Below are 57,379 nucleotides of genomic sequence, written 5' to 3'. Positions count from 1 at the left end.
AGTCCCGCCCGCATCGTCGAACTGACCGGGGCCGAATGGATCGACGTGTCGGAAACGTAGTTCAACGTTTCGGAAACGTGACCTGCCTTGGAATGGCCACAAAGCTTAACTGAAACCGCAGGCGCGTCCCGGAGTGATTTGCCGGGTCTGGTTCTTTTTCATCGCAGGAGTCCGTCGAGCATGAAGACAATCGCGTACCCGCTCATCTTCGCCGCCACATGTTCCCCGGCGCTGGCGATGGATCAGTCCCTGGTGCGCCAGTTCGAAAAGCTCGACCCGCAGACCCGGCTCGAACAGCGGTGCGATACCGAGGCGATGGAGCGCATCAACGCCGACAAGTCGACCTTCAAGCCGGACAAGGTGATCGCCTACACCTTCGCCGAGCCGGTCGTGAAGGAAGACAAGATGAAGGCGCCGGGCGCCGTGTTCCGCAGCAAGGGGGAATGGTACAAGCTGAAGTTCAAGTGCCGCACCGACGCGGAGCACCTGGATGTCCTGTCTTTCGAATACAAGATCGGCGAGCTTGTGCCGCACGAGAGCTGGGACGAGTTCTACCTCTACCCCTGACGGGCGCGCCGCCCGAACCTTTGACCGTCGTTAGAGCACAGCCATTAGAAACAGCAGCGAGCCGAGCGAAAGCGCGGCCATGATGCTCATCAGCATCTTCATCATATGGGCTGCCATTTCGTACATCCTTGTCTCTGCTCCCTTAGGAATGAACGAATGCGTCTGCCTTCGGGCATGTGGCTCGATGAAGACCGGGTTCGAGCGCCATTGTTACAACCATCGAGATTGCGCAAGCATGGTTAACAAATCGCTAACGGGGGTCCTGCTCACCCTCTGCACAGCTGCCGCCTGACCGGCCTTTATTCAAGACAAGGCTCACGCAAGATCGAAGCGGAATAACGGAGCGTAGGATCGGCCTTCTCTGCGCGCTGCCCCTTGCGCCCTGAGGCGCCCGATCCCTGCCGTTGCATCGCCAGCCACCGCTGTTCTCGTGCCGGCGTGCAAGCAAACGAGACGCGACCGGCGGTCTGCGGAAGGCCCGCTGTCGCATGTGACTGACAATGGAGAGGCGAGTGAGCCAGGTTAAGCTGAGCATCTGCATTCCCACCTATAACCGCGCGCCCTTCCTCGAAAAGGCGCTCGGCTACTTCGTCGAACTCTACCAGTTCTCCTTCAAGTACGAGATCATCATTTCCGACAACGCCTCGACCGACGGCACCCGGGAGATCGTCGATCGCTTTGTCGCCAAGGGGTTGCCGATCCGCTATTTCCGCCAGTCGGAGAATTTCGGCGCGATTCCCAACGTCATCAGCGCCGTCAGCCGCGCGGCGGGCGAATACACGCTCTACCTCGCCGATGACGACGTGCTCATCAACGATGGCTTGCGCGAGGCAATCCGCTATCTGGATCTCAATCCGGAAGTGACGGTGTGCTTTGCGCCGTGGTACACACACGACGAGATCGACGAACGTGACGCTGCGCCGTTCTTCTCGGTCGATAAGGATACCAAGTTCAAGAAACGGGACTTCGAGCCGGTTTTCGATTTTCTCGTCGACCGACATGTGTTTCCCGAGATTGGCATTTACCGGACCTCGGCGCTGCGCTCCGCCTGGGCGCCCCGGCACTTCGCCTATTGGGCCTTCTCCTATCTCGCACATTTTCTGGAACTGGGCGCCGTCACCTTCCTGAAGAAGCCTTTCTATCGCCAGGTGATACGCTCCAAGATCGTCCGCGATCGGCCACAGGCCGGCCACGCCGAGACGCTGACGGCATGGGACACGTATCGGGGCGGTCTTGAGTACTTCCTCTACAGCGGCGCCAAACGCGGTGCTGTCAAGCTGACTGCCGATCGCCGGGCCTATTTCGATGCGCAGATCAGGGACTTCACCATGATCCGCATGAGCGTTGCCTTGCGCATGTGGATGATGAAGAAGGACTACGTTCGCGCCTATGAGCTCTATACGCGGCTAATGCTGGCCGGCTTCGAGCACCATCCCGACGTGCAGCAGGCAAGAGGGGCACTGCCCCTCATGGTCGCTCTTCAGACTGTCACGTGGCATACAAACGCGATTGCAGAAGTCGACCGGCTTGTTCTTCACGGCGTGGACGACCACGGCGCGATCGAGGAACTGTTGCGCGAGCTGGGCCTGCGCTCCGAAATCGCAGTCGTGCCGGCAACGACACAATTGACAGCGGACGAGGTTGCCCGCACCGCCGTGTTCATTACCGCCGATAGCGACCGCAAGCATTATCTGCGCAACGGTCATCCGCCGAACATGGTGGTCAGCGAAGGCGATATTCTCAGTCATGTTCTGATCTGAAACGGAAGGGCGCCATGGCGCCCTTCCTTGTTTTTCGCGATGTCACGCCTGAGAGGCGGACCTGTGGCCGATAGCCGACGGCGTCCCGGCCGATCGACGTCCTCTCACGTGCTTTTCCTACTTGCGCATGACGCCCTTGTAGTAGGAACCATTTCTCGGCGGCGGGCGGTTTACGGTCTTTCCGGGCGGGTTGTACTTCTCGCTCCCGTGGCCTTCATTGACCGCCGTTGGTGAAACGCCCTTGTAGTAGCTGCCTCCTGCGAACGCAGGAGCGGACACACCCGCAGCGATCGTGGCCGCGACGAGCGTTGCTAGAGAGAGCCTGGAAAATTTACGCATTTCTGATCCTCGGTTGACCCTGCCACGACCCTGTTTTTGTTGTGGTTTCGTGGCATCGATTACGCGACGAAGACGTTCGCCGCTCAGGTCCTCCCGGGCGTGAGAATATGCGGAAGCTGCGACGAACATGTAACGCAGGTGACAGCCGTCGATTCCCACCTTCGCTAAAAGGGAGGATCGATGCCTGATCAGCGACGTGCTGGAACCCTCTCGGCTGCGATGCTTTCGTCATCGCTTCGCGACGACGCGATCGCTCAGCGGAAAAGCTGCAGGATGTTCTGCGCATTGGAGTTGGCTATCTGCAAAGCCTGGATGCCAAGCTGTTCCCGCGTCTGCAATGCCTTCAGCCGCGTCGACGTCTCGTTCATATCGGCATCCAGCAAACGTCCGCCCCCCTTTTCGATGGTGGCCATCAGCGTCTGACCAAAGGTCGTCTGCATGTCGATGCGCGTCAGCAGCGAGCCCAACGCGGCCGCTCCGTCAATCGTCTTCTGCAACACGACTTCAATGTACTGAATGTAGGAATCGAGCGACTGCGGGTTCGCGGCGACATCGATATCCAGGAAGTTGCGCCGCCGGCAGCGATCCGCTTTCGCGAGATGCTGGTGCAGGAGTGGACGACATATTGAGGGCAAACGAGTGACGCAACGCTCAGTAAACGCCGAACGTGGCTTTCAAGCTTTTCGAGACCAAACATTCAAGGAGATGAATGGTGCCCGGAGGCGGATTTGAACCACCGACACGCGGATTTTCAATCCGCTGCTCTACCAACTGAGCTATCCGGGCATCCTGCCGTTTCGGGCAGCGGTTCCTTGCGGAACCCTCGGGGCGCTTGTGTTTGCCCCGGAAGCGAGCGGGGTTATAGCATCTTGTTCGGCGGTGTCCAGCGCCAAATGAAAGTTTTTTGACCGAAATCCTGTGGACAGTCAAAAAAACCGAAAAAGCAAAGAGTTTCAGAGAGATCGCATTCGCTTCCCCCGTACTCTCCGAGACAGAAGTGGTCCTCGGAGACCGAAAATGGCGGCCGCATTCACCTGCTGGCGCGCAGGACCATCCAGGCGTCGTTCACGATAAAGAGGAGCGTTGAGGGAAAGGCCGGACCCACGCGCCCGACCGCAGCGGTACGCCTTAGCGATCGTCGTCGTCGGCCTTCGTTTCGTCGTCGGCAACCGGAATGGCATAGGAGCCGGAGAGCCAGCGATTGAGGTCGACATTGCGGCAGCGGTCGGAGCAGAAGGGATAGTGCTCCCGATGCGACGGCCGTCCGCATTCCGGGCAGGGTCGAGGCGCCCGCAGGGGCGCGACGTTCGAACCGCTCTTCTTCGTTTCGTCGTTATTTGTCTCGTCTGGCACCGGCTTCAGCCTTCCAGCCAACGATTGTGCACATCATAGCCTTCGCCGACAAGCAGGCTGACGGTTTCGTAGAGCGGCAGGCCGACGACGTTGCTGTAGGAGCCGACGAGTTTCACCACGAAGCTGCCGGCAATGCCCTGGATGCCGTAGCCGCCCGCCTTGCCGCGCCATTGGCCCGAGGCGAGATAGCTTTCGATGTCGAAACCGGACAGGCGCTTGAAGCGCACCTTGGTGTCGACGACCTTCTGCCTGAGCGTCTTGTCCGGGGTGATCAGGCACACGCCGGTATAGACGCGATGGCTGCGGCCGGAGAGAAGGTGCAGTGCGCTGGTGGCTTCGCTGACCAGTTCCGGCTTCGGCAGGATGCGCCGGCCGACGCAGACGACCGTATCGGCCGCCAGAATATAGCTTCCGTCCCAGCCGGGCTCGCCCTTGATCGCCGCAAGTGCTGCGCGCGCCTTTTCAGCCGACAGACGCCTTGCGAGCGAACGCGGGTGTTCGGCACGCTTCGGCGTCTCGTCGAGATCCATCGGCATCAGGCGCGCGGGCTCGATGCCCGCCTGCGCCAGAAGTTCGACGCGACGCGGCGAGCCGGACGCCAGTATCAGTTTCTTGGCCACTGTCATCGGAACGAGCCGTCACTCCAGAGCAATTCCAGCAAAATGCGGGTGAAGCGGTTTTGCGTCTGGAATTGCAATCCAACCAAAGGTTAGAGCGTTTTCGCGATTCGAAGAAGAAGCGGAAATGCTCCAGGAATTGCGTAGAGCCGGAGCGGCTTACTTGAAGCGGTAGGTGATACGGCCCTTGGTAAGGTCGTACGGGGTCATCTCGACGAGAACCTTGTCGCCGGCAAGCACGCGGATGCGGTTCTTGCGCATGCGGCCCGCCGTGTGGGCGATGATCTCATGCTCGTTTTCGAGCTTCACGCGGAAGGTCGCATTCGGAAGCAATTCGGTGACCACGCCCGGAAATTCAAGGACTTCTTCTTTCGCCATGTAGGACTGTTCTTTCTATCTTTGTTTAGGGATACGTCAGGTATCCCGAAAAATTCGCCGGAAACTACACAATCAACGAGGATTTGTGAACCGTCTAACACCGGCTTTTGCGCTTTTGTGACGGCTACGGCGCCGCGCGTCCTATCAGAGGCGCAGAGGTCGCTATAGCACTTTGAACTGCTACGTGTCTTTAGCCTTAAATCGGATGGGATCTAAGAAGACATGGAAAAGAACTGTCGTCGGAAACCGCACTCGGATTTCCGTGAAGCTCTCAAGTTTTCTCTCGTCTGTGCGAGCCGACCAACCGATGATTGATCAGCGTCGACAGGTGATCGCGCACGGCGCGATACGCATCGACGATCTGCTCGCGGGTGCCGGCTGCCACCGTCGGGTCCGGCGTTGGCCAATAGACCACGTCGACGGCCATCGAGCGAGTCAATTCGAGCGCCTTGTGATGCGCCTCCGGCGCCAGCGTCACGATGAGGTCGAAGTAATCGTCCTCGAGTTCATCCAGCGTGTGGGGCTGGTGGCGGCCGAGGCTCAAGCCCACCTCGGCCATGACCACGTCGACAAAGGGATCGCGTTCGCCATGCCGGACGCCGGCCGAGGCAACATAGGTTCCCGCTGGCAGCGCCGCCTTGGCGAGCGCTTCGGCCATCGGCGAGCGGATGGCATTCATGCCGCACATGAAGAGGACCGAGCGGGGCGCTTTCAACTGCGGTGCCTCGGTTGCCGTCATGCCGGTTCGCGCCTCTACCCGCGCCAATAGAGCACGCAGACGAGCGTGAACAGGCGGCGGGCGGTGTCGAAATCCAGCCGGATCTTGCCGGACAGGCGGTCCATCAGCGTCTGCGAGCCCTCGTTGTGAATGCCGCGGCGCCCCATGTCGATCGCCTCGATCTGGCTCGGCGTCGCCGAGCGGATCGCCTCGTAGTAGCTCTCGCAGATCATGAAGTAGTCCTTCACGATCCGGCGAAACGGCGTCAGCGACAGGATGTGGGTGGCGACATCGCCGCCCTTGTCGGTCGAGATCGCAAAGACCAGCTTCGCGTCCATAAGCGAAAGATTGAGCTTGTAGGGGCCGCCGGGATGGCCGACCGGTTCGAACAGGTTTTCTTCGAGCAGGTCGAAGATAGCAACCGCGCGCTCATGCTCCACGTCGGGGGTCGAGCGGCCGATGGTCTCGTCCAGAACGACATCGCAGAGGCGCAGATTGCGGTCCGCCTTCATCCAGCATCCCCGAGATTGAGGCGAATGGCGACGGAACGCGCATGGGCCTCCAGCCCCTCGGACTTTGCCAGCACGATCGCTGCCGGTCCGAGGATCCGCAACTGCTCCGGATCAAGCCTAAGGATCGACGTGCGCTTCATATAGTCGAGCACGCCGAGGCCGGAGGAGAAGCGCGCAGAACGGGCCGTCGGCAGAACGTGGTTGGAGCCGCCGACATAATCGCCGATGACTTCGGGCGTGTGGCGCCCGACGAAGATCGCGCCGGCATTGCGGATCTTCTCGACCATCGGCTCGGGATTGGCGAGCGCCAGCTCAAGATGTTCCGCTGCAATACGGTTGGCGAGCGGCACGGCCTTTTCGAGATCCGGCACGAGAATGACGGCGCCGAAATCGCGCCAGCTTGCCGAGGCCGTTTCGGCCCGCGGCAGCGTCTTCAATTGCCGCTCGACCGCGTCCTCGACCGCCTGGCCGAAGGCCGGATCGTCGGTGATCAGGATTGACTGGGCGCCGACGTCGTGCTCGGCCTGGGCCAGGAGATCGGCGGCGATCCAGTCCGGATCGTTGTGCTTGTCGGCGATGACAAGCACTTCCGAGGGACCGGCGATCATGTCGATGCCGACGGTACCGAAGACCTGGCGCTTGGCGGCGGCAACATAGGCATTGCCCGGGCCGACAATCTTGGCGACGGGGGCGATCGTCTCGGTGCCATAGGCAAGCGCCGCAACGGCCTGCGCGCCGCCGACGCGGTAGATCTCCTCGACGCCCGCAAGCCTTGCTGCTGCAAGCACCGCCGGATTGATCTCACCGCCGCTTGCCGGCACCACCATAACGATGCGGGGAACGCCCGCCACCTTCGCCGGCAGCGCATTCATCAGCACCGAGCTCGGATAGCTCGCCGTGCCACCGGGCACATAGAGGCCGACGGCATCGACTGCCGTCCAGCGCGAACCGAGGCCGACGCCCATCGTGTCTTCGTAGATATCGTCCTTCGGCCGCTGGCGCGCGTGGTGCGCCTCGATGCGGGTGGCAGCGACCTTGAGCGCGCCCAGCACTTCCGGCTCGACCGCCTGGATCGCCGCATCGATCTCGGCCGCGCTGACGGCCATCGGCGTCACGGAGAAATCGACGCCATCGAAGCGCTTGGAATATTCGGCGAGTGCCTGATCGCCCCGGGCGCGCACGTCGTCGATGATCGCCTTGACCACCGCATTGACGTCTTCGGACACCTCACGCTTGGTCGTCAGGAATGACGCGAACTTTTGTTCGAAGTCACCGTCGAGAAAATTGAGCCTGATTGCCAAAGGGGACGTCCTTGTATGCCAGTGTCGTTCGGGTCGAGCGGCTCAAGCGCCTTCGGGATGCTTGGGCTTGAAAGCGGTTTCCCACGCCCCGCCGGTATCCGCAAGCTGCGTTTCGATGCATTCGACGTCAAGCGCGATCGAGGCATCGCCGGCTAGAACCAGTTCGAGCGTGCCTTCCGGCCCCTCGCCGCGCACCGTGAACTTGAGCGTCAGCAGGTCAAGTACCGCTTCATCGTCGCGGCGGTCAAAGCCGACCGAGCGGACCGCATTCACCCGCTTGAACAGCAGCAGCGCGCGACGACGCTCGAAGGAGCGGCGCTTGCCGTCGGCCGTCTCCCAGACGAAGCGATTGACGACAAGCGAAAATAGCTTGCGGCGGGCGTCATATTCCAGCCCCGATACCTTGAACACGGCATCCTGGACATGGGCGGAGACGACAGCGAGATCTTCCTCGTCGAGCGCCAGCAGCTTCAGACCATTCATACCGTCCATTCCTTTCGTTTCGCCGCACATTTTCCGTGCCACAATTGAAATGGACATAGGATGTTGCGCCTGAAACCGCAACGGTATCAGGCGCAACCGATCAAATCAGTCGCTGACACGCTCGACATGCGCGCCGCAACGGGTGAGCTTCTCTTCCAGCCGCTCGAAGCCGCGGTCGAGGTGATAGACGCGCGAGACCATGGTTTCGCCTTCGGCTGCAAGGCCGGCGATGACGAGCGAGACCGACGCACGAAGGTCGGTTGCCATGACAGGCGCGCCCTTCAGCCGGCTAACGCCCTCGATCTTGGCCGTCTGGCCGGAGAGCGAGATCTTGGCCCCGAGGCGGGCGAGCTCCTGCACATGCATGAAACGGTTCTCGAAGATCGTCTCGGTGATGTGCGAGGTGCCGTTCGCCCTGGTCATCAGCCCCATGAACTGCGCCTGCAGGTCGGTCGGGAAGCCCGGGAAAGGATCGGTGACGATATCGACCGGCTTGATGCCGGCACCGTTGCGCACGACGCGGATGCCGCTGTTGGTCTCGGTGATCTCGGCGCCGGCGCGGCGGATCGCTTCCAGCGCCGTGTCGAGCAGCGCCATGTTCGTGTCTTCAAGGATGACGTCGCCGCCGGTCATGGCAACCGCCATGGCATAGGTGCCGGTCTCGATCCGGTCCGGCAACACGCGGTGACGGGCGCCGGAGAGCGAACGTACGCCTTCGATCGTGATCGTCGGGGTGCCCTGGCCGGTGATCTTGGCGCCCATGGCATTGAGGCAGTTGGCGAGGTCGACGACTTCGGGCTCGCGCGCGGCGTTGCCCAGCACCGTGGTGCCGTTTGCAAGCGTCGCGGCCATCATCAGGACGTGGGTGGCGCCGACGGACACCTTCGGGAAAGTGTAGCGTGCGCCGACCAGGCCGCCTTCCGGCGCCGTCGCGTTGACGTAGCCGCCGTCGATCTCGATATTGGCGCTGAGTGCCTGAAGGCCTTCGATGAACAGATCGACCGGGCGCGTGCCGATGGCGCAACCACCGGGCAGCGATACGCGGGCCTTGCCTTCACGGGCGAGCAGCGGGCCGATCACCCAGAAGCTTGCGCGCATCTTCGACACCAGCTCGTAAGGCGCGGTCGTATCGACGATGTTGCGGCAGGTGAAATGGATGGTGCGGGCGTAGCTCTCGCCCTGGCGCTCGCGGCGACCATTGACGGAGATGTCGACGCCGTGGTTGCCGAGGATGCGGATCAGCTGCTCGACGTCGGCCAGATGCGGCACGTTTTCGAGCGTCAACGTGTCGTCGGTCAGAAGCGACGCGATCATCAGCGGCAGGGCCGCGTTCTTGGCGCCGGAAATCGGGATGACGCCGTTAAGCTTGTTGCCGCCTACAATCCTGATGCGATCCATGAGGCCTCTCGAACGGGCTTGGCCCGCCTTTCCAAATATTTTCTATGTTGTCTGAAGGCGCCTCTTTAGTGGAGACGCCGCGAAATTAGAAGTGCCTTGAACGCCGCGCGCCCATTCGGACGCGAAAGGTCGCCATATCGGTTAAGTCGCTGCCCTGGATCGACCCGACCAAGGGCATTTATGCAATTGGACGCCAGACGGCTGAGCCGCCGGCAAACGGGAAGGAGCCGGCGAACGCCGCCCCTGCCCCGTACTAATCTTGGGATTCGTCCGTTTTTGCGGCAGGAAGGCCGCTGACCTCATCGGCTGCACCGGAACGGCGCGCCCGCGCCTGCTGCTTGCGGCGCTGAAGATTGTCGCGCAAGTTCCTGGCAAGACGCGCCTTTTTCAGGTCCGACTCGGTCGTATCCTTCTTCTTCTCCCGGCGCACCTTGCCCTCGGTCCGCTGCTCTTCCGGCACGGGCTCGGTTTTCTTGCCGTCGCTGTCGTTTGTTTGCATAGTCCTGCATTAGCGCAAAACCAGGGTCTTCGGAAGCACCGGCGAACTTTCTCACAGGTCTTCACGAAAAACTTCGAAATGCGACTTGCACTCCCCGCTCAGCTATGGCAATAGCCCCCTCGCTTGATGCGGCTTGTCAACGAACCGGCCGCCAGATGCTGCTATAGCTCAGGGGTAGAGCACTCCCTTGGTAAGGGAGAGGCCGAGAGTTCAAATCTCTCTAGCAGCACCAGTTTTCCTCATGCGAAATCAATCAGATATCTCCGTTGGGACGCCGCGACTATCCTGGCTTGTCCTGCGTAAACGGCGACACCTGCACTGCCGTTCTGTTCGGGCAACCATCCAAGGCGTCCGCAAAAGTCCGACCTCCCGCTCCCGAATTTTCCTTCGGGAGCAATTATCGTGTTCGGCCAATTGCGATATCCTTCGATTCGGGCGCGCCCACGCCTCCCCCCTCCGCTCGGGAAAGTAGATTTCATACGGGGCACTCTCGCCATCGAACCGACTGTTCGAGCACCAAGCATCGGGAACGTATTCCCCGATGCCGCGTTACCGTTTCAAAGGCAGTAACGCGGAGGCTTGCATATGAAAGGTATCGTTCTCTGGCTCATGGGCGTGCCGCTCATCGTCATCATCCTTCTCTACATGTTCGTGTTCTAGAGAAGAAATGCAACGGCAGGTTGGCGCCTTAACGCAACCTTAAGATTCCACTGCCAGATTTGACGTTGCGATGATGGACAGTCGCAACATCTTTGATCCCCTTTTGAAACCGGCGCTTGCCGGTTTCTTTTTTTGAAGTGGTGGAAAGCCGCTCCACACTTTTCTTGGAATAGCTTGGCGGCTAAACCTTGACCGCCTGCTCGACGAAGTCCTGTGAGCCGAAGAACTTGAGGTAGCGCTCGACCTCCGCCGGATCGCCGGTCGCCTTGCGCGGATTGTCGGAGAGTTTCACCGCCGGGCGGCCATCGGCTTCGCTGACCTTGCAGACGATCGAGATCGGGTTGAGGCCGCTGATTTCCGTCGGGGCGCAATCGGCAAAATCGTTGGTAAGGTTGGTGCCCCAGCCGAAGCTCATGCGCACGCGTCCCTCGAAATGGCGATAGGTCTCGATGATCGTGTCGACGTCGAGGCCGTCGGAGAAGATCAGCAGCTTCTCCCGCGGGTCCTTGCCCATCTTCTTCCACCAGGCGAGGATCTTCTCGCCACCTTCGATCGGCGGCGCACTGTCCGGCCGGAAACCCGTCCAGTCCGCGACCCACTTGGGCGCATCGCGAAGGAACGCCGCCGTTCCAAACGCATCCGGCAGCACGATCAACAGGTTGCCGCCATAGAGCTGGTTCCAGTCCTGCAGCACCTTGTAGGGGGCGGCAGCCAGTTCCTTGTCATTGCGGGCAAGCGCCGCGGCCACCATCGGAAGCTCATGCGCGTTGGTGCCTAGCGCTTCCAGATCCGTATCCATGGCAAGCAGCACGTTGCTGGAACCCGAGAAGGAACTTCCAATGCCTTCCTTCAGCGCCTCCACGCACCAGCGCTGCCAGAGGAAGCTGTGTCGGCGCCGCGTACCGAAATCCGAAATCCTGAGGTTCGGATACTGCCGCAGGCGCTCGACCTTGGACCACATCTTCGCCTTCGCACGAGCATAGAGCACGTCGAGGGTAAAGGGGCCGAGGCCCTTCATCGCCGAGCGTGAACGCAACTCATTGATGATCGCGAGCGCCGGGATCTCCCACATGGTGGTTTCCGCCCAGTGGCCACGGAAGGTCAATTCGAACTGACCGCCGCTGCGTTTCAACTCATAGTCCGGCAGGCGGAACTTGGCGAGCCAGGCAAGAAATTCCGGCGAGAAGATCTGCTTGCGACCGTAGAACGTGTTACCGGCGAGCCAGATCATCTCCTTCTTGGAGAAGCGCAGCTCGCGCGCATGATCAAGCTGATCGCGCAGTTCCTGCTCGTCGATCTCGTCGGCAAGCCGCACCGTCTTCGTGCGGTTGATCAGCGAGAAGGTCGCATCGACATCCGGATAAAGCTGCCAGATCATCTGCAGCATCAAAAGCTTGTAGAAATCCGTGTCCAGCAGGCTGCGCACGATCGGGTCGAGCTTCCAGGCATGGTTATAGACACGCCTGGCGATATCGGTCTTCGTCATTGGTGAAATCTCTCCTTCCTCAGCGCGAAGGTCTCGAACTAGTTCAGCTCGACACCGGCATCGCGCATGCGCGTGACCATGGCCTGAAGCGAACCGTTGAGGTCGATGCCCCGACAGGCCTCGAGAATGACGGATGTCGAAAATCCCTGTGTAACCGCATCAAGCGCAGAAAAGGCGACGCAGAAATCGGTCGCCAACCCACACAGCGTCACCGTCTTGATGCCGCGGTCCCTGAGATAGCCGGTGAGACCCGTCGGTGTCCGGCGATCGTTTTCGAAGAAGGCGGAATAGCTGTCGATCTCGGGCCGGAAGCCCTTGCGGATCAGGAGTTCGGCCCGCGTCCACGCGAGCGCCGGATGGAAATCGGCACCGGCTGTTCCCTGGACGCAGTGATCCGGCCAGAGCGTCTGGCCGCCATAGGGCATGGCGATCATCTCGAAGGGGGTCTTGCCGGGATGGCTGGAGGCAAAGCTCGAATGGCCGGCGGGATGCCAGTCCTGCGTCAGCACCACGTGCTCGAAGCGGCCAATCAAGCCGTTGATCATCGGCACGATCTCATCACCGCCTGCAACCGCAAGCGCTCCGCCCGGGCAGAAATCGTTCTGCACGTCCACGACGATCAACGCTTTATCCGCCATAGTTCATTCCTGCCTGCCAACGTCCATCGATCACCAAAATCGATTTAAGTCCAAGATCAATCACAGAATTTGAGCGGCGACAAGCCGCTTCCACGTGCTTTGAAAATCAGGAGGATAGATAAGCAAAGGGCGCCGACCCTGCGGTCGACGCCCCCGAGAAAAGCTGTTTAACGTGATTAGTTGCCGTTGAGATTGTCGGCGATCGAGAAACCGGAATTGGCGATGCCGACCGGCTGGGCGATGAAGTTGAGGAACTTCGAGAAGTCGACCGAGGGGTGGCGCGAAGCATAGATGACGTCGCGGTTCTTGATCGGGAAGGTCTGGCCGACGATCAGGCTATCCGGCTTGCTCATGTCGAAGCGGTAGACGATCGGGTAGCGACCCGTGCTGTCGGTCTTCATGCCCTTGCGCAGCATCTCGTTGAAACGCTGCTGGCCAAGCAGGCTCATGACGACATCAGGCTCTTCGTAACGGAAGATGAAATAGCCCTTCATGTCGAGCGTGTAGTCCGAGCCGCCGCCGGCAAGGCCCATGGCTTCGAGCAGGTTCAGGTCATTGGCGCCGAATTCGACACGCTGGTTGGCCTTGACTGCGCCGAGGATCGTGAAGCGGCGCGGGTCGCGCGATACGAAGATCTGGTCACCCGGCTTGACGTGGATGTTTTCCGACGGATTTTCGATAATCGACTTCAGGAGGACCGTTCCGGTCTTCTTGCCGCGCACCAGCGTGACATAGGTCTCGTAGGGCTGCGCAACGGGGCCACCCGCCTTGGCGATGACCTCATTGATCGTCTCGTCGACGAGGCTGAGCGGCACGACCGACGACTTGCCGACTGCACCGGAAACCGTGACGTTGCGCGAGGCGGTGCTCATGCTGGTGACGATGACATCAGGCTCGACCGCCTTCTGCTTCAGCGCCTCCAGGATCTCCTGGCGCGCCTGCTCCAGCGTCAGGCCGGCAAAGTTGACCGGACCGACATAGGGGATCGCAGCCTTGCCATCAGGCTGAACGACGAGATCGATGCTCGTCTGCTTGGACTCTGCCGTCGAGAACAGCCCGTCGCTGCCGGCTTCGAAGATTGAGACCTTGAGCTGGTCGCCGACGCCGATCACGACTCGGCCGACGCCGCCGCCAATGCCGAAACGGCGGTTGAGCGTCGAGGAGACATAGTCGGAAACGAGGCGCGCGGAGCGGCCATCCACATCGACAATATCAAAAACGGTGGCATTTTGCCGGCCGATCTCGGCGCCGGATTGACCGGCATCCTTGACGATCGCCCCAGCCAGCGGCCCCTCGCCCGGAACGGCCTGGCATCCCACGAGGGCGGTACAAAGCAGAAGGGCACTGACTCGTTTCAACTACGACACTCCAAATTCGACACAGCCATGATTTTACTCACAGTTCCGTGCCGCATTATCTCCCGACCGGGAATTCGCCGGTCTCTGAAAAGCACAATCGCCGTCCCACAACAAGTCATCCGAAGACCAAGACGGGCAAAATATTTGGAGCCGCGTCTTTCTGGTCATACCTTCTCTACCTTGAGTGTGGTTTATCGCCCTATCCGCCTTGGATTGGCGTTGACAGCGTGTATATCTTCAGTCTTTGGGGTTGAAAGCTAGGGACTTTAAGTTAAAAGCTGACTAATGAGGCGGAACGAATATAGCTGGGGATAGCCTGGCAGCATGACGATTGGCGATTGCATTTCGGCCTCCGACGCGCAATCGCAGATGCAACTTTAGCGGCAGTTTAGAGCGTTCGATCATACATGGCTGTTGAGATAATTGGGCGAGCATGCCTCGCCCCTGGAGCAGAATCGCCTTCGGCGTTGTTCAAACTTCTTCGTCAGGGCAAGTGCACCGTCACCAGCATTCCGTCGGATCGCTGGGACGTCGCGCGTTTTTGGCACCCCGTCATGGGCACGCAGGGCAAGACCTATTCCTTTGCCGCCGGCGTGCTGGACCAACTCTATGATTTCGATCCCGCCGTCTTCGGCATGTCGCAGCGCGAAGCCATGTACATGGATCCGCAGCAGCGCGTGCTGCTTCAGCTCGCCTGGCGCGCACTGGAAGACGCCAATATCTCTGCAACGTCGCTGAATGGCGAGAATGTCGGCGTCTATATCGGTGCATCGAGCCTCGATCATGCCAACCTGACGGTCGAGGACCCGGCTGCCGCCGGCCCTTACTTCATGACCGGCAACACGCTGTCGATCGTTTCCAACCGTATCTCGCATATCTTTGGCCTCAGCGGTCCGAGCATGACGGTCGATACCGCCTGTTCCTCCTCGCTGGTCGCGCTCGACCAGGCGATGCGGGCTCTGACGTCGGGCGAGATCGACACCGCGATCGTCGGTGGCGTCAACATCCTTGCCCATCCCCTTCCCTTCGTCGGCTTCGCCCAGGCACGCATGCTTTCGCCCGAGGGGCTTTGCCGCGCCTACGACAATGACGGCGCCGGTTATGTGCGCGCCGAAGGTGGCGTGGTCTTCGTCTTGCGCCGCTCGGACAGGGCGCGCCGGGAGAAGGACCGCAGCTACGCGCGCATCGTCGCGACCGGCGTGAACTCGGCCGGGCGCACCAACGGCATTTCGCTCCCCTCCCGCGAGGCGCAGGCCAATCTTCTGCGGGCGATCTACGAAGGCAACGGCATCGACGCCAACCAGGTGGCCTTCGTCGAGGGCCACGGCACCGGCACCAAGGTCGGCGATCCCGCCGAGGTCTGGTCGATCGGAACGGTCATCGGCGCCAAGCGCCGGGCACCGGTGCCGATCGGTTCGATCAAGTCGAACATCGGCCACACGGAACCCGCTTCCGGCCTCTTCGGCATGCTGAAGGCCGTCATGGCGCTTGAAAACAACTATCTGCCGGCTTCGCTGCACTTCGACACGCCGAACGAACACATCGACTTCGACGGTCTCAACGTGCGCGTCACGGCGAACCCGATCGAGCTGCTGCGGGGAAAACGCGCTCGCCTTGCCGGCATCAATTCCTTCGGCTTCGGCGGCGCCAATGCCCACGTCGTCATCAGCGATCCGGAACCCGCGGCCGACGAAAGGGCGTCAAACCCATCGTCTTCCGGCCATGTCTTCCTGGCGAGCGCCCATACGGCGTCGAGCCTGGAGGCGCTTCTCAGCGACTATAAGGCGGCGTTCGCACATGCTTCCAAGGGGGAAGCACGGGCGATGATCGCCGCATCGGGTGCAAACCGCACCCACATGCGCCATCGCTTTGCCGCCCGCAGCGATCAGCCGGAAGATATCGTCCGCGCGATCGCCAGCCACCTGGAAAAGCCGGGCTCCGGCATCGGTGAAGTCGGCGAAGCCGTCGTCCGCGACGCCAAGGTCGCCTTCGTCTTCTCCGGCAACGGCTCACAATGGGCCGGCATGGGCGTCGAAGCGTTCCGCGAGAACCTGCATTTCCGTCAGTGCTTCACCTCGGTCAGCGCGCTGTTCAAGTTCCACTCCGACATCGCATTGACCGATCTTCTCACCGATCCTGATCTCGACAAGAAGCTTGCCGATACGAAGATCGCCCAGCCATTGCTCTTCGCGGTGCAGGCCGCCCTCTCCGACTCGCTGGTTGCCATGGGCGTCAAGCCGGTCGCGGTCTTCGGCCACTCCGTCGGTGAAATCGCCGCCGCCTACGCCGCCGGTGCGCTCTCACTGGTCGACGCCGTTTCGATCGTGGCGAAGCGCTCGCTGCATCAGGACCTGCTTGCCGGCCACGGCACGATGGCGGCCGTCATGCTCGGAGAAGACGCCGCCCGCGCCTTTGCCGAGGCGCGCGGTCTCGACAACCTCTGCGTCGCAGCGGTCAATGCCCACAATTCCGTGACGATCTCGGGACCGGCCGACCAGATCTCGGCCTTCCGCGACGCTGCGCGCAAGGCGAAGATCCCGGTCCAGATTCTCGACATCAACTATCCCTTCCACCACCCGATCATCGATCGGGCGAAGGACGCCTTCCTCTCCGACATTCCGGATATCGCACCGCGGCGCACCGAGCTCGCCTATCTGTCGACGGTCACGGGTGCCGCGCTCGATGGCACGCAACTCGATCCGGACTACTGGTGGAAGAACGTGCGCGAGCCGGTCCGCTTCCAGGCGGCCGCCGAGGCCGCGATCGAGATGGGTTGCCGCCTGTTCATTGAAATTTCGCCGCGTCCGATCCTGTCGTCCTATGTCAAGGAGACGATCAAGCAGGCTGCAGCCCCGGGCATGGTCGTACCGACCCTGCTCCGGGATGTCGGCGAAACCGGCCAGGACCCGATTTCGGCAGCGATGGCGCGTGCCGTCGCGCACGGCGCGGTGGTCGACACGACCCGCGTCTTCGGCAAGCGCAACGCTTCGATCGCCCTTCCCAGCCTGCCGTTCGAGCCCGTCGAGCTGCGCCCCGCAGCAACGACCGACGCCACCGACCTCTTCGGCCGGACCGCCAAGCCCTACCGCCTGATCGGCTGGCGCAGCGACCCGAACAGCGGCAGCTGGAAGAACCATGTCGACGCCCATCTCTTCCCCGACCTCGCCGAACACGTCGTGGACGGCAAGGCGATCCTGCCGGGCAGTGGCTTCATCGAAATCGCTGTCGCCGCTGCACAGCAGTTCTACGGCAGCGACGAAGTTGAGATCACCAATCTGGAGATCGTTCGCCCGCTGGAACTCAGCGATACGAAGATCATGGAGCTGTCGACGGTGCTTTCGCCGGAGACCGGCGACATCGAGATCCGCTCGCGCGAACGGCTGTCGGAAGACGATTGGGCCGTGCATGCGGTTGCCCGCTGCCGCAAGCCATTGCCGGCCGAGGAGCGCGCCTATCCGTCGCTTGCCGGCTTGGCGAAGACCGCAACGGTTGCGCCTGGCCGTGCCTATGAGACGGCGAAACAGTTCGGTCTCGACTACGGCCCGCGCTTCCAGCTGCTGGCCAAGGCCGTCGCCTATGGCGATCGGCTTGTCGATGTCGAGCTGAAGACGCCTGATGCAGCTGGCCACCCGCTCGTCACCTACGCCTTGAACCCGATCTCTGTCGACGCAACCTTCCACGGGCTTGTCGCCCTCTTCGATCGTTTCACCGGCGACAAGAGCGGTGCCCCCTATATCCCCGTGCGCTTCGGTTCGGTGCGGGTCGTCAACGGCAGCCAGCCAATCGCGCGCGCAATGATCGAGATCGAGCGCGTCAGCCCCAATTCGATCAAGGCGAAGTTCCATTTCTTCGACAAGTCGGGCGCACCGATCGCGCACTTCGAGGATTGCCGCTTCCGCCGTACCTATCTGCGCAAGCACAAGACGCTCGACGCGCTGTCCTTCCACTACGAGGCCGTGCAATCGGAAGCGACGCTGCCGGGTCTGCAGGGTAAAGCGCCGGCGCCGATCAAGATCACCATGCCTGCCGCCAGCGAAGCCGGCGTCGACAACACGACGTTGCTCTTCAACGCAGCCATCTATCGCGCCTGCCAGGAGATTGCGCTCAAACTCGCCAAGGGTCGATCGACCATTCAGGGCAACAACCTGCCCGGCGATTTTGCCTTCCAATGTTTCCTGACGAGCTGCCTCTACGTCCTGGAAGACGCCGGTCTCTGCGAGCACAAGGACGGCGTCTGGACGATTGCTCAGGACTTCAACCTGCCGAGCGTCCCGGAGATCCTGCGCGAACTCTATGGCGAGCGGTCCGACCGCGCCGTCGAAGCCGTCTTGATCAACAATGCCTATGCGGAGGCCCTTGCGCGCCTTGACGCGCTCCAGGCCGGCGACGAAACGGCTCATGGCACCACCTTCATCAGCGATGCCACGCTTGATCATCAAGCCGTCCACTCCGGGGCAAGCCGGGAGCGGATGGCGTTCGTCCTCGAGGCGCTCGAAAAGATCCTGACTTCGGCATCTTCCGGCGCGCGCCTGCGCATCGTCGAACTCGGCAGCGTTTCGTCCGCCTTTACCCGCCGACTGGCGACGCTTGCCGAAAAGCACGGCGCAAGCCTCACCGTATTCGAAGCGCGCGACAACGCCCAGCGTGGGCTTGAATTGGCCTTCGAGAACGACGCCCATGTGCGCATTCTCAAAAAGGGTGAGCTTGCAACGCTCACGTCCTTCGACCTCGCAGTCAGCGCCTCTGACGGGCTTTACAGCCTGATCGAGGACGACGTGGCGGTCCGCACCGCGCTTCGCTCGACGCTTCGCGATACCGGCGGGTTGATAGCCGCCGTCAGCGCGCCATCGCTCTTCAACGATTTTGCCCTCGGACTTTCCGAGGGGTGGTTCGCCCGCAGCCAGACCGCGGAATTCCCGATCGGCAATCTTGCGGCGGTCCCGCACTGGCAGAAATGTTTCGGTGATCTCGATCTGCGCGACGTCAATATTGCAGATCGCGAATGCGCGAGCGGCAATGTCATCCTGCTCGAAGCGCGCGGCGCCGCCGCGGCGTCCGTAAGTGCCGAAGCACCGGCTACCGGCCCCTATCTGCTGCTGCAGATCGCGGGCGGCAAGGGCAACAAGCCTTCGGCATCGGCTATTCCGGTCAATCTCAGCGGCGATATCGCAGCCGACAAAGCAGCGCTTCTCAGCGGTTTCGAGGCCCTTGGCGAACAGCCGCTGCGGGCAATCTTCCTCGCGTCGCCGACAGCTGCATCCCGAACAGACGATTCCGCTTCGCTGCAGACCCAAATCCTTGCTCTCGGCGCCTTTGCCGAAGCCTTGCGTCAGCATATCGGCGGAGCCGAGCCTGCTGGCGAAAATCGTCCGCGTCTCGTGCTCGTCGCGCCAGGCGGAGCCCCGATCGCGAGCCGGACAACGGGCAAAACGGTTGCAAGCGACGGCGTCAATGCCGGTCTCTGGGCCTTCGCCCGCGTGCTTCAGAACGAATATGAGTTCCTCGAAGTGCACTCGCTCGATATCGACGGTTCGCCGACCACGATCGAGCAGATCGCGGCAGCATCTCCGCTGCTCGGCAGCGCCAACGCCAACCGCGAGTGGCTGCTAGAGGGACAAGACGCGGCGCTTTCCGAAATCCGTGCCGTGCCCGGCCCGGTCGACAACGCCCATGCGGCGATCGACACCTTCAAGGCCGCAACGATCCGTCAGCGCGTCAGCTCGCAGGTGGGCAGCATCGTCTGGGAAGAGAGCGACATTCCCGCCGCAGGTCCGGGTGAAGTCGTCGTCGCGGTTGCCGCGACAGGCCTCAACTTCCGCGACGTGATGTGGGCGATGGGCCTGCTGCCCGAAGAAGCGCTCGAAGATGGTTTCGCAGGCGCGACGATCGGCATGGAACTCTCCGGCCACGTGGTTGCCGTTGGCGAAGGCGTCGACGATCTCGTGGTCGGTGATGCCGTCATGGCAATCGCCTCATCCGCCTTCTCGACCCACGCCGTCGTCTCACGCGCCGGCGTCGCCAGGTTGCCGCAGACTGTCAGCCCGGTTGCCGCAGCAACGGTGCCTGTCGCCTTCCTGACCGCCTATTACGCCATGGTGGAACTCGGCCGCATCCAGCCGGACGAAACGATCCTCATCCACGGCGCTGCCGGCGGCGTCGGCCTTGCCGCGCTGCAGGTCGCGAAACTGAAGGGTGCCAAGGTCATCGCCACGGCAGGCACGCGCGAGAAGCGCCGCTTCCTGTCGATGCTGGGTGCCGATCACGTCTTCGATTCCCGTTCGCTCGGTTTCGTCAACGACGTTCGCGCCGTAACGGACGGAGAGGGTGTCGATCTCGTTCTGAATTCGCTCTTTGCCGAAGCCATGGAACAGAGCCTGGCACTCGTGAAGCCCTTCGGTCGCTTCCTCGAGCTCGGCAAACGCGACTACTATGCCGACAGCAAGATTGGTCTCCGGCCCTTCCGCCGCAATGTCAGCTATTTCGGCATCGACGCCGACCAGCTGCTGGTCAATCAGCCGAAGCTCACCAAGCGGATCTTCACCGAGATCGGCGCGTTGTTCGAAGACGGCAAGCTGACGCCGCTTCCCTACCGTGCCTTCGACTTCGACGAAATCGGCAATGCGTTCCGGCTGATGCAGAATGCGGGCCATATCGGCAAGATCGTCGTGTTGCCGCCGGTCACCGGCAAGCATCGCGTTGCCAAGCGTCCGCATGGCGGCATGCAGGTCGATCCGAACGGCATGCATCTCGTCGTCGGCGGCATCGGCGGTTTCGGTCTGGCTGCTGCCAACTGGCTCGTCGAAAAGGGCGCGACGACGATCGCGCTCTGCTCGCGCCGCGGCCAGGCGGATGCCGAAACGACGGCGATGATCGAGGCCTGGGCGAAGGCCGGCGTGTCGGCAACGGTACACGCCTGTGACGTCACCGACCCGACGGCGACCGAGCGTCTCCTCAAGGAGTTGCGTGCGATTGCACCGCTCCGCTCGATCGTCCACGCCGCCATGGTGCTCGACGACGCGCTGATCAGCAATCTCAATCGCGAGCGCAACCGACCGGTCATTGACACCAAGGCCAAGGGCGCAGCCGTTCTCGATCAGCTGACCAACGACGACAAGCTCGACAACTTCATCCTGTTCTCGTCGGCGACAACGCTTGTCGGCAACCCGGGACAGGCGAACTACGTCGCCGCCAACGGCTACCTCGAAGGCCTCGCCCGCGCCCGTCGCGCCCGTGGTCTTGCGGGTCTTGCCGTCGGCTTCGGCGCGATCGCCGACAAGGGTTACCTGGTCCAGAACACCGATGTGAACGATCTGCTCGCCAAGCGTATCGGCAAGACGGCACTGAAGGCACAGACGGCGCTCGACATGGTCGAGAGCCACCTGGCCTTCGATCCGGGCACCGTCGATGCGGCCACGGTGATGATCTCGGAGATCGACTGGTCGGCTGCGCGTAACCTGCCGGTTGCCAAAAACGCCCTCTTCGAAGTCATCCTGCGCAGCGCCGACCAGCACGCCACCGGCGGCGAAGGCGCCCAGATGGACCTCGTCGCGATGATCGAGGGCAAGTCGCCGCAGGAGGCCGAGGACATCCTCTTCGACCTCGTCGCCGGCGAGATCGCCGCGATCCTGCGCGTATCGAAGGATACGGTCACACGCAGCAAGGTGCTGAAGGAAATCGGCCTCGACAGCCTGATGGCGGTCGAACTCGGCATGAGCTTCCAGCAGAATACCGGCTTCGACATGCCGCTCAGCGGCGTCGCTGACAACACGACGGTTGGCGATGTCGCCCGCAAGCTCTATGAGAAGGTCAGCAAGCGCGACCAGAGCGACGATGCCGAGCCCGCCGACGACAAGATCGTCAACGAACTCGCACAGCGGCACGTCGGCACGGCGAAGGAAAAAGCACAGAGCCAATGAGCACGAACGGAAACGGTCCAGGCGCATCCAAGATGACCAGCAGCCTCAAGGAGAACCTGCTGGACCGGATGCGGAACACGCATCAATCCTCCGAGCGCAACCGCATGGCGCGCTCGGAGCGGGAGATGCCGCCGCCGGCGCGCCGGCAGCAGGCCCGTTTCGAAGATCTGCCGGAATACAAGCAGGTGATGACCCAGAAGTTCGCGAGCGAGCAACTCGGCATCGCCAATCCGTTCTATCGCGCGCACCAGACCGCGGCCGGGGCGACCACCGTCATCGACGGCCGAAAGCTGATCAACTTCGCCTCCTACGACTACCTCGGCCTCAACCGCCATGCGGAGGTACTGGCCAAGGCGCGGGATACGATCGGCACCTTTGGCATCTCCGCCTCGGCGAGCCGCCTCGTCGCCGGAGAGCGGCCGGTGCATATGGCGCTCGAAGAGAAGATCGCGGGTTTCTACGGCGTCGATGCCGCCGTCTGTTTCGTCAGCGGTTACCTGACCAACGTCGCTGCCATCAGCTGCCTGATGGGCCCGAAGGACCTCGTCGTCCATGACGAGTTCATCCACAACAGCGCGCTTGCCGGCATCAAGCTCTCGGGCGCGACCCGGCGGCTGTTCAAACACAATGACGTCGCCGATCTCGAACACGTGCTGCGCACCGTCGCGGGCGACTATCGCCGCATCATGGTCATCGTCGAGGGCATCTACTCGATGGACGGTGACGTCGCCGACCTACCGGCTCTTCTGAAGCTCCGGGCCGAATACGGCTTCTGGCTGATGGTCGACGAGGCGCACTCGCTCGGCGTCCTCGGCAAGACCGGCCGGGGGCTTGCCGAGCATTTCGGCGTCGATCCGCATGAGATCGACGTCTGGATGGGCACGCTGTCGAAGACCACCTCGAGCTGTGGCGGTTACATCGCCGGTAGCGAAGCACTGGTCGAGGTGCTCAAGGCATCCGCCGGCGGCTTCGTCTACAGCGTCGGCCTTGCGCCGGTGCTGGCCGCATCCGCCACCGCGAGCCTCGACGTGCTGGAACGCGAACCGGCGCGGACGGCGGCATTGCGCCGCAACGGTGCCCTGTTCCTGAAGCTTGCCAAGGAAGCCGGCCTCGACACGGGTCTCAGCAGCGGCTTTTCCGTCGTTCCTGTTATCGTCGGCGATTCCCTGCGTGCCGTTCAGCTTTCGAACGATCTGCTTGCCGAAGGGGTCAATGCACTGCCGATCATCCATCCGGCGGTGCCCGAGGGTCTAGCGCGCCTGCGCTTCTTCATCACCAGCGATCATACGGAAGAGCAGATCCGCCGGACGGTAACATTGACGGCGGAACGGCTGACGGACCTCACCGAGCGAAACTTCGGACTGGGCGGCATTGACATCGATCAGATGATGAAAGCGCTCTCGGCGCGCTGACCCGAGATCACTGCGTCGTTTTCGCGCAATTGTGGACGCAAAACCGCTTCGCACTTTTCCTGGAATTGCTCTTGAGCGGGATATCAGCATGACGCATGTGATCATCACCGGTGGCTCGAGCGGTATCGGATTTGCAGTTGCATCCATCTACGCGGCTCGTGGCGCCCGCGTCTCGCTGATCGCGCGCTCTCGAGACCTTTTGGAACGGGCGCAAGCAGACCTGGCCCGCTCAAGCGGGAGCAGCGCCGACAACATCAGGATCGAGGCTGCCGATGTTGCTGCGGAAAGCGATGTCGAGGCGGCGATCCTACGGTGCGAACAAGCCTTCGGTCCTTGCGACATCCTGGTGACATCGGCAGGTATCGTCGAGCCCGGCCGTTTCGAGGAACTCGACAGCGCTTCATTCCGACGCCAGATGGAAACCAACTTCTCCGGCACGGTGCACGCGGTCCGTGCTGTCTATGACGGCATGAAGCGGCGTGGCCATGGCCGGATCATGATGATCTCCTCCGGCGCCGGCCTCATCGGCATCTACGGCTATTCCGCCTATTGCGCGTCGAAGTTCGCGCTGCACGGCTTCGCCCAGGCGCTGCGCTCGGAAGCCTGCGCCCACGGCGTCAGCGTCTCCGTGTGTTTTCCGCCGGATACGGAGACACCCCAGTTTCAGCGCGAACTCGCAAGCCGTCCTCCGGAAGCGGCCAAAATCATGGGCACGGTCCGTCCCTGGCCTGCCGACGCCGTGGCGAAGACAATCGCCAAGGGCATCGACCGCGGGCGGTTCGAAATCTACTTCGGCACCACGCTCTTTCTCCTCGGCCGCTTCGCGCCGGCCATTCGTCCCTTGCTCAACTGGTGGTTCGACAGGGTGATTGCGCGCGGCGGCAACACCGCGACGCATAATAGTGGAGTGTCGGAGCGCCGGACCTGACGGCGCTTGTACGTCCAAGCGATAAGATCTAAGTGTCGGGCGGACGCTGTGCCGCATCAAGCGGCGTCGGCCGGCATGAAGACATGAAGGTTTCCGCTTGGCGTTGCTTCCCTTTCAGCTGCACGACTACCCAAGAACACTGACGCTCTGTTGTTACGTGCTCTCCTGTGCGGTGATCTTCTTTACCGATCGCTTTGCCCTGCCGAAGCGGGAGCGGCGCGCCCATCCCTCGCCCTTCGGGCGGACGCAGGATGTCGTCGATGCGGTTGCCCGCCTGCCGGTCATCGCGCTGGTCTTTGCAGGATTCTTCGCCGGCTCCTGGCGGCCGCTGTATGCCGCAGCCGGCACGATGAGCTTCTTCATCATCTTCACCGGCATTTCCCGCGCCAAGTTCAAGTTCATCCGCGAGCCGCTGATCTTTTCGGATATCGCGCTCGTCGTCGACGTCTTCAAGTACAAGACGATTTTCTATGCGAGTTCTTTAAACGTCGTCTTCTGGACCGTCGCCTTCCTCTATGTCTTCGGCGTGTCCGGCCTTTACATGTATTTCGAGCCGGCCATCCTGCCCGATCGCGGCAAGGCGTTCTGGATCCTGTTGATGCTCGGGATCGCCTACGGACCCTGGCTTCTGCTCTTCTACGGCCCGGTGAACCGCCCGACGGCGGCGCTGGTGCAAAGGCTGCTGAAAACACTCGACGTCAAGGTGAACACGGTGCGCTTCGGCACCTTCGGCTCGGTCGTGTTCCGCTTCATCGTCTGGCTCGGCGTGCGGCGTGAAAAGATCGTCGCGGAACTCTCCGAGATCGTCCGGGCCGCCGTGCATGATCTGATCGGCGACGACGGCTCGCCGCTGATCGTCGTCTGGCAATCGGAATCCTTCATCGACATGCGGCACTTCGGCGTCGATACGCTTGACATGCCGACCTTGGATCGGCTGCGGCGCGAGGCGGTGCAATGGGGTCGCCTCAGCAGCGTCTTCGAAGGCGGCTATACGCTGCGCACGGAATTCGCGGTCATCAGCGGCCTGGTGCCTGACGACATCCACGTCGACGCCAGCTACCCCTATCTCAGGGCCTCGCACTATGCCGACGTGGTCTGGCCGGGAAAGATGAAGCGCGCCGGCTGGAACACGCATTTCATCCATCCCTATGACCGCACCTTCTTTCTCCGGCACAAGGCGATGCCGCAACTCGGCTTTTCCAAGCTGACCATGCTCGACGGCTTCGACCATCGCCCCGAAAGAGACGGCCCCTACGTCTCCGACGAGAAGCTTGCGGCAAAAGTGATCGACGCATGCGAGAAGCTGCCGGAGGATGAAAACGGCTTCATCTTCGTTGCCTCCATGGCCAATCACGGCCCGTGGGAGCCGGGTCGCGTCGGTGATCTTACCAATCCCGTCGATATCTATCTGGCCATTCTCGAACAATCCGATGCGGCGCTGAACACGCTGAGCGAGCGGCTCGACAAGCTGGACCGCCCGGTCTGGCTCGTCTTCTACGGCGACCATGCGCCGCTGCTCAAATCCTTTGCCGATCCCTTCCCGGACCCGCGAACCGACTACCTGATCGTACCGCTTGCCAAGGCCAAGTCGTCTTCCCACAAGCCGGTGGAACCGAGTAGTGTCGAAGCCTGGAACTTGCTCGAGGCCCTGCTCAACCACGCCAACCTCAGAAAGGATACGCTGCGGTAGCGGCGCTCGACGGATGGAGAACGCTTCGATGACATCGACCGGGGCGGTCGATCGGCCAAGGCGACGGGTGTTCCTGTTCCTGCAAGGTCCTTCGTCGCCGATCTTCCGCAAGATCGCCGATCGGCTCGAAGCCATTGGCCACACCTGCCTGAGGATCAACCTCAATGTCGGCGACCAGATCATCTGGGGCCGCAAGGGTGCCTATAATTATCGCGGCACGGCGGCCGATTGGCCAGCCTATCTCGAGGCCTTCATCGCGCGCCATGGCATCACCGACATGCTGCTGCTCGGCGAGGAACGCGCCTACCACCAGGCAGCCACCACGGTCGCGCGGCGCAAGGGTGTCGCAGTCGCCATCGTCGAGATGGGGTATCTTCGGCCGGACTGGCTGACGCTCGAGCGCAACGGCATGTCCTCGAATTCGCATTTTCCGTCCGATCCGGCGCAGATCCTTGCGGCAGCAGCGGGCGTCCCGGAACCGGACTGGCGCAAGCACTATAGCCAGACGTTCCTCGCCGATGCGAGCTATGACCTGCTCTACAATCTGCCGAACGTCTTTCTCTGGTTCCTCTTCCCACACTATCAGCGCCACGCGATCTTTCATCCACTCGCCGAATATGCGGGCTGGGTCCGCCGGCTCCTGTCCGAAAAGCGGCGCAACGCGGAGGCCGAGGCGACCATTGCCAAACTGCTTTCTGCGGATGCGCCCTATTTCGTCTACCCGCTGCAGCTCGAAACCGATTTCCAGCTCAGGGCCCACTCACCCTTCCATAGCCAGAGGCAAGCGATTGCCGAAGTGCTGGCTTCCTTCGCCACCTTTGCCGCACGCGATGCACGCCTGGTCTTCAAGGTGCATCCGCTCGACAACGATCTGATCCCCTGGCGCAGGATCATCGAAGAACGAGCGGCAGCGTTCGACCTTCGCGGGCGCGTCTTCTATCTCGATGGAGGCAACCTCGATACGCTTGGGGAGGCAAGCGCAGGCATGGTCACGGTCAACTCGACGGCCGGTCTGCATGCCTTGAAGCAGGGGCGACCGGTGAAGGTGCTCGGCACGGCCTTGTTCGACATCGCCGGACTGACCGACCAGCAGCCGCTCGACGATTTCTGGCGTGCGCCGCAGGCGCCAGATCCGGATCTGGCGAACGCAATGTTCCGCCTGCTCGCCGCCTCGATCCAGGTACGCGGAAATCTTTATTCGCGCGCCGGAAGCGATGCCGGCGCCGAGGCGATCGCCACGCGGCTGAACGAGAACAGCCTCAACCAGCCAGGCGCCTTCGTGGACCCGCCACCACGCCGCAAGCCGCAAAAGCGGCCGAGGATCGCCTCCTCCGCGTGACGACGACTGACGTAACAGCGGGTCTGTTAAGCCAGACTACCGCCGCGCCGTCGCGACGGCGAAGGCCGCCAGGAGCATCAGGCCTGCCGCTGCCAAAGGCAGCACAAAGAAGGCTGCCCGGGCATAGGCTGCACCGAACCCGATCGTGCCGACAAAGAGCGCGATATAGGTGACGCCGCTGTTCAGCCCCATGATCGCGCCGCGCTTGGCGGGGTCGAGGCCGGTGAGCCGCATGATCAGCACATTCAGCCCGAAATGGTTGGCAAGCCCCCAAAGGAAGACGACGGCCAGCATGGCAGCGTAGGAGCCGCTCGCCACAGCCATGGCAACGTAGACGCCCGCGACCGCCAGGAAGATCAGCGGCAACAACCGGGCGGCGCCGAAACGATCGATCAGGCGGTCAAGAAAAGCGGCGGCGCCGAAACCGAATCCATAGGAAACGGCGATGAGACCGTTGGCGGTGACAGGCAGGCCGAGTGCGGCATGCAGGTGCTCGCCGATATAGGCATAGACGCCGTAGAAGGCGGCCATGAAGGCGGCGCAGGCGATCAAGAGCGGTGCAACGCCGGGAACACTCAATGCCGCCAGCGGTGATGTCGCTGTACCGGTGGCGCCTTCCTGCGCCGGCGCAAACTTGACCGCAGTGCAGGCGATCAACGTGGCGGCGGCGACAATGACATAGACCGTGCGCCAACCGGCAAAATCAGCGATCGCTGCCGATAGCGGCACGCCCGCCACCATGCTGAGCGTCCAGCCGGTCAGCACCAGGCCGATCGTCTCGCTCTCGCGTCCGGTCGGCGCAATGACCGAGGCCAGCGTATAGATCGAGGGAAGCGCAATGCCCGCGGCCAGACCGACGACGAGCTGGGCGGCAACCAGGAACGCAAGCGATGGCGCGAGCGCACTGCCGCCGAGCCCTGCAGCCAGAAGCAAGAGAGCCGCAGCCAACATGCGGCGCGGACCATGGCGATCGATGAAGCGGCCAAGGAAAACGGCGCTGACGGCCGTGCCCAGGCCAAAGACGGCAGAGGCCGTCATGACGGCGGGAACGTTGGCGCCAAGGCTTCGCGCCACCTCCGGCGCGATCGGCCCGAGGGCGAGGGAGTTGGAGCCGATGACGCCGATGCAGATGGTGAGCAGGTAGGCGAAGGGCGGGATACGTGCCCTGTCGACTGAACCGCTGGAAATGGATTGATTGATGTTCGTCATTGTCTCATGTTTGCAGAATGAAATTCAGCAGCAAGAGGAAACATCGGAATGGATCAAAATACAGATGACGTTCGGCGGAAGCGTCCACCGGAGCGCGACCTCGACGCGATGGACCGAAAACTATTAGGCGTGCTGGTCGAGGATGCGACGACGAGCTATGTCGAACTCGGTGAACGGGTCGGGCTTTCGCCACCGGCGGCGCATGAGCGTGTGAAGCGGCTCAGGCGATCAGGGGCGATCCGCCGCGTGGCAGCGCTGATCGATCCCGAGGCCGTCGGCAAGACGTTGCTCGCCTTCGTCCATGTCGACACGACCGGCTGGGGAAAGACACAGGCGCTGCTTGCCATCGAGGAATGCCCCGAGGTGGAGGAGATCCACTCGGTCGCGGGCGATACCTGCATGCTGCTCAAAGTCCGCACGGAAAGCACCCATGCGCTGGAGGGGCTGCTGGCGCGCCTCTACGACACGCCCGGCGTCAAGGCGACGCGCAGCTATGTGGTGCTTTCAACCTATCTGGAACGGCCGGTGCAGCCGGGCACGACGGGCGACTGGCCCGCCGTGGTCAAGGGTTAGGCAGCTTTCGCGAGGTGTACTACCCCTAGCCCTCAGACGACGCCGGCGCGCAGCAGGTCGTGAATGTGCAGGATGCTGACCGGTGCTCCGCCATCGCCGACGACGAACAGCACCGTTACCTTGTGCTGCTGCATGAATTCCATGGCGCCACTCGCGAGCACGTCGCCACGGATCACCCGCGGATTGCGCGACATCACCGCCTCGACCGGTTGCTGGAGCAGATCGCCCGACATGTGGCGGCGCAGGTCGCCATCGGTGATCACACCGACAAGCTTGCCGGTGTCATCGACGATGCCGACGACGCCGAAACCCTTCGACGACATTTCGATGAGGGCCTCGCTCATCGGCCGCCCCGTCTGGAGCAGTGGCATCTGGGCGCCCTCATGCGCCAGCTCGCGGACCAGCCGCAACTGCGCACCGAGCTTGCCACCGGGGTGGAATGTCTTGAAATCTTCGGCCGAAAAGCCGCGCCGTTCCAGAAGCGCGATCGCCACCGCGTCGCCGACGGCGAGCTGCAGCATTGCGGATGTCGTCGGCGCGAGGCCGTGCGGGCAGGCTTCCTGCACCTTGGGCAGTACGATCGGCACTTCGGAATTCCGCGCCAGCACGCTGTCGCGGTTGGCACAGATCGAGACGATCGGCACGTTGAAGCGCTTGGCATAGGTGAGCATGTTGGCGAGCTCGGCCGTCTCCCCCGACCACGAGAGCAGGATCAGCACGTCCTGCGAGGTGACCATGCCAAGGTCGCCGTGGCTCGCTTCGGTCGGATGCACGAAATAGGCCGAGGTGCCGGTCGATGCTAGGGTCGCAGCGATCTTGCGGCCGATATGGCCGCTCTTGCCGACGCCGGAGACGACGACACGCCCCTGGCTCTCGCCGATCAACTCGACTGCATCGACGACACTGCGGGCAAAAGCTTCGTCGGAGCCAAGGTGGTCAGTCAGCGCCTTGATGCCGACCATTGCAGTCGTCAGCGTCCGGCCGATCGACTCCAAAGCCGCAACCGCGGTGCGCTCATGCGCAGATGCTTGTCTCAAACCCATGATGACCCCGATCTTACGAAGACTTAAGTGGCAGGCTGCAACGCTGCCCGCCAGACCATTGACGGCAGATAAGCGCTTTTTCTTGGCAAACCAAGCCTTGGAAGCAGACTTCGGGGGAAAACTGGCGCGATCGGCGGCGTTTTCGTCAGCCGGCCCGCATTTCTTCGACAGTTTCGAGCGGCATCGACTTGTCGGCGGCGAACTCTTCAAGCGTCATCGAGTCGAGGATCGCAGCAACGGCGTCGCGCACCGTGGTCATCGATACCCGCACCTGACAGGTCTCGGGATCGTTGCAGTCCTCGCAGACCTCATAGGCCGTGCGGCTGGCACAGCGGATCGGCGCCAACGGCCCATCCAGCGTGCGGATCACATGGCCGATGCGAATTTCGGCAGCGGGCCGCGATAGCGAATAACCGCCGCCCGGGCCCTTCTTCGAGCGCAGCATGCCGGCGTTGCGCAGTTCGAGCAGGATCGTGTCCAGGAACTTCTTCGGGATATTGTTGCGCTGGGCGATTTCGGTGATGAAGGCGGTCTCCCCCGGCTCCAGCCGTGCAAGATCGACCAAAGCCTTCAGACCGTATTTTCCCTTCTTCGTCAGCATTCCGGCACGCTTTCCCTGCGGCTCCCGATACGGGAATCATCCGCGCAAATGCAAATACATCTTGGCATAGCACAAGAAACGTACTGCCAACATATAATTATAGTGGGGAATTGGCCGAAGTCGCGGCCACGCTTGCAGCGGAAGCGACGATTTTCAGAAGTATCGGGCGGATGCGGGAGAAAAGCCGAAAACGACCTTTCTCACCCGCTTCATGCGGCTGCGCTGTGACCCCGCCGCTTCGCCGACACGGCCTGGTGGGCCAGCAGCTGGCGGATCGCGGCACGTGCTTCCTCGGCCGAGCCGAAGCGCTTCGCGTCCAGATCCCAGACGTGATACTTCACCGCCACGAACTTGAAGCGATCTTCATCCGGGACGACCACACCGACGGCTTCGCCGCCAAATTCGATAACTTGCTTGCTCATACAAATAACGCTCCTTCCACGCCGGAGGCGCGGAGACTTTCAATTTCGGCAAAAGATAAAGTTCGAGGGGTTCGACGGTCACATTCGGCAGAGATTGCGAATGTGACGTTTCTCTGTTGCGCGACAAAGGAGACGCGTGCCGAAGAAGGCGGCGGTCGAGACGTTTCCGAACATGTCACTCTCCTTTGGCTGGCCCGGCATCAGCATGCCGGTGCGTTTGATGAACAACCGTGAGGCGGACTCCCCGCGTCACGTATTGGCAAACTAGAATAATCTACCAATTCCGTCAATTAAAAAGATGAAGATGCGAAAAATAATTCTCACCCTTCAAATCTTAGGGGGACGCGGACGCAAAATCCGTTCTCCCGCCCCGGAACCGGAGACCCTCGCTATCTAGGTAGCGAAGAATCAGTCTGCAAGGCACGAGGGGATAAAGACAGCACATTCGGACAAAAAAGGGGCGGCCCGCCGGGCCGCCCCTTCACGTTTTGTATCCCGGGACCGCCGGATCACGCCGCCGGCGTGCCCGCCTGAGGCGTGGTGCTCGAACGAGACGCTTCGCGATCTTTCCACCAACGGTTCAGGAAGAGCAGGATCGGTCCGCCGATATAGATCGACGACGTGGTCGCAACGATCACGCCGAAAATCATCGGCCAGGCGAAGCTCTTGACCGCGTCGCCACCCCAGATCGCCATCGGCACCAGCGACAGGGCCGTCGCCATCGAGGTGAAGATGCATCGCGCGATCACCTGGTTGATGCTCATGTCGATCAGGTCGGAGAACGGCATCGACTTATACTTGCGGAGGTTCTCGCGCATGCGGTCATAAACCACGACCTTGTCGTTGACCGAGTAGCCGATCATCGTCAGCAGCGCGGCGATGGCCGTCAGGTTGAAGTCGATGCCCGTGAGCGCGAAGAAGCCGATCGTCTTGGTGATGTCCAGCAATAGAACTGCGATCGCGCCGACGGCGAAGTGCCATTCGAAGCGGAACCAGATGTAGAGCAGGATCGCCACCATCGCGAGACCGACGGCGAGGAAGCCCGAACGGGCAAGTTCGGTGCTGACGGTCGGTCCGACGACCTCGGTACGCTCGAAGGTCGCATCGGAGATTGTCTGGACTACGGTGTCCTTGATGCGGTTCAGTGCCGCCGTCTGCTCCTGCTCGCCGCCCGGCTGACGCTGAACGCGGATCAGAACCGACTTGTCCTGGCCGAACTCCTGCAGCGCCACTTCGCCGATGTTGAGCGCTTCGAGGTTGTGGCGCAGCGTCGGAAGGTCGAGCGTGTTCTTCGAGGTGGTTTCGACCTGAATACCGCCGACGAAGTCGATGCCGTAGTTGAGGCCCGGCGTGAAGAACAGCACCACCGAGCTAATCGACAGGAACGCCGACATCCCGATGGCGACGAAGCGGCCCTTCATGAAGGAGAAGGACGGAAGCTTCGGAACCTTGCCGAAGAGCGACGGAATTTGGAGCTTCTTCATCTTCCGGCGAACGACGACCTCACGCATCATCAGGCGTACGACGGTGATCGACGTGAACATCGAGATGATGATGCCGAGCATCATGGTGACCGCGAAGCCCTTCACCGGGCCGGAGCCGAAGGCGAACAGCAGCACGGTGCCCGAAAGCGTCGTGACGTTGGAGTCGATGATGGTTGCATAGGCCTTGTTGAAGCCGATATCGAGCGCCTTCATCGCGCCGGCGCCGCCTTCCGTCTCTTCGCGAATACGCGCGTTGATCAGGATGTTGGCGTCCACCGCCATGCCGATGCCGAGAATGATACCGGCGATGCCGGGCAACGTCAGCGTCGAGCCGAGCATGGCCAACAGCGCGATCGTCAGGATCGTGTGCAGCACCAGGCCGACATTGGCGATCATGCCCCATGCGCCGTAGAGCACGACCATGAGGGTAACCACGAGGGCGAAGCCGGCAAGGCCGGTATAGATGCCCATGCGGATGGAATCCGAGCCGAGGTTCGGGCCGACCGAGCGTTCTTCGATGACAGTCAGCGGTGCAGGCAGCGCGCCCGAGCGCAGGAGCGCTGACAGAACGGTTGCTTCCTGCGCGGTGAAATTGCCGCTGATCTGGCCATTGCCACCGATGATCGGCTCGCGGATGACCGGTGCCGTCAGAACCTTGCCGTCAAGCACGATCGCAAAGGGCCGGCCGACAGCGGCCTGGGTAATTTCCGCGAACTGGCGGGCACCCAGGGAGTCGAAGGTGAAGGAAACGATCGGCTCGTTGGTGCGCTGATCGAAGCCGGCCTTGGCATCGGCCAGCCGCTCGCCCGAAATCGCAACGCGACTTTCGACCGCATATTTGTTGTTGTCGTGCGCACCCGGCAGGATGTCGACGCCACGTGGTGCCGGCTGATTGGGATCCACAGTCTGGTCGACCATGTGGAAGCTCATCTGGGCTGTGGAGCCGAGAAGCTGGCGCAGTGCCGTCGGATCCTCGAGGCCTGGAAGCTGGACGAGGATGCGGTCGGAGCCGACGCGCTGGATCAGCGGCTCGGCAACACCGACGGTATCGACGCGCTGACGAATGATTTCCAGGCTCTGCTCAACCGCCTTGGTGGTGCGGTCGGCGAGGCCGGCCTCGGTCATGGCGACCGTGATGGTGTCGCCATCCTCGGTGACCGCGATATCGGAAGCCGAGCCGCCAAAGCCGAGCGTGCCAACCGGGGCAGCCAACTCTTTAAGCTTCGGCAGAACCTTCTCGCGGTCGGCAGCGTCTTCGATCTTGACCGTCACGGTGTCGCCGGCGATGCGGGCCGACGAAGCCGGAACGCGTTCGGCGCGCAGCGCCCGACGCGTATCGTCGAGTAAGGTTTCGAGGCGGGCCTTGCGCAGGCCGGCGGCGTCGACTTCGAGGACGAGGTGCGAACCGCCCTTGAGGTCGAGGCCGAGAGTCACCGGCTTGACCGGCAGCCAGGCGGCGAATTGTTCACGCTGTGCTGGCGTCAGCACGTTGGGAAGCGCCGCGACGCATCCGAAGATGATCACGGCGACATAGACGAGAATCGCCCATTTCGATGTACGCATGTTGTGGTTCCAAAAGAGCCTGCACGGGCACGGGGCGCGTCGTCAGGACTTTGTTTCATCAATGGCGGCGTAGCGGTCCAAGCCGCAAACGAGCCAGAATATGCTTGATGGATCAGGCGCGCGGGGGTGCGCGAATATGGGGCCCATAGCTCGAAGCCCCGCCGATCTGCTCTGCGACACGGCGCAGGAACCGACCGTCCGACGATTGGGGAAATTCCAGCTCCGCGGATACCGGCAGCAGCGCCGGTAACCCATCGTCGGTCGCGGACTTCGCGTCCTTGCGCTCGGCCGTGAACCGAAGGTCTGAAAGCGGTGTCGCCCGCGAGATCTGCCGGGCTGCAGGGCGATCGGTCGAGCCGGTATCGGTGACATTACCGGCCTGGGCGCCAGAGGACGAGCGGGACGGAATGCTCTGCCCAACCGAGATGACCTGCATTGCGAAGGAGGCGCAGAACAGCCACAGCACGGCGAGAAGCCGGCCGGCCTGCATATTCTTGCTGCCACCACCCAAGCGGTCCATCGAGGACGCGGTCCCTTTCCTTGGCGCCTACAAGACGCGCGGCGCTGCAGCGCCAGCGAGACGAAACTCAGCCCGAATGCCCGACCTTAACGAAAGAACGTGGCCGGATTCGAGCATGGGCGCCCTTAACACCATTGCGGGCCGGAAAAGTCAAATCCGGCCCGTTGTGCGACTGAGGCGCGGTCAGGCCGAGAGACCCGCCGTCCGCCTCTCGTGGATCTCGATGAGCGACGGGCCTTTGCGCTCTGCGGCTGCGGCAAGCGCCTGCGCCAGATCGGCAACCGCGGTGAGCCGCTGCCCCTCGACCCCATAGGCCTTGGCCGCCATCAGGAAGTCCGGCGCCGAGGGCCTGACCCCTTCAGGGGTAACGCCGGCGTCGACCATGTAGGACTCGATCTCCTGGTAGCCGTCATTGTTCCAGACGAGGAAGATCACCTTCGCCTGCGCATCCACCGCGGACCCGATCTCGGCCAGCGAGAACTGGAAGCCGCCGTCGCCGACAAGGCACACGACCGGACGCGACGGATCGGCAACCGCAGCGCCCACGGCCGCCGGCGGAGCGTAGCCGAGCGAGCCGTAGCCGGTCGCGGAATTGAACCAGCTGCGCTGGCGCGGCGCATCGCAATAGAGATTGCCGGCATAGACGGCCTGGGTCGAGTCACCGACAACGGTGCAGTCCGGCAACGTCCTGTAGACCGTGTCGATGATGCCGATCTCGGCCTTCATCTTCGGCGTCAGTTCCTTCAGCGCTGCCCGTCTCGCGGTTTCGGCGCGCCCGACGCCATCCTTCGCGGTGTGGCCGGGCAGGAAGGCGAGGATGCCTGCCGTGGCCGCTTTGGCGCCGGAGAGAATGGAAAGGGCTGCATGCGGCCCGCGCGCGAGCTGCGCTGAGTCAATGTCGGTGCGGATGAGATTGCGCAAGGCCGGGAAACCGCCATCGGCATACATGTCGTAGTCCGTCTGGCCCATTTCGGTGCCGAGCGCCAGGACAAGGTCCGCTTCCTTGAGGAGCGACCGCACCGCCTTCAGGCTGGGGCTTGCGGGAACGCGCAAGGGGTTGCCGGCGAGCATGCCGCGAGCATTGACCGTGGTGACGACAGGCGCGCCGATCTTCTCGGCAAGCGCCGTCACTTCGGCTTCCGCCGTCAACGCGCCGCCGCCGCAGATGATGACTGGCCGCGAGGCGTCGGCGCAGAGGATCGCTGCACGCTGCAGCGTCTCGCTGTCTGAGCGCGGGCGCGTCGCCGTCGCCGGGCGCACCGCCTGCGGCGCGATCTTCGCCGCCATCACGTCGGTCGGAATCTCGATGTGCACCGGCCCCGGCCGGCCGGAGACGAGCACCGAGAAGGCGCGGTCGACGACGAAAGGCAGGTCTTCCGGATTGAGCAGCGTGTGCGAATAGAGCGCCAGCGTCTTCATCATGCCGTGCTGGTCGGGCAGCTCATGCAAGAGCCCGCGACCGTGACCGAGCGAGTCGCGGCGATTGACGCCGGAAATCACCAGCATCGGGATGGAATCCTGCCGGGCCTGCGCCATCGCCGTGATGGTGTTTGTGAGTCCCGGACCGGTGATGACGAGGGCGACACCCGGCTTGCCGCTGACCCGGGCATATCCATCGGCCATGAAGCCCGCACCCTGTTCATGGCGCGGGGTCACATGGCGGATCTTCGATGCCGCCAGCCCGCGATAAAGCTCGACCGTGTGCACCCCGGGAATGCCGAAAACCACCTCGACGCCATTGGCCTCGAGCAGATCGACCAGCACTTCTCCAACTGTTTTTTCTATCGTCATGCGCAGCGCTCCTTACGCAGGCTGGACCGCTCGGCGAGTGCAGCGATGCGACGGCAGGCCTCGTCGATGTCCCGATCAGGCACGGTCAGGCTGACGCGCAGATAGTTCTGCGCCTGATCGCCAAAGGATGATCCAGGCATGACGGCAACCCCCTCCTCTTCGAGCAGCGCCCAGGCAAACGCATCGCCGTCAAGGCCGGTTCCGGAAACGTCGATCACAATGAACATGCCGGCTTCCGGCGCGAACACCTCGATGCCGGGTGCCGCGGCAAGACCGGCTACGATCTGTGCGGCACGGGACTTATAGGACTCGCGCATCCGCCGCGCGGTATCGATGTCATGGGTCAGGGCATAGGCGGTCATGTCGGCGATGAAAGGCTGGGTGCCGAAGAGCATCGTTTCCGAAACCGGCAGCAGCCGGTTGGCAAACTCGACCGGGCCGACCGCCCAGCCGCTGCGGAAGCCGGGCGCGGCGTGGGACTTGGAGATCGACGAGACGACGACCGTGCGTTCGGCGAGGTCCGGATTGTCGAAGGGTGAGGCGAAGACGGCGTCGAAGACAAGTTCCTCGTAGACCTCATCGCAGACGATCCAGAGATCGTGACGGCGCGCGACCTCGCCGATCGCGGCGATCTCGGCCGCGGTCAGCACGGCCCCGGTCGGATTGTGCGGCGTGTTGAGCAGCAGCACCCGGCTCTCCGGTGTGATCGCCTTTTCGAGATCTTCGGCCTGCATGTGGAAGCCGAATTCCGGCTTCAGCGGCACCAGCACCGGATGGGCGCCGGTGGAGCGGATCACGCCCTCATAGGTCGCATAGAGCGGGTCGCCGACGAGCACCGCGTCGCCGGTTTCGACCAGAGCCAGCATCACGGAGAAGAGCGCCGTCTGGGTGCCGGGGAAGCACAGGACGTTCGCCGCGGTGACGCCGTCACGGCGCCGGCGATATTTTTCCGCGAGCGCAGCCACGACCGGGGGCTCGCCGCGGCCATTGGAGTAGCGGTAGCGCCCGGCATTCATCGCGCGCTGGCATTCTTCGAGAAGGGCGCGGTCCGGCGGAAGGTCCGGTTCGCCAATCGTCAGTTCGATGATGTCGGCGCCACTTGCCTTCAGTTGGCGGGCACGAATATGCAGCGACCATTTTCCCGAACCAAGCTCGGCAAGACGTTCGGTGATGGACGCGTAGCGCATGGTGTTTTCTCCCGTTGTCATTGTTTTGCAGTTCCGATCGACGTGCCGAGCAGTGCCTCGGCCGACGACATGGCGATGGCGACCAGTTCACCCTCGCGAAAGAGGTCGCCCGCCAGGCACCCCTCCACCCAAAGACCGTCGACCAGCCCGTTGATGGCAATGGCGAACGCCCGGCAGGTTTCTGCGTCCGCCGGTTTGCCCTTCGCCGCAAGAAAATCGGCGAGCAGTTCCTGCAGTGTGTTGCGGAAGGCGAGGTAGCCTTCGCGATGGATCTCGGCGAGCACCGGATCGACACGCACCTGGCTGATGAAGGCAGCCCACAGCGAGATGCTCCGGCTGTCGGCCACCGGTTCGGTGAGGTTGATCGCGATGAAGTCCCTGAGGCGGGTTTCCGGATCGCCCTCCACCTGGCTCGCCTTGTCCGTCAAGGATGCGATGACGGCGCGATAGGCCTCGGCGACCATCTGATCCTTCGATTCGAAATAGTGACGCACGAGCCCGGCGGTCACGCCGGCGCGGATCGCGATCTGCCGCACCGTCGCGCCCTTGAGCCCAAATTCGGAGATGCAATCGAGCGTCGCCTCGATCAGCTCCTGGCGGCGTTCGCCTTCCGGAGCGCGGTGAAAGCTGCGCCGGTTCATGCGGCGACCCGCTGGAACAAGTGCCCTGGCGCGGTCGACGATGGCTTCGGCCGGAACGGGGACATGGGCGGCTCCTTCGGGAAATCAAGGCTGGGGGCGGGCGTCGAAAAATCGACGATGCGTATTATTATACGCTTGAATAATAGCGACACAAGTGCAACCATGCCAATCAACAAAACCGTGACAGGCCAAAGATGCCGCGCGGAAAACGACAGGGGAATTGTTCTCATGCTGACAGAAAAAGCGCGCAGAGCCGTTGGAGCGGCGTGCCGATGACGGATGCGGCCCAGGCAATCGCGGTCACTGACCTGCACAAGCGTTTCGGGCCATTGGAAGTGCTGAAGGGTGTTTCGCTGACGGCGAAACAGGGCGACGTGATCGCCATCATCGGCGGCAGCGGCTCCGGCAAATCCACCTTCCTGCGCTGTATCAACCTTCTGGAACTCCCGTCCGCGGGCAGCGTCAGCGTGCACGGCGAGAAGATCCGGATGAAACCCGACGGCCGAGGCGGCCTCGTGCCGGAGGACCGCCGCCAAGTCCAGCGCATCCGCAGCCAGCTCGGCATGGTCTTCCAAAGCTTCAATCTCTGGCAGCACATGACCATCCTCGAAAACGTCATCGAGGCGCCGATCCACGTGCTCGGCAAGCCGAAGGCCGAAGCGGTCGCCACCGCCGAAACGCTGCTCAAGCGCGTCGGCCTCTATGAGAAGCGCGACGCTTACCCGGCCTTTCTTTCCGGTGGCCAACAGCAGCGCGCGGCCATCGCGCGGGCGCTCGCCATCCAGCCGCTGGTCATGCTCTTCGACGAGCCGACCTCGGCGCTCGATCCTGAACTCGTCGGCGAAGTGCTTTCGGTCATCGGCGATCTCGCGCGCGAGAAGCGCACGATGATCCTGGTTACCCACGAGATGAAGTTCGCGCGCGACGTCGCCAACCACATCGTCTTCCTCCACAACGGCGTGATCGAGGAACAGGGCCCGCCAGAGGCCATCTTTGGTTCGCCGCGGTCGGAAAGGCTCAAGAAGTTCATCAGTTCCATTCACTGAATTCCGGAATGCTAAACAACCAAAAAGGGGAACAGCATGAAGAAGGCATTGAAAGTCCTGGCCGTTGCGACGGCAATCGCCGTCAGCGGCGGCGTCGCCGCTTCGGCCGAAGCGCTTAAGGTCGGCGTCGCCGCCGAGCCCTATCCGCCGTTCACGGCGCCCGACGCCAGCGGCAAATGGGAAGGCTGGGAAGTCGAGTTCATGAATGCGATGTGTGCCGAGGCGAAGCTCGAATGCGTGCTGACGCCGGTCGCCTGGGACGGCATCATCCCCGCGCTGACCTCGAAGAAGATCGACATGATCATCAGCTCGATGTCGATCACCGACGAACGCCTGAAAACGATCGATTTCTCGGACAAATACTACAACACCCCGACCGGCATCATCGGCACCAAGGGCGTCGACATCAAGCCGACGCCGGAAGGTCTCAACGGCAAGGCGCTCGGCGTCCAGGTCTCGACGGTCCACCAAGCCTATGCCGCCAAGCACTTCGCGCCGGCAGGCGTCGACGTCAAGGAATACCAGACGCAGGACGAAGCCAACAACGACCTCGCCGCCGGCCGCCTCGATGCCGTCCAGGCGGACGCCATCGCGCTGAAGGCTTTCCTTGCGACCGACCAGGGCAAGGAATGCTGCGACTACAAGGGCGACGTTGCCGAAGACGTTGCCGTGATCGGCCCGGGTGTGGGCGTCGGCCTGCGCAAGGGCGAAACCGAGCTCAAGGACAAGGTCAACACTGCGATCAAGGCGATCCGTGACAACGGAACCTATGATACGTTCTCGAAGAAGTACTTCGACTTCGACATCTACGGCGATTAAGGCGCGATCGGCCGGCGGCCCAGAGGTGCTGCGCCTTGTGTGCCTGAAAGGGGACGCGGGCGCAGCAGCCGCCGCCGGCTGGCGCCATCGGAGTACGACGCATGGCTGCGGATTCCCTCATCAATTGGGGCCTGCTCTCGCTTAACGCGCCCGGCTGGGGCGGCGTGTTGCTGCAAGGCTTTTTCAATTCCATCCAGATCGCCGTCGGCGGCTTCACGCTCGGCCTGGCACTCGGCATCGGCGGCGCCTTCGGCAAGCTCTACGGCGGCCCCGTGCTGCGCGACCTGCTCGAATGCTACACCACGGTGGTGCGCGCCGTGCCGGAACTGGTGCTGATCCTGCTGCTCTATTATGCCGGCACCGACCTGCTCAATCAGGTGCTTGCGTTGTTTGCGATCGGGCCGGTCGACATCAGCGGCCTGATGGCCGGCATCTTCGTGATCGGCGTGGTCCAGGGTGCCTATTCGACCGAGGTGCTGCGCGGCGCGATCAAGGCGGTACCCGGCGGACAGATCGAAGCTGCGCGCGCCTATGGCATGTCGCCGACGATGGTCTTGCGGCGCATCACCCTGCCGGCGATGCTGCCCTATGCCATTCCCGGTCTTTCCAATCTCTGGTTGATCGCCACCAAGGACACCGCCCTTCTCGCTGTCGTTGGCTTCAGCGAGCTGACGCTGGTCACGCGCCAGGCGGCCGGCACGACCAAGGCATACCTGCTGTTCTTCCTTGCCGCCGGCGCGCTCTATCTGGCGCTGACACTCGTGTCCAACGTCTTCATCGGCATGCTCGAACGCCATGCCCGACGCGGCTTTGCGGTGCAGCGATGACCAACGAAACCACCCACGCCGTTGCCTTCACGCCCGAGGACCTGCCGACGGCTCGGAGCTTCTTCGTACCGCATCGCATCGTGATGATGCTGGTCTTCGCCGCCTTCGTCGTCGCCGTTGCCGTCTTCATGCGCTGGGACTGGCTGCCGCGTTATCTGCCTCGGCTTGGCTGGGGCATTCTCGTCAGCCTCGTGATGCTGTTCAGTACCGCGATCCTCGGCTTCCTGCTGGCGGTGCCGATCGGCCTCGTGCAGGTGACAGGCCCTTGGTTCCTGAAACTGCCGGCCAAGGTCTTCTGCATTGTCATTCGCGGCACGCCGCTGCTCCTGCAGCTCTGGCTGCTCTATTACGGGCTCGGCTCGCTGTTTCCGCAGTTTCCGGCGATCCGCCAGTCCTTCCTCTGGCCCTATTTGCGCGAGGCCTGGCCCTATGGCGTGGCGGCACTCACCGTCTCGTTTGCCGCCTATGAGGGCGAGGTCATGCGCGGCGCCTTTGCCGGCGTGCCGCCGGGCGAGCTGGAGGCGGCCAAAGCCTATGGCATGAGCCCCTGGACGATGTTCCGGCGCATCTGGCTGCCGCGCGCCATCCACCGGGCGCTGCCGACGCTGAACGGCGAAACAGTGCTGCAGCTCAAATCGACGCCGCTCGTTGCCACCGTGACCGTCGTCGACGTCTATGCAGTGATCTCCAAGGTCAGGCAGGAAACCTTCCTCACCTACGAGCCGCTGCTCCTGCTGGCGCTCATCTACATGTGCCTCACCGGCATTCTGGTGGTGGCCTTCCGCACATTCGAAAATCGCATCCCAACCCGTGGCGCCTGACATGAAGCTTTCCTCCTCGATCACCAACGCCATGCCGGAACTCGTTGCCATCCGCCACGATCTGCATGCCCATCCGGAACTTGGATTGGAGGAGAAGCGCACCTCCGCCTTCATCGCCAAGCATCTCGAAAGCCTCGGCTATGAAGTGACGACGGGTCTCGCCCAAACCGGCGTCGTCGGCACGCTCCGGAACGGCACGAGCGGGAGATCAATCGGCATTCGCGCCGATATCGATGCGCTGCCGATCCTGGAAGAAACCGGTCTCGACTATGCCAGCAAGACCGCAGGATTGATGCACGCCTGCGGTCACGACGGCCACACGACCATGCTGCTCGGCGCGGCGCGGGCGCTCGCCGAGCGGCGCAATTTCGACGGAACGATCCACCTGATCTTCCAGCCGGCCGAGGAGAACTTCGGCGGCGCCAAGATCATGATGGACGAGGGCCTGTTCGAGAAGTTCCCCTGCGACGCGGTGTTTGCGCTTCACAACGAGCCGGGCCTGCCCTTCGGCCGGTTTGCCCTCCGGGAAGGCCCGATCATGGCGGCCGTCGACGAGGCGCGCATCACCGTTCACGGCCGCGGCGGGCATGGCGCGGAACCGCAGGAGACGGCCGATCCGATCGTCTGCGGCGCCTCGATCATCATGGCGCTGCAGTCGATCGTCTCGCGCAACATCCACCCGATGGACCCCACTGTTGTCACCGTCGGCGCCTTCCATGCGGGTTCCGCCAGCAACATCATTCCTGAGCGTGCCGAGATCGTCGTCGGCATCCGCTCTTTCGAGCCTGATGTCCGCGACGAACTCGAACGGCGCATCCGCATGATCGCCGAAGCGCAGGCCGTGAGCTTCGGCATGCGCGCGACGGTCGACTACCAGCGCAGCTACGATGCGACGATCAACCACAAGGCCGAGACCGACTTCGTGCGCGATTTCGCAGTACGCTTTGCTGGTGCCGACAAGGTCGTCGATCTCGCCCGTCCCTTCATGGGCAGCGAGGATTTCGCCTATATGCTGCAGGAAAAGCCGGGGACCTATTTTTTCCTCGGCTCGAAAGTCAGCGACGACGACAAGCCGCTGCACCACCCGGCCTACAACTTCAACGACGACCTGCTGCCGATCGGCGCCGCCTTCTGGACCGAGCTTGCCGAAGCCTATCTCCCGGTCCGCTGACGCCGTCCCGGCAACCCTTTGATCGATTGCCGGTCGCCTGCTTCGCTCTCTGGTGAAACTCCGTCCAATATGCCGCAGCGCAACATTGCCGCAGTGTGACAACGTGGCGGACGCGCCGTCATTGACGTTTGGCAAATTTGGCGCAGATTCAAGCGCATGCTGAGAAGCCGGGGCCAACACCGAAAACGCCCCGACGGACGGCCAAGAAAAGTCCCCTGATCGACGATCGATCATGGGACGAATGATGCAGCAGCCAGAGCGATACGGCCACGCGTCAGCGACGCGCGTTGCCGTATGTCTGAAAGGATTGCGCCCGTGTTTGAGAGTTTCGATGCGACCCTGCTCGCTCGCTTCCAGTTCGCCTTCACCGTCTCCTTCCACATCATCTTCCCTGCTTTTTCCATCGGCCTTGCGAGCTACCTCGCGGTACTGGAAGGTTTGTGGCTCTTGAAAAAGGACGAGGTCTACCTCGAACTCTTCCACTTCTGGAAAACGATCTTCGCGGTCGCCTTCGGCATGGGTGTGGTCTCCGGCATCGTCATGTCCTACCAGTTCGGCACCAACTGGAGCGTCTTTTCCGACAAGGCCGGGCCGATCATCGGGCCGCTGATGGGCTACGAGGTGCTTACCGCCTTCTTCCTCGAGGCGGGCTTCCTCGGCGTCATGCTCTTCGGGCTCAACCGCGTCGGGCCAAAACTGCATTTCTTGGCCACTGTCATGGTCGCCATCGGCACGTTGATTTCCGCCACCTGGATCCTTTCGGCAAATTCCTGGATGCAGACGCCCGCCGGTTTCGCCATGAACGAAGCGGGCCAGTTCGTCCCGGTCGACTGGTGGGCGATCGTCTTCAACCCGTCCTTCCCCTATCGCCTCACCCATATGGTGCTTGCCGCTTACCTCACGACCGCCTTCGTCGTCGGCGCCTGCGGCGCCTGGCACCTCATCCGCAAGACGGCGCCGCGCCGCGCCCGCAAAATGTTCTCGATGGCGATGTGGATGGCGGCGATCGTCGCGCCCATCCAGATCTTTGCCGGCGACATGCACGGCCTCAACACGCTGGAGCACCAGCCGGCCAAGGTGATGGCGATGGAAGGCCACTACCAGAGCCATCCGGATGGGGCGCCGCTGATCCTTTTCGGCATTCCGAACTCGCCCGAAAAGCGCGTCGACTATGCCATCGAGGTTCCAAAACTCTCCAGCCTGATCCTGAAGCACGACCTCAACGCGCCGCTCGCCGGCCTCGATACGATCCCGGAAGAGCTGCATCCGCCCGTCGGCATCGTGTTCTGGTCCTTCCGGGTGATGGTCGGCCTTGGGTTCGCCATGCTCGGCATCGGCCTCTGGTCGCTCTGGTGTCGTTACCGCGGCACGCTCGACAGCAATGTCTGGCTGCATCGGGCGGCAGTCGTGATGGGCCCGGCCGGCTTCGTCGCCGTGCTCGCCGGCTGGGTCACCACCGAAGTCGGCCGCCAGCCCTACACGGTCTACGGCCACCTGCTGACAGTGAACTCGGTGGCGCCGATCGCAGCCCCTGCCGTCGCCGCCTCGCTGATCGCCTTTATCATCGTCTACTTCTTCGTCTTCGGCGCCGGCACCTTCTACATCCTGAGGCTGATGGCGCGATTGCCGCGTGATCCGATGCCGGATCTCGACGAAGGGCCGCTGCGCAGCTCCGGCATCATGCCAGGCCCCGCCATCGCCAGCACCAGCACTCATGGAGGTCGTCATGGAGTTTGATCTGCCGTTCATCTGGGCCGCCATCATCGCCTTTGCGGTGCTCGCCTATGTCATTCTCGACGGCTTCGACCTCGGCGTCGGCATCCTCTTCCCGTTCTTCCCGGAGAAGCACGACCGCGACGTGATGATGAATTCCGTCGCGCCGGTCTGGGACGGCAACGAAACCTGGCTGGTGCTCGGCGGCGGCGGTCTGATGGCGGTGTTTCCGCTCGCTTATGCGACGATCCTGCCGGCACTCTACGCCCCTGTTATCGCCATGGTCATCGGCCTCATCTTCCGCGGCGTCGCCTTCGAATATCGCTGGCGCACCAGGCGTGCCGAATATCTCTGGAACTGGGCGTTCTCGGGCGGTTCGATGCTCGCCGCCTTCGCGCAAGGCATAACTCTCGGCGCGCTCGTCCAGGGTATCCCCGTCGAGAACCGCGCCTATGTCGGCGGCTGGTGGGACTGGCTGACGCCCTTCTCGATCATGACCGGCGTCGCCGTCGTCGTCGGTTATGCCCTGCTCGGCTCCACCTGGCTGGTCATGAAGACCCATGGCGACCTCGCCGACCGCGCCCGCGACCTCGCGCTCAAGTGCTCGTTCGGCACCGTCGCCGCCATGGGCATCGTCAGTCTGTGGACTCCGTTCCTGGAGCCGCAATATCTGAAGCGCTGGTTCGGCTTTCCGACGGCGATCTTCAGCGTCATCGTGCCAGCCCTCGTTCTCGGTTGCCTGTATGCGCTGATCACAGGCATTCGCAACAGGCACGACAGCCGGCCGTTTCTTGCGGCGCTCGGCCTGTTCGTGCTCGGCTATGCCGGCATCGGCATCAGCTTCTACCCCTATATGGTGCCGCCATCGCTGACCATCTGGGATGCGGCGGCGCCTGAGGAGAGCCTGTCCTTCCTGCTCGCCGGCGCGCTGGTGCTGGTGCCGATCATCCTCGCCTATACCGGCTATTCCTATTGGGTGTTCCGCGGCAAAGTCGATCCGGAGGAGGGTTACCATTGACTGATGAAACCGGAACCGGCCGCAAGCTTCTCTGGTTCGTGGGCCTGTGGTGCGCCGGGGTGGCAGCCGTGACGATCGTCGGCCTCGCGATCAAGCTGATGATCGGAACGTGATCGATTCTCATAAGTTCGAGCGAGATGCGGGCGGAAAACCGCATACGCTTTTCCTCATCCCGCTCTAAAAAGCCTCGCTCAAGCTTGGCCGGCTAACTTCCCTCAACACGTCAGCAGGCGATCGCCGCAGACGGAGACAGGACCGCACCCTCCTCCCCTGCCCAGCGATCGCCTGCTGAGGTGACCACCGTCACCGGTCGCCTGCTGCGACCCTGTTGCCCCTTCTCATTGAGCTCATCGTTTGTTAGCAGTGCGCCGCAAGAGCGCTCCGCTTGCTGAGAGCCGAGGGACGCTCGAACACCTGGACCTGCGCTTGGCCGCGACGGCCATGCACCAGGCAATCGGACGAGACAGATGCAAAAGACCCCCGCGCAATGCACCACCATGGCCGATGTGCGTGCCGAAATCGACCGGCTCGACCAGGCGCTGATGACGCTGTTTGCCGAACGCTGGGGCTATATCGACCGGGCGGCCGAGATCAAACGGCCGCTGAAGCTGAAGGCCGATATTCCGGCGCGGGTGATGGAAGTGCGTGAGAACGCCCGCAAGAACGCCGCGAGCTTCAACCTCGATCCTGACTTCTACGAGGACATCTGGGCGCGGCTGATTGGCCACGCAATTGCCCATGAGCAGAAGCTGCTCGGCGAAACCGGCGACGAATAGCGTCGCCGTCTTCGATCGCCCTTCCTGGCAGAAGTCAGCGCCCGAGGATGTATCGCTGCAAGCGGGCCGCCGCTTCCTTCACCTGGGCTGGGTCGCGCAGGAAGCAGGCGCGCATGAACAGCGAACCACCATCGCCAAAGGCGGTGCCGGGCGCCAGGCCGACGCCCGTCTTGTCGACGATATCGATCGCGGCCGCGCGCGAATCCGTGACGCCGTCGATTTTCAGGAACGCGTAGAGCGCTCCATCCGGCTTCAGCGTTTCCACCCGGTTGGTAGCGATCAGCGCGTCGCAGAAGACGTCACGGTTGCTGGTCGCCTTGGCGACATTCGCGTCCAGGAAGGCATCGCCCTCGTCAAGCGCCACGACGGCACCGCGCTGCATGAACTGTGCGACGCCTGACGTCGAATATTGCACCAGGTTCTCCAACACCTGCCCCATCTCCGGCGGGGCGACGATCCAACCCACCCGCCAGCCGGTCATCGACCAGTTCTTCGAGAAGGAATTGACGAAGAGGATCCGGTCGCCCTCTTCCATGACATCGAGGAAGGACGGCGCGCGGGCGCCGGCATAATAATAGAGCGCGTAGATCTCGTCGGCGATGATCCACAGACCATGCTTGCGCGCCAGCGCCAGGATCGCGGCCAGTTCTTCCTTGGTCGCGGTCCATCCCGTCGGGTTCGACGGCGTGTTGATGAACAGTGCCCTGGTCTTCGGGCCGATCGCCGCTTCCAGTCGATCGAGATCGAGCTGCCACTTTCCGTGTTCAAAGCGCAGTTCGACGGAAACTGGACGGACGCCAGAGAGGTCAGCGGCAGCGGCAAAATTCGGCCAGGCCGGCGTCAGCAGCACCATCTCATCTCCCGGCGAAGCGATCGCCTCTATCGAAAGCTTGATTGCCTGCATGCCGGAGCCGACGACGTAGAAATTTTCGGGCGAAAGCGCTTTCTGGAAACGCCGCTGATAGTAGCGCGACAGCGCCTCGCGCAGCGGCGGGATGCCGCGCTGCCAGGTGTAGAAGGTTTCGCCGGCGGAAAGCGCCTCGCGTGCCGCATCGCTGATGAAAGCCGGCGTCGGCAGGTCGCCTTCGCCGACCCAGAGCGGGATCAGGCCGTCGCGGCCGCGGGCATAGTTCACCACCTCGACGATACCGCTTTCGGGCGCCGCAAGTGCGCGGGGGCTGATGGTGCTGAGGATGGTCATCGGCGGGCTCCGGAGGCACGACGGTCCCGCGCCGGATCGCCCGGGAGCATCGTGAAAGATTCCAATGGATTAGAGCGGAAATGGACCGCTCCAGACTGCCCATCGCTTCTAGCCGCTTTCGCTTCTGCGATCACGCGACTTTATCTGACCGGTTTATCGATTTCTGTGATGTTTCGCGGCCCCGCCAGAACGGGGCCGCGAGAAGCCTCAGGCGCGCTGTTTCAACAGGTCGCGGATTTCGGAGAGCAGAAGGATATCTTCCGGCGGTGGCGCGGCCGGTGCCTCGTCCTTCTTCTTCTCGATCGACGCGCGCATGCGGTTCACGGCCTTGATCATCAGGAAGATGATCCAGGCGAGGATCAGGAAGTTGATGAGCACGGTGATGAAGTTGCCATAGGCAAAGACGGCGCCCTGCTGACGGGCGGCGGCGAGAGACGTCGCCGTGACGTTGGCCGACAGCGGTAGGAAGTAGTTGGAGAAGTCGAAACCACCACCGGTCAGCGCACCGACGATGGGCATCACGAGGTCTTCGACGACCGACGTGACGATCTTGCTGAAGGCGGCGCCGATGATGACACCGACCGCGAGGTCCATCACGTTCCCGCGGGCAATAAACTCCTTGAACTCATTCAGCATACGTCTCTCCGTATTATCCCCGTTTAAAACGACCGCCGGCGCTGTCCCGCGCTGCAACCGTTTACGGAAACTAAACCAAAGCGGGCAGCGAGAAAACCTTTCTTTGCCTTTGGTCAAACCACGCCTGCCAAAAGAAGGATCAAACTCCCTTCCGCATCCGGCAGACCATTTTCTCTTGCAGCACTTTGGACTTAAGACTCATATGCCGGGCAATTCTCAACCTGGCGGACTTGTCCTATGCTTCGTGTCGGAGGAGTGAGGCATGCTTTCGGGTTCGGTCATCTTTGCCTCGGCCTTCGCCTATCTGCTGCTGCTGTTTGCAGTCGCGAGCTATGGCGACCGGCGGGCCAGGAGGAAAAGCGCTGCGCTGAAAGGCAGGCCGCTCGTCTATGCGCTCAGCCTTGCGATCTATTGCACGTCCTGGACCTATTTCGGCGGCATCGGGCTTGCCGCCGAGCGCGGGCTCGAATTCACCGGCATCTACATCGGACCCATCCTGATGTTCACGCTGGGCATGCCGCTGATCCGCAAGATCATCCGCCTTGCCAAGACCGAGAAGCTGACCTCCGTCGCCGACTTCATCGCCGCGCGCTACGGCAAGAACCCGGCCGTGGCGGCGATCGTCGCACTGATCTCGCTGGTCGGTGCCATCCCCTATATCGCATTGCAGCTCAAGGCGATTTCGAGCTCCGTCGCGGCGATGATCAACACCAGCGACTATGGCATCGGCGCGGGGCAGAGTTTCATCGACCTGCCCCTGCTCGTGACCCTGTTCCTCGCCTGCTTCGCCATCGTCTTCGGCACGCGCCATACGGACGCGACAGAACATCAGGACGGACTGATCCTCGCGATCGCAATGGAATCGCTGGTCAAGCTCGTCGCCCTCGTCACCGCCGGCTTCTACATCGTCTTCGTCATCTTCAACGGCCCGGCCCATCTCTGGTCACTGGCGACCGAGAGCCCGGCGGTGCAATCCGCACTTTCCTATGAAACGCCGACGGCGCGGTGGATCCTGCTGATCGTCACCTCCGCCTTCGCGATCATCATGCTGCCCAGGCAGTTCCATGTGACCGTCGTCGAGAACCGCACCGAAGGGGAGTTGCGTACCGCCGGCATTCTCTTTCCGCTCTATCTGATCGGCATCAATCTCTTCGTGCTGCCGATCGCGATTGCCGGCCTCCTCACTTTCTCGGGCTCCGGCGACGCGGATCTTTACCTCTTGACTCTGCCGCTCGCCAACGGCCTGCCGCTGCTGACGCTCATCACTTTCATTGGCGGCTTCTCGGCAGCAACGGCCATGGTGATCGTCGCCTCCGTGGCGCTGTCGATCATGATCTCCAACGACATCGTCATGCCGGTGTTCCTGCGCCGCAATCTCAGCCAGCGCGGCGGGCTTCAGGAAAACCTCGCGGGGACGCTGCTCAACATCCGCCGTTCGGCGATCTTCGTCGTCCTCCTGCTCGGCTACGGCTATTACCGCTCCGCCGATATCAGTGCCGGCCTTGCTTCGCTCGGGCTCCTCTCCTTCGTCGCCATCTCCCAGATGGCGCCGGCCATGCTCGGCGGTCTCATCTGGCGCCAGGCGAATGCGCGCGGCGCGATCACCGGCATGGTCTCCGGCTTTTTCGTCTGGGCCTATCTCCTGTTCCTGCCGAGCCTCGGCGGACCGGACAATTCCCAGGTCGCGGCAACGGTGCTGAGCTTCCTGCTGCCATTTACGGACCTCTTTTCGGGTCCCCGCGCCGACCCGTTGGTGAATGCCACGATGCTGAGCCTGCTCGTGAACTGCAGCGCCTATGTGCTCGGCTCGCTGACCCGGACGCCCAAGCCGATCGAGCGCTTTCAGGCCGGCATCTTCATCACCCGGCGGTCGCGCACCGAAGGCACGTTCCGCGGCCGCAAGACCAAGGTCACGGTGCGCGATCTCAAGGCGACGATCGGCCGCTACATGGGCACCGAGCGCATGCAGCGCTCGTTCCACACCTATGAGCGCCAATCCGGCCGCTGGCTGGACGACAATGCGCCGGCGGACATGGCAGTCGTGCATTTTTCCGAGCAGTTGCTCGGCAGTGCCATCGGCTCGTCGTCGGCGCGGCTCGTGCTTTCCCTCGTCCTGCAGCGCGGCGACGACACGTCGTCGGACACGGCCTGGCTGCTCGACCAGGCGAGCGAGGCGCTGCAATACAATCAGGATATGCTGCAGACCGCGCTCTCGCAGATGGACCAGGGCATCGCCGTCTTCGACAACGCCAACAACCTGATCATCTGGAACCGGCGCTTCCGCCAGCTTCTCGATCTGCCCGAGGCGGCCGGCCAGGTGGGCTTCCCGCTCGCCGATATCGTTTCGATCCTCACCAAGCGCGGCGATATCCGCAAGGATCAGGAAAAGGGATTGATCGCCAACTTCCTGACGCTGGACAAGCCCTTCCTGCTCGAACTTGGCAATGGCGAGCGCATCATCGAAGTGCGAACCAATGCCATGCCCGACAAGGGCATCGTCACCACCTATACCGACATCACCCAGCGCGTTGCCGCCGACATGGCACTGAAGCAGGCGAACGAAACGCTGGAACTGCGCGTCGAGGAACGCACCGGCGAACTCACCCGCGTGAACCGGGAACTCGCCGAAGCGCGGGCGGCCGCGGAAGAGGCCAATATCGGCAAGACGCGGTTCTTCGCCGCCGCCGGCCACGATATTCTGCAGCCGCTCAATGCCGCCCGTCTCTACTCGTCCTCGCTGGTCGAGCGGCTGGGCGATTCCGACAACAGCACGCTCGTCGAGAACATCGATTCCTCGCTGGAATCGGTCGAGGCCATTCTTGGCGCCGTGCTCGATATTTCGCGCCTCGACACCGGCGCAATGAAGCCGCGGCTGCAATCCGTGCCGCTCAACGACCTGCTCCGCCGCATCGAGACCGACTTCGCACCGATCGCGCGCGCCAAGGATCTCGACCTGGTGGTCATGCCGACCTCGCTGGTCGTGCGCAGCGATCCGAACCTTTTGCGCCGCGTGGTGCAGAACCTCGTTTCCAACGCGATCAAATATACGCTCACCGGCAAGGTGCTTGTCGGCGTGCGCAGGCATGGCGCGATGGCGACGATCGAGGTGCTCGATTCCGGCATCGGCATTCCGTCGTCGAAGTTCCGGACGGTCTTCAAGGAATTCGCACGGCTCGACGAGGGCGCGCGCACCGCTTCCGGGCTCGGCCTCGGTCTTTCGATCGTCGATCGCATCTCGCGCGTACTCAACCATCCGGTCAGCCTGCAATCGACACCGGGCAAAGGCACCGGGTTCAAGGTGACGCTGCCGGTGGACGTAAGCGCCGGCGAACCGGTCGCGGTCCGCCCAGTTGTCCCCAACAAGGCGAGCGAGGCGCTCAACGGCTTGCGCGTGCTCTGCATCGACAACGAACCGCGCATCCTCGAGGGCATGAAAGTGCTGCTTTCGGGCTGGGGCTGCGTCGTCAGCACGGCGGAATCGGTTGCCGCCTGTGCCGAGATGACGGGAGAGCCGGCCGAGAAACCGCACGCGATCATCGCCGACTATCATCTCGACGACGGCACTGGCATCGAGGCAATTGCGAAGATCCGGCTTTCCGCCGGCGAGGCGATCCCAGCCCTGCTGGTGACGGCGGACCGCTCGCCGGAAGTGCGCGCCGCGGCCGAGCGCGATGGCGTTTCGATCCAGAACAAGCCGGTGCGGCCGGCAGCGATGCGGGCGTGGCTGACGCAGCTTTCGACGGCGGCGCGAACGGCTGCGGAGTGAGCGGCTTCGGCGTTGCGGCAACGCGCCTGCGATAGACGAATGCTGCTGCAGTGCTCGATTGACCGCCTCAGGCGGCGGCGACGGTGCCGATCTTCGAAAGCTGGATCACTGCCTGGGTGCGGCTGTCGACATTGAGCTTCAACAGGATCGCCGAGACATGCGCCTTGATGGTCGCCTCGGAGACGCCGAGCTCATAGGCGATCTGCTTGTTGAGCAGGCCTTCGCCCAGCATGCTGAGGACGCGTGATTGTTGCGGCGTCAGCGTCTGGAGCCGCTGGAGCAGATCGGCGACTTCCGGTTCGTATTCCTGCGCCTGGTCATAACCCGCCGGCACGAAGACCTCGCCAGCCATGACCTTCTCGATGCCCTCGCGGATCTCTTCGATACCGGCCGACTTTGAGAGGAAGCCGGACGCGCCGAGGTCGAGCGCGCGGTGGATCGTCGCCGGATCGTCATGGGCGGAAACCACCATGACCGGCAGGCTCGGAAACTCGGCCCGAAGTGCAATCAGGCCGGAAAGGCCGCTGACGCCAGGCATGGTCAGGTCCAGAAGAAGGAGATCGGCATCCGGGTAATCGGCTGCAGTCTTGCGCGCGGCGGCGAAATCAGCTGCCTCGACGATGGCGGGCGCGCCGTCCATCCCGCTCAGGGCCTGGCGCATGGCGCCCCGAAACAGCGGGTGATCGTCCGCGATGATGATGGTCATGTCCGGCGTCATGTCGCTCCCTCCCAAGAGCCCGGTCTGCGACCTGCGCGCCTCCACGCGCCGATCCGCATCCCGCATGGCCGTTCCGGCGTCTCAGGTCTTCTGCGGCTCCGTCGCGGGGTCGCTGCCTTCGAGATCCTTCACGATATCCATGAACTTACGCATCATTCTTTCCATGATGCCCATTGTCCGGTCAATCTCTTCGTCGGTCGGAAGGTTCGGTTTCGCGACGCTTTCACCGGATTTAACGGCCTTTTCCAAGGTCTCTACCCGTTTGGTCAAAAGCTCGATCTCCAGCTCGAGCGCGGAGCGTTCGTCGGCTGCCATGCGGCAGACGAGCTCGCCGCTCCTTTCCTGGCAGAGCGACACTTCGCCGGTTTGCGTGTCGAGCCGGGCAATGCCGGTCTCGGATTTCTGCATGCTGTAGCGGCCGGGCGCCGGATCCTGCGCCGAGGCGATGCCGGCGAATGCCAGGCCGGCTCCGATCAGAAGTGCGACTGTAGCTTTTCTCATGACGTCCTCTCCGTTGCGGTCCTTGCCAGATGACGCCCGGCACATGAACGGGAAGAGCGAAATCGATCTTCACCAAGGATTATGCGCGAATCGACGTCCTTCTGCGATGGACAATCGCTGATATTTGCGGCAAGGCCACGACAGAAGATTACGGGGGCAGACGGGCACAATGGGTTCCATCATCTACAAGATCGTTCCGGCCTCGCTGTGGCAGGAAGCCAAGCGCAGCGGACGCTTCGACGGCGCACCCGTCGACCTTGCTGACGGCTTCATCCATTTCTCCACCGCCGAACAGGCCGTGGAGACAGCAGCGCGGCATTTCGAGGGACAGGAAGGCCTGCTTTTGGTCGCCGTCGACGGCGACGCGCTCGGCGTGGAACTGGTCTACGAACCCTCGCGCGGCGGCGCCCTCTTCCCGCATCTCTATGCACCCCTCTTCCTCTCCGCCGTGGTCTGGGAAAAGCCCCTGCCGCTTGGCGCCGATGGCTCGCATATCTTCCCGGAACTTGACGCATGAATCCGCTTACCAATCTCGCCCGCCGCGGCCTCTTCCTGTTCGATCCTGAGGCCGCGCACGGCCTGTCGATCAAGGCGCTGAAGACCGGGCTCGTGCCCAGCTGTCCTTCCAAGGCCGACAAGCGGCTTTCCCAGACGGTCGCCGGCATCGAGTTCCCAAACCCGATCGGCATGGCGGCCGGCTATGACAAGAACGCCGAGGTGCCGGAAGCGCTCCTGAAGATCGGTTTTGGTTTCACCGAAATCGGCACCGTCACGCCGAAACCGCAGTCCGGCAACGACAAGCCGCGCATTTTCCGGCTGGTCGAGGACGAGGCCGTCATCAACCGCCTCGGCTTCAACAACGAGGGTCATGGCGCGGCGCTGGCGCGGCTCAAGGCCTGCTCGCGCGCTGCGCTGATCGGCGTCAATATCGGCGCCAACAAGGACAGTGCCGACCGCGTTGCCGACTATGTGAACGGCATTCACGCCTTCTATTCGGTCGCCCGTTATTTCACCGCCAACATCTCCTCGCCGAACACGCCGGGCCTGCGCGACCTGCAGGCGCGCGCGAGCCTCGCCACTCTGCTGTCCGCCGTGCTCGCCGCTCGCGACGAGGAAGCCCGCCGTAGCAACCGGTACGTTCCGGTGTTCCTCAAGATCGCGCCCGATCTGACGGAAGAGGGCATGGACGACATCGCAGCCGAAGTTCTCGCCCACAATCTCGACGGCCTGATCGTCTCCAACACGACGCTTTCGCGCGAAGGCTTGAAGGACCAGAACCAGGCGAAGGAAGCTGGCGGCCTCTCCGGCAAGCCGCTCTTCGAGAAGTCGACGGCGGTGCTTGCCCGCATGCGCAAGCGCGTCGGACCAAATCTGCCGATCATCGGTGTCGGTGGCGTCAGTTCGGCCGAGACCGCGGCAGAAAAAATCCGCGCCGGCGCCGATCTGGTCCAGCTCTATTCCTGCATGGTCTATGAAGGCCCTGCGCTCCCCGGCCGCATCGTGCGTGGCCTTTCCGATCTCTGCGACCGTGAGCGGATCAGCTCGATCCGCGATATCAGAGACAGCCGCCTCGACTACTGGGCCGGCCGGAAGGTCTGACGCGCCTTCGCGGAAATTCTCGAAAGCAGGAACAGGCCGCGCAGCAACAGGAAGAGGTTGAGGCCGGCCCAAAGCCCGTGATTGCCGAAGACGGGCACGAGCACAGCCAGCGCCGCCGCGTAGCCGACAAAGGCCGCGACCATCATGTTGCGCATCTCGCGCGACCAGGTGGCGCCGATGAAGACGCCATCCATCAGGAAGGCGAGTGCGCCGGTGGTCGCAGTGACAGCCGCCCAGGGCAGATACTCGTAAGCGGCCGCGCGGACATCGGCCGCCGTCGTCAACAGATTGATGAGCCGATCGCCGAAAAGCAGGAGGACGATGGTGGTGACCAAGGCGAGCCCCAGCGACCAGGCGGCCGTCAGGCGTAGCGCGCGATCGAAGGCTGGGCGGTAGCGGGCACCGATCGAACGGCCGATCAATTGCTCGGCGGCGTTGGCGAGGCCGTCGAGATAGTAGCCGGCGACCAGGAAGATCGTCATCAACACCGCGTTTGCCGCAAGCGTCACCGGCCCAAAGGCCGTGCCGATGCGCGTCATCAGCGTGAAGGCAGCGAGCAGCACGAAGGAGCGGATCATGATGTCGCGGTTGAGGCCGAAGAGCGGCTTCAATCGTTCGCGATCGAAGATCAGCGCCCAGCTCGGCGCATCCTTGCGGTCGAAACGGCCATAGACGATCGCAAAGCCGGCAAGCGCCCCGATCACCTCGCCGGTGACGGTGGCAAGCGCGACCCCCATCACGCCCCAGCCAAGGACTAGACCGAGCAGGATCGACAGCACAATGTTGATGCCATTGATCAGCGTCTGCAGCATCAGACCGATGGTGCCTTCGCCGCGGCCAAGCACGAAGCCGAGGATGGCGTAGTTCGCAAGGGCTGCCGGTGCCGAAATGATACGACAGAGAAAGTAGGTGCTGGTGACGGCCGCCACCTCCGGCTCAGGTCCCATCAGCCAGAGGCCGCCGGATAGCAGAAGAGGCGAAATGAGAACGCTGACCGTGCCGCAGACAAGCGCGATCGTAAGCGACCGCCAGAACACCGCCTGCTGCTCACGTCTGTCACCACGGCCATAGGCCTGAGCAACGAGGCCGGTCGTGCCGGCGCGCAGGAAATTGAAGGTGGTAAAGATCAGGTCGAATATGATGGCGCCGATCGCGAGCCCCGCGAGCAGCGTCGCCTGCCCCATGCGGCCGATAACAGCCGTATCGACCAGACCCAGCAAGGGCGTCGTCAGGAAGCCGAGCGTCATCGGCAGCGCAATCGCCAGGATCAGCCGATGGGTGACGTGAAAGGCGCCGGCGGGATCGTTCGGCGAGGCGGGAGAGGCGGTCATCGAACGGTCCGGGCGTTATGGGTGAGTGACGACCGTTTTAGGGAAAGTGCATGGGAGGATGCAAGCGCGCCGAGCAGTTGCGACGAAAAGGTTTCAGCGCGCAAGTAGCCCCTCACCCTAGCCCTCTCCCCGCAAGCGGAGAGAGGGGACGTGGACAAGCCGCAACACCGCATCCCGAGCCGCTATCGGAAGAGCAGTCCAATCGCATGGTTGCTGGGGATAGAGGGGGTGCGGCAACCTGCCTTCTCCCCGCCTGCGGGGAGAAGGTCCCGGCAGGGGATGAGGGGCCAGGTGCGGTTCAGATGTCCGCTAAGGCCGAATCAGGCCGACAGCACCATGGCCCAGAAGGGGCGGTTGCCGGATGAAGCGTTCTGGGCGACGGCAACGCCGAGGCCGCGATAGTTGCCGAGCATGTTTTCCAGATGCTTGGGCGACTTGTACCAGGCATCATAGGCGCGCTCGGCGTCGTCCTGGCCCATGGCGATGTTTTCGGCTGCCGGAAGCGTCACGCCCTGGCCCTTCATCCGGTCGTAGAAACTATCGTTCCAACCGATCAGATGCTGCATCTTGCCGACCTTGGCCATGCGGGCGGCCTGGTTCATCGCGGCGACCGAGGCCGCGTGGTCCGCCACGAGCTCCGTCAGCCCCTTGCCCTTGCGCAGCTTGTTGACGTAGCCGAGGCTCGCCTCGGTCTGGTCGCTGCCAGTGCCACTATCGGGCGTCAGCAGTTGGGACGTCGTGCAACCGGCAAGCGCGCCGAGCGAGAGGATGGCGGTTGCACGCAGCAGGCCGCGGCGTTCGATCAAGAGAAACCGGTCGTGCATCATCAGCGCCGGTAGCTCAGAACACGCAGGATCACGAAGGCCGGAACGACGATCGCCGCACCGAGCAGCAGATAGTCGCCCACCCGGCCAAGTGCGGCAAAGCCGGTGTACCAGAGATCGAGCAGGAAGTTGCGGACCGCGAAGTAGATATCGGTCGGATACCAGCCGAACATCGTCATGACGAAGCCGACGAGGATCGACACCACGACGAGCTTGACCAGCACGC

At 62.8% G+C, this 57,379-nt stretch carries 50 protein-coding genes and 2 tRNA genes (2 of these 52 only partly in view); 21 read left to right on the top strand and 31 right to left on the bottom strand.

Annotation, left to right across the window (positions count from 1 at the left end):
* From AC3WWH_RS02730 to AC3WWH_RS02720, 3 genes are all read left to right on the top strand, one after another.
* Positions 1-60, top strand: the final stretch of a protein-coding gene (locus AC3WWH_RS02730) for a YbaK/EbsC family protein (protein WP_058323563.1). The gene continues 402 nt to the left of window position 1, outside the view; only the last 60 of its 462 coding nucleotides appear in the window; its start codon lies beyond the left edge, outside the window; the stop codon is at positions 58-60.
* 120 nt (positions 61-180) lie between these two features.
* Positions 181-567 (top strand): DUF930 domain-containing protein, encoded by a 387-nt coding sequence (locus tag AC3WWH_RS02725; protein WP_058323564.1) that lies wholly within the window; start codon positions 181-183, stop codon positions 565-567.
* Between the two features lie 512 nt (positions 568-1,079).
* Positions 1,080-2,327 (top strand): glycosyltransferase family 2 protein, encoded by a 1,248-nt coding sequence (locus tag AC3WWH_RS02720; protein WP_492376869.1) that lies wholly within the window; start codon positions 1,080-1,082, stop codon positions 2,325-2,327.
* 117 nt (positions 2,328-2,444) lie between these two features.
* Here AC3WWH_RS02720 and AC3WWH_RS02715 read toward each other — a convergent pair whose 3' ends face one another.
* From AC3WWH_RS02715 to AC3WWH_RS02660, 12 genes are all read right to left on the bottom strand, one after another.
* Entirely contained in the window at positions 2,445-2,666 is a 222-nt protein-coding gene (locus AC3WWH_RS02715; RefSeq protein WP_113398434.1) for a hypothetical protein, read from the bottom strand.
* 254 nt (positions 2,667-2,920) lie between these two features.
* A complete protein-coding gene (locus tag AC3WWH_RS02710) occupies positions 2,921-3,301 on the bottom strand; it encodes a flagellin (protein WP_057248175.1) in 381 nt (126 codons plus the stop codon).
* A 75-nt stretch (positions 3,302-3,376) separates the two neighbouring features.
* Positions 3,377-3,452: transfer RNA gene (locus AC3WWH_RS02705), tRNA-Phe, on the bottom strand.
* A 342-nt stretch (positions 3,453-3,794) separates the two neighbouring features.
* Positions 3,795-4,019, bottom strand: a complete 225-nt coding sequence (gene yacG, locus AC3WWH_RS02700) for a DNA gyrase inhibitor YacG (protein WP_057248174.1) — start codon at positions 4,017-4,019, stop codon at positions 3,795-3,797.
* Positions 4,020-4,024: 5 nt separating this feature from the next.
* Positions 4,025-4,645: a Maf-like protein gene (locus AC3WWH_RS02695; RefSeq protein ID WP_058323566.1), complete on the bottom strand. Its 621-nt coding sequence runs from the start codon at positions 4,643-4,645 to the stop codon at positions 4,025-4,027.
* Positions 4,646-4,795: 150 nt separating this feature from the next.
* Entirely contained in the window at positions 4,796-5,014 is a 219-nt protein-coding gene (gene infA, locus AC3WWH_RS02690) for a translation initiation factor IF-1 (RefSeq protein WP_004435948.1), read from the bottom strand.
* 271 nt (positions 5,015-5,285) lie between these two features.
* A complete protein-coding gene (locus AC3WWH_RS02685; RefSeq protein WP_057248171.1) occupies positions 5,286-5,753 on the bottom strand; it encodes an arsenate-mycothiol transferase ArsC in 468 nt (155 codons plus the stop codon).
* A 14-nt stretch (positions 5,754-5,767) separates the two neighbouring features.
* Positions 5,768-6,244, bottom strand: a complete 477-nt coding sequence (locus AC3WWH_RS02680; protein WP_058323567.1) for a UPF0262 family protein — start codon at positions 6,242-6,244, stop codon at positions 5,768-5,770.
* On the bottom strand, positions 6,241-7,545 hold the full coding sequence (hisD, locus tag AC3WWH_RS02675) for a histidinol dehydrogenase (protein ID WP_058323568.1): 1,305 nt from the start codon (positions 7,543-7,545) through the stop codon (positions 6,241-6,243). Before hisD ends, AC3WWH_RS02680 begins: the two co-directional genes overlap by 4 nt.
* Before the next feature lie 42 nt (positions 7,546-7,587).
* Entirely contained in the window at positions 7,588-8,028 is a 441-nt protein-coding gene (locus AC3WWH_RS02670) for a DUF2948 family protein (RefSeq protein ID WP_058323703.1), read from the bottom strand.
* 105 nt (positions 8,029-8,133) lie between these two features.
* Positions 8,134-9,426 (bottom strand): UDP-N-acetylglucosamine 1-carboxyvinyltransferase, encoded by a 1,293-nt coding sequence (gene murA / locus AC3WWH_RS02665; RefSeq protein ID WP_057248168.1) that lies wholly within the window; start codon positions 9,424-9,426, stop codon positions 8,134-8,136.
* A 253-nt stretch (positions 9,427-9,679) separates the two neighbouring features.
* Complete coding sequence (locus tag AC3WWH_RS02660; RefSeq protein WP_057248167.1) at positions 9,680-9,925, bottom strand: hypothetical protein; 246 nt, start codon at positions 9,923-9,925, stop codon at positions 9,680-9,682.
* Between the two features lie 157 nt (positions 9,926-10,082).
* Here AC3WWH_RS02660 and AC3WWH_RS02655 point away from each other — a divergent pair.
* Positions 10,083-10,157 (top strand) — tRNA-Thr (locus tag AC3WWH_RS02655).
* A gap of 609 nt (positions 10,158-10,766) precedes the next feature.
* Here the strand turns inward: AC3WWH_RS02655 and pncB are convergent.
* The 3 genes from pncB to AC3WWH_RS02640 all read right to left on the bottom strand — a co-directional run bounded on the left by pncB (position 10,767) and on the right by AC3WWH_RS02640 (position 14,067).
* A complete protein-coding gene (gene pncB, locus AC3WWH_RS02650) occupies positions 10,767-12,071 on the bottom strand; it encodes a nicotinate phosphoribosyltransferase (protein WP_058323569.1) in 1,305 nt (434 codons plus the stop codon).
* Positions 12,072-12,109: 38 nt separating this feature from the next.
* The gene (gene pncA / locus AC3WWH_RS02645; protein ID WP_058323570.1) at positions 12,110-12,709 is read right to left on the bottom strand and encodes a bifunctional nicotinamidase/pyrazinamidase; all 600 of its coding nucleotides are present in this window, start codon (positions 12,707-12,709) and stop codon (positions 12,110-12,112) included.
* Between the two features lie 176 nt (positions 12,710-12,885).
* The gene (locus tag AC3WWH_RS02640) at positions 12,886-14,067 is read right to left on the bottom strand and encodes a polysaccharide biosynthesis/export family protein (RefSeq protein WP_057248163.1); all 1,182 of its coding nucleotides are present in this window, start codon (positions 14,065-14,067) and stop codon (positions 12,886-12,888) included.
* A 407-nt stretch (positions 14,068-14,474) separates the two neighbouring features.
* On the opposite strand from AC3WWH_RS02640, the gene AC3WWH_RS02635 reads away from it, so the two are divergent.
* The 5 genes from AC3WWH_RS02635 to AC3WWH_RS02615 all read left to right on the top strand — a co-directional run bounded on the left by AC3WWH_RS02635 (position 14,475) and on the right by AC3WWH_RS02615 (position 27,352).
* Entirely contained in the window at positions 14,475-21,983 is a 7,509-nt protein-coding gene (locus AC3WWH_RS02635) for a type I polyketide synthase (RefSeq protein WP_113398435.1), read from the top strand.
* Positions 21,980-23,395, top strand: a complete 1,416-nt coding sequence (locus AC3WWH_RS02630) for an aminotransferase class I/II-fold pyridoxal phosphate-dependent enzyme (RefSeq protein ID WP_057248161.1) — start codon at positions 21,980-21,982, stop codon at positions 23,393-23,395. Before AC3WWH_RS02635 ends, AC3WWH_RS02630 begins: the two co-directional genes overlap by 4 nt.
* Before the next feature lie 88 nt (positions 23,396-23,483).
* On the top strand, positions 23,484-24,323 hold the full coding sequence (locus AC3WWH_RS02625) for an SDR family oxidoreductase (RefSeq protein WP_057248160.1): 840 nt from the start codon (positions 23,484-23,486) through the stop codon (positions 24,321-24,323).
* Between the two features lie 97 nt (positions 24,324-24,420).
* Positions 24,421-26,013, top strand: a complete 1,593-nt coding sequence (locus AC3WWH_RS02620) for an LTA synthase family protein (protein WP_057248159.1) — start codon at positions 24,421-24,423, stop codon at positions 26,011-26,013.
* Positions 26,014-26,041: 28 nt separating this feature from the next.
* A complete protein-coding gene (locus tag AC3WWH_RS02615; protein WP_058323571.1) occupies positions 26,042-27,352 on the top strand; it encodes a capsule polysaccharide biogenesis protein in 1,311 nt (436 codons plus the stop codon).
* Positions 27,353-27,388: 36 nt separating this feature from the next.
* On the opposite strand, the gene AC3WWH_RS02610 is transcribed toward AC3WWH_RS02615, so the two are convergent.
* Positions 27,389-28,561 (bottom strand): MFS transporter, encoded by a 1,173-nt coding sequence (locus tag AC3WWH_RS02610; RefSeq protein WP_058323572.1) that lies wholly within the window; start codon positions 28,559-28,561, stop codon positions 27,389-27,391.
* Positions 28,562-28,609: 48 nt separating this feature from the next.
* Here AC3WWH_RS02610 and AC3WWH_RS02605 point away from each other — a divergent pair, with 48 nt between their 5' ends.
* Positions 28,610-29,134 (top strand): Lrp/AsnC family transcriptional regulator, encoded by a 525-nt coding sequence (locus AC3WWH_RS02605; protein WP_057248156.1) that lies wholly within the window; start codon positions 28,610-28,612, stop codon positions 29,132-29,134.
* 32 nt (positions 29,135-29,166) lie between these two features.
* Here AC3WWH_RS02605 and AC3WWH_RS02600 read toward each other — a convergent pair whose 3' ends face one another.
* The 8 genes from AC3WWH_RS02600 to AC3WWH_RS02565 all read right to left on the bottom strand — a co-directional run bounded on the left by AC3WWH_RS02600 (position 29,167) and on the right by AC3WWH_RS02565 (position 38,386).
* Entirely contained in the window at positions 29,167-30,177 is a 1,011-nt protein-coding gene (locus AC3WWH_RS02600) for a KpsF/GutQ family sugar-phosphate isomerase (protein WP_057248155.1), read from the bottom strand.
* A gap of 145 nt (positions 30,178-30,322) precedes the next feature.
* Positions 30,323-30,778, bottom strand: a complete 456-nt coding sequence (locus tag AC3WWH_RS02595; RefSeq protein ID WP_057248154.1) for an RrF2 family transcriptional regulator — start codon at positions 30,776-30,778, stop codon at positions 30,323-30,325.
* 209 nt (positions 30,779-30,987) lie between these two features.
* Positions 30,988-31,200: a hypothetical protein gene (locus AC3WWH_RS02590; RefSeq protein ID WP_057248153.1), complete on the bottom strand. Its 213-nt coding sequence runs from the start codon at positions 31,198-31,200 to the stop codon at positions 30,988-30,990.
* A gap of 509 nt (positions 31,201-31,709) precedes the next feature.
* Positions 31,710-34,247 carry a protein translocase subunit SecD gene (gene secD / locus AC3WWH_RS02585; protein ID WP_058323573.1) on the bottom strand — a complete coding sequence of 846 codons (2,538 nt, stop codon included), beginning with the start codon at positions 34,245-34,247 and terminating at the stop codon, positions 31,710-31,712.
* Positions 34,248-34,359: 112 nt separating this feature from the next.
* Positions 34,360-34,767, bottom strand: a complete 408-nt coding sequence (locus AC3WWH_RS02580) for a hypothetical protein (protein WP_245299219.1) — start codon at positions 34,765-34,767, stop codon at positions 34,360-34,362.
* 183 nt (positions 34,768-34,950) lie between these two features.
* A complete protein-coding gene (locus AC3WWH_RS02575) occupies positions 34,951-36,558 on the bottom strand; it encodes a 5-guanidino-2-oxopentanoate decarboxylase (RefSeq protein ID WP_058323574.1) in 1,608 nt (535 codons plus the stop codon).
* The gene (locus AC3WWH_RS02570; RefSeq protein ID WP_058323575.1) at positions 36,555-37,745 is read right to left on the bottom strand and encodes a pyridoxal phosphate-dependent aminotransferase; all 1,191 of its coding nucleotides are present in this window, start codon (positions 37,743-37,745) and stop codon (positions 36,555-36,557) included. The genes AC3WWH_RS02575 and AC3WWH_RS02570 overlap by 4 nt, the downstream gene beginning before the upstream one ends.
* Before the next feature lie 17 nt (positions 37,746-37,762).
* Positions 37,763-38,386 (bottom strand): TetR/AcrR family transcriptional regulator, encoded by a 624-nt coding sequence (locus AC3WWH_RS02565; RefSeq protein WP_057248148.1) that lies wholly within the window; start codon positions 38,384-38,386, stop codon positions 37,763-37,765.
* 272 nt (positions 38,387-38,658) lie between these two features.
* On the opposite strand from AC3WWH_RS02565, the gene AC3WWH_RS02560 reads away from it, so the two are divergent.
* The 8 genes from AC3WWH_RS02560 (at position 38,659) to AC3WWH_RS02525 (ending at position 46,577) form a co-directional block, all read left to right on the top strand.
* Positions 38,659-39,432 (top strand): ABC transporter ATP-binding protein, encoded by a 774-nt coding sequence (locus tag AC3WWH_RS02560; protein ID WP_057248147.1) that lies wholly within the window; start codon positions 38,659-38,661, stop codon positions 39,430-39,432.
* A 36-nt stretch (positions 39,433-39,468) separates the two neighbouring features.
* Positions 39,469-40,251, top strand: a complete 783-nt coding sequence (locus AC3WWH_RS02555; protein WP_057248146.1) for a transporter substrate-binding domain-containing protein — start codon at positions 39,469-39,471, stop codon at positions 40,249-40,251.
* A 101-nt stretch (positions 40,252-40,352) separates the two neighbouring features.
* Positions 40,353-41,078 carry an ABC transporter permease gene (locus AC3WWH_RS02550; RefSeq protein WP_058323576.1) on the top strand — a complete coding sequence of 242 codons (726 nt, stop codon included), beginning with the start codon at positions 40,353-40,355 and terminating at the stop codon, positions 41,076-41,078.
* Entirely contained in the window at positions 41,075-41,899 is an 825-nt protein-coding gene (locus tag AC3WWH_RS02545; RefSeq protein ID WP_058323577.1) for an ABC transporter permease, read from the top strand. The genes AC3WWH_RS02550 and AC3WWH_RS02545 overlap by 4 nt, the downstream gene beginning before the upstream one ends.
* A 1-nt stretch (position 41,900) precedes the next feature.
* Positions 41,901-43,070 (top strand): M20 aminoacylase family protein, encoded by a 1,170-nt coding sequence (locus AC3WWH_RS02540; RefSeq protein WP_058323578.1) that lies wholly within the window; start codon positions 41,901-41,903, stop codon positions 43,068-43,070.
* Between the two features lie 315 nt (positions 43,071-43,385).
* Positions 43,386-44,807, top strand: a complete 1,422-nt coding sequence (locus AC3WWH_RS02535) for a cytochrome ubiquinol oxidase subunit I (protein WP_113398436.1) — start codon at positions 43,386-43,388, stop codon at positions 44,805-44,807.
* On the top strand, positions 44,797-45,801 hold the full coding sequence (gene cydB, locus AC3WWH_RS02530; RefSeq protein ID WP_058323579.1) for a cytochrome d ubiquinol oxidase subunit II: 1,005 nt from the start codon (positions 44,797-44,799) through the stop codon (positions 45,799-45,801). Before AC3WWH_RS02535 ends, cydB begins: the two co-directional genes overlap by 11 nt.
* Positions 45,802-46,268: 467 nt before the next feature.
* On the top strand, positions 46,269-46,577 hold the full coding sequence (locus tag AC3WWH_RS02525) for a chorismate mutase family protein (protein ID WP_058323580.1): 309 nt from the start codon (positions 46,269-46,271) through the stop codon (positions 46,575-46,577).
* Positions 46,578-46,611: 34 nt separating this feature from the next.
* Here AC3WWH_RS02525 and AC3WWH_RS02520 read toward each other — a convergent pair whose 3' ends face one another.
* A complete protein-coding gene (locus tag AC3WWH_RS02520) occupies positions 46,612-47,778 on the bottom strand; it encodes a pyridoxal phosphate-dependent aminotransferase (RefSeq protein WP_058323581.1) in 1,167 nt (388 codons plus the stop codon).
* 207 nt (positions 47,779-47,985) lie between these two features.
* Positions 47,986-48,414, bottom strand: coding sequence for a large conductance mechanosensitive channel protein MscL (mscL, locus tag AC3WWH_RS02515; protein ID WP_057248138.1), 429 nt, complete (start codon positions 48,412-48,414; stop codon positions 47,986-47,988).
* 262 nt (positions 48,415-48,676) lie between these two features.
* Here mscL and AC3WWH_RS02510 point away from each other — a divergent pair, with 262 nt between their 5' ends.
* On the top strand, positions 48,677-52,180 hold the full coding sequence (locus AC3WWH_RS02510) for a PAS domain-containing hybrid sensor histidine kinase/response regulator (RefSeq protein ID WP_058323582.1): 3,504 nt from the start codon (positions 48,677-48,679) through the stop codon (positions 52,178-52,180).
* A gap of 67 nt (positions 52,181-52,247) precedes the next feature.
* On the opposite strand, the gene AC3WWH_RS02505 is transcribed toward AC3WWH_RS02510, so the two are convergent.
* On the bottom strand, positions 52,248-52,898 hold the full coding sequence (locus AC3WWH_RS02505; protein WP_058323583.1) for a response regulator: 651 nt from the start codon (positions 52,896-52,898) through the stop codon (positions 52,248-52,250).
* 81 nt (positions 52,899-52,979) lie between these two features.
* Positions 52,980-53,399, bottom strand: coding sequence for a hypothetical protein (locus tag AC3WWH_RS02500; RefSeq protein WP_057248135.1), 420 nt, complete (start codon positions 53,397-53,399; stop codon positions 52,980-52,982).
* Between the two features lie 169 nt (positions 53,400-53,568).
* Between AC3WWH_RS02500 and AC3WWH_RS02495 the strand changes: the two genes are divergently transcribed.
* Positions 53,569-53,916 (top strand): DUF952 domain-containing protein, encoded by a 348-nt coding sequence (locus AC3WWH_RS02495; RefSeq protein WP_058323584.1) that lies wholly within the window; start codon positions 53,569-53,571, stop codon positions 53,914-53,916.
* Positions 53,913-54,998 (top strand): quinone-dependent dihydroorotate dehydrogenase, encoded by a 1,086-nt coding sequence (locus AC3WWH_RS02490; RefSeq protein ID WP_093231868.1) that lies wholly within the window; start codon positions 53,913-53,915, stop codon positions 54,996-54,998. The genes AC3WWH_RS02495 and AC3WWH_RS02490 overlap by 4 nt, the downstream gene beginning before the upstream one ends.
* Here the strand turns inward: AC3WWH_RS02490 and AC3WWH_RS02485 are convergent.
* The 3 genes from AC3WWH_RS02485 to AC3WWH_RS02475 all read right to left on the bottom strand — a co-directional run.
* Positions 54,974-56,329 carry an MATE family efflux transporter gene (locus tag AC3WWH_RS02485; RefSeq protein WP_058323585.1) on the bottom strand — a complete coding sequence of 452 codons (1,356 nt, stop codon included), beginning with the start codon at positions 56,327-56,329 and terminating at the stop codon, positions 54,974-54,976. The genes AC3WWH_RS02490 and AC3WWH_RS02485 overlap by 25 nt on opposite strands.
* A gap of 320 nt (positions 56,330-56,649) precedes the next feature.
* A complete protein-coding gene (locus tag AC3WWH_RS02480; protein WP_058323704.1) occupies positions 56,650-57,153 on the bottom strand; it encodes a CAP domain-containing protein in 504 nt (167 codons plus the stop codon).
* A 2-nt stretch (positions 57,154-57,155) separates the two neighbouring features.
* Positions 57,156-57,379: the 3' portion of a DUF6460 domain-containing protein gene (locus AC3WWH_RS02475; protein ID WP_058323586.1), read on the bottom strand. 43 nt of this gene lie beyond the right edge of the window; 224 of the gene's 267 nt are visible here — the last part of the coding sequence; its start codon lies beyond the right edge, outside the window; the stop codon is at positions 57,156-57,158.

It is taken from the genome of Ensifer sp. EB106-03-01-XG145 (assembly GCF_058792075.1).
This window is presented reverse-complemented; position numbering and strand designations above follow the sequence as displayed.

Excerpts from the sequence above, each read along its gene's own strand:
- AC3WWH_RS02525 (WP_058323580.1), top strand. The coding sequence starts at position 46,269 with ATGCAAAAGACCCCCGCGCAATGCACCACCATGGCCGATGTGCGTGCC.
- AC3WWH_RS02715 (WP_113398434.1), bottom strand. The coding sequence starts at position 2,666 with ATGCGTAAATTTTCCAGGCTCTCTCTAGCAACGCTCGTCGCGGCCACG.
- AC3WWH_RS02605 (WP_057248156.1), top strand. The coding sequence starts at position 28,610 with ATGGATCAAAATACAGATGACGTTCGGCGGAAGCGTCCACCGGAGCGC.
- pncA (WP_058323570.1), bottom strand. The coding sequence starts at position 12,709 with ATGGCGGATAAAGCGTTGATCGTCGTGGACGTGCAGAACGATTTCTGC.
- mscL (WP_057248138.1), bottom strand. The coding sequence starts at position 48,414 with ATGCTGAATGAGTTCAAGGAGTTTATTGCCCGCGGGAACGTGATGGAC.
- AC3WWH_RS02550 (WP_058323576.1), top strand. The coding sequence starts at position 40,353 with ATGGCTGCGGATTCCCTCATCAATTGGGGCCTGCTCTCGCTTAACGCG.
- AC3WWH_RS02695 (WP_058323566.1), bottom strand. The coding sequence starts at position 4,645 with ATGACAGTGGCCAAGAAACTGATACTGGCGTCCGGCTCGCCGCGTCGC.
- AC3WWH_RS02635 (WP_113398435.1), top strand. The coding sequence starts at position 14,475 with ATGGCTGTTGAGATAATTGGGCGAGCATGCCTCGCCCCTGGAGCAGAA.
- cydB (WP_058323579.1), top strand. The coding sequence starts at position 44,797 with ATGGAGTTTGATCTGCCGTTCATCTGGGCCGCCATCATCGCCTTTGCG.
- AC3WWH_RS02670 (WP_058323703.1), bottom strand. The coding sequence starts at position 8,028 with ATGAATGGTCTGAAGCTGCTGGCGCTCGACGAGGAAGATCTCGCTGTC.
- AC3WWH_RS02600 (WP_057248155.1), bottom strand. The coding sequence starts at position 30,177 with ATGGGTTTGAGACAAGCATCTGCGCATGAGCGCACCGCGGTTGCGGCT.
- AC3WWH_RS02570 (WP_058323575.1), bottom strand. The coding sequence starts at position 37,745 with ATGCGCTACGCGTCCATCACCGAACGTCTTGCCGAGCTTGGTTCGGGA.
- AC3WWH_RS02590 (WP_057248153.1), bottom strand. The coding sequence starts at position 31,200 with ATGAGCAAGCAAGTTATCGAATTTGGCGGCGAAGCCGTCGGTGTGGTC.
- AC3WWH_RS02490 (WP_093231868.1), top strand. The coding sequence starts at position 53,913 with ATGAATCCGCTTACCAATCTCGCCCGCCGCGGCCTCTTCCTGTTCGAT.
- AC3WWH_RS02510 (WP_058323582.1), top strand. The coding sequence starts at position 48,677 with ATGCTTTCGGGTTCGGTCATCTTTGCCTCGGCCTTCGCCTATCTGCTG.
- AC3WWH_RS02560 (WP_057248147.1), top strand. The coding sequence starts at position 38,659 with ATGACGGATGCGGCCCAGGCAATCGCGGTCACTGACCTGCACAAGCGT.
- AC3WWH_RS02615 (WP_058323571.1), top strand. The coding sequence starts at position 26,042 with ATGACATCGACCGGGGCGGTCGATCGGCCAAGGCGACGGGTGTTCCTG.
- AC3WWH_RS02480 (WP_058323704.1), bottom strand. The coding sequence starts at position 57,153 with ATGCACGACCGGTTTCTCTTGATCGAACGCCGCGGCCTGCTGCGTGCA.
- AC3WWH_RS02580 (WP_245299219.1), bottom strand. The coding sequence starts at position 34,767 with ATGGACCGCTTGGGTGGTGGCAGCAAGAATATGCAGGCCGGCCGGCTT.
- AC3WWH_RS02595 (WP_057248154.1), bottom strand. The coding sequence starts at position 30,778 with ATGCTGACGAAGAAGGGAAAATACGGTCTGAAGGCTTTGGTCGATCTT.
- AC3WWH_RS02610 (WP_058323572.1), bottom strand. The coding sequence starts at position 28,561 with ATGACGAACATCAATCAATCCATTTCCAGCGGTTCAGTCGACAGGGCA.
- AC3WWH_RS02495 (WP_058323584.1), top strand. The coding sequence starts at position 53,569 with ATGGGTTCCATCATCTACAAGATCGTTCCGGCCTCGCTGTGGCAGGAA.
- murA (WP_057248168.1), bottom strand. The coding sequence starts at position 9,426 with ATGGATCGCATCAGGATTGTAGGCGGCAACAAGCTTAACGGCGTCATC.
- pncB (WP_058323569.1), bottom strand. The coding sequence starts at position 12,071 with ATGACGAAGACCGATATCGCCAGGCGTGTCTATAACCATGCCTGGAAG.
- infA (WP_004435948.1), bottom strand. The coding sequence starts at position 5,014 with ATGGCGAAAGAAGAAGTCCTTGAATTTCCGGGCGTGGTCACCGAATTG.
- AC3WWH_RS02540 (WP_058323578.1), top strand. The coding sequence starts at position 41,901 with ATGAAGCTTTCCTCCTCGATCACCAACGCCATGCCGGAACTCGTTGCC.
- AC3WWH_RS02505 (WP_058323583.1), bottom strand. The coding sequence starts at position 52,898 with ATGACGCCGGACATGACCATCATCATCGCGGACGATCACCCGCTGTTT.
- AC3WWH_RS02500 (WP_057248135.1), bottom strand. The coding sequence starts at position 53,399 with ATGAGAAAAGCTACAGTCGCACTTCTGATCGGAGCCGGCCTGGCATTC.
- AC3WWH_RS02485 (WP_058323585.1), bottom strand. The coding sequence starts at position 56,329 with ATGACCGCCTCTCCCGCCTCGCCGAACGATCCCGCCGGCGCCTTTCAC.
- AC3WWH_RS02555 (WP_057248146.1), top strand. The coding sequence starts at position 39,469 with ATGAAGAAGGCATTGAAAGTCCTGGCCGTTGCGACGGCAATCGCCGTC.
- AC3WWH_RS02565 (WP_057248148.1), bottom strand. The coding sequence starts at position 38,386 with ATGAACCGGCGCAGCTTTCACCGCGCTCCGGAAGGCGAACGCCGCCAG.
- AC3WWH_RS02685 (WP_057248171.1), bottom strand. The coding sequence starts at position 5,753 with ATGACGGCAACCGAGGCACCGCAGTTGAAAGCGCCCCGCTCGGTCCTC.
- AC3WWH_RS02660 (WP_057248167.1), bottom strand. The coding sequence starts at position 9,925 with ATGCAAACAAACGACAGCGACGGCAAGAAAACCGAGCCCGTGCCGGAA.
- AC3WWH_RS02630 (WP_057248161.1), top strand. The coding sequence starts at position 21,980 with ATGAGCACGAACGGAAACGGTCCAGGCGCATCCAAGATGACCAGCAGC.
- AC3WWH_RS02625 (WP_057248160.1), top strand. The coding sequence starts at position 23,484 with ATGACGCATGTGATCATCACCGGTGGCTCGAGCGGTATCGGATTTGCA.
- AC3WWH_RS02725 (WP_058323564.1), top strand. The coding sequence starts at position 181 with ATGAAGACAATCGCGTACCCGCTCATCTTCGCCGCCACATGTTCCCCG.
- AC3WWH_RS02520 (WP_058323581.1), bottom strand. The coding sequence starts at position 47,778 with ATGACCATCCTCAGCACCATCAGCCCCCGCGCACTTGCGGCGCCCGAA.
- secD (WP_058323573.1), bottom strand. The coding sequence starts at position 34,247 with ATGCGTACATCGAAATGGGCGATTCTCGTCTATGTCGCCGTGATCATC.
- AC3WWH_RS02680 (WP_058323567.1), bottom strand. The coding sequence starts at position 6,244 with ATGAAGGCGGACCGCAATCTGCGCCTCTGCGATGTCGTTCTGGACGAG.
- AC3WWH_RS02575 (WP_058323574.1), bottom strand. The coding sequence starts at position 36,558 with ATGACGATAGAAAAAACAGTTGGAGAAGTGCTGGTCGATCTGCTCGAG.
- AC3WWH_RS02545 (WP_058323577.1), top strand. The coding sequence starts at position 41,075 with ATGACCAACGAAACCACCCACGCCGTTGCCTTCACGCCCGAGGACCTG.